Below are 46,354 nucleotides of genomic sequence, written 5' to 3'. Positions count from 1 at the left end.
CGGCGATCGCCGCCACCGTGGCGGCCGGGCCGCTCGGCGACAGCGGCGCGCGCGCGGCGGCCGGCGCCGCGGCTGCGGCGCTGCGCATGCCGGCTTTCGGATCGAGGACGAACTGGACTTCGATCGGCGCGTTCCAGAAATCGCGGGCCAGATCGGAGATCCGACCCGAAAACTGGCTCTTGACCCAGTCCAGCTTGAAGCGGTTCGGCGCGGCGATGGACAGCGTGTTCGCCGACGCATCGAAGGCCACCGGGGCCAAGGGTTTGATCCACGTCACGTACTGCTGGGGCGTCAGCTCGCGCTCCAGCAGTGCGGAACAGTGTTGCCAGAAATCGTTCATCAAATGACTGTCGTTTTTTGCATGCACAGCGGCTCGCCGACGCCCTCGTCGCGGTTGCGCGACAAGGCCCGAAGCGGCGTGCGAGCGTGCGTCGGACGCCTGCGTCACGGTTCGTGGCGAGGCAGGCGAGAGCCGAAGCGGCGTGCGGGATTCTTGGAGATAAGGCGAGATTCTAACGCCAAACGCGGCCACAGCGGGACTTATCCACAGGGTGCGATTGTGGGTCGCGGGGCCGGATCGGCGCGGGCCTGCACAGGCGAACGAGTCGTAAAGTATTGACCGTCAACGGAAAAACGGTTTAAATAGCGGGTTCCGCGAAAACCAATCCTGTATTTCCGGCGATTGCGTTCGCCCGAAGGCCTCCGGTAAGGGCACGCGGTCCCCTGAATTTCGACATTCTCGAACAAGTGAGAGCATCATGAAACGTACTTACCAACCGTCCGTGACGCGCCGCAAGCGCACCCATGGCTTCCGTGTCCGCATGAAGACGGCAGGCGGCCGCAAGGTCATCAACGCTCGCCGCGCGAAGGGCCGCAAGCGCCTCGCCATCTAAGGCGGGTTGCGCGCTGTGTCCGCCGTCCGCAGTCCTGCGGAGGGTGCCGTCGAACCGGGTGAGAATCCGTTGCAGACGAAAGCCGCCTTCCCGAAAGCTGCGCGACTTCTGAAAACGGATGAATTTTCATCCGTTTTTCGTTTGCGCCCGTGGCGGCGCTCCGCGCACTTCGTGATCTACGGCAAGCCGACCGGCCAGCCCGCGCGACTGGGGCTCGTCATCGGCAAGAAGTACGCGCCGCGTGCAGTGACGCGCAACCTCGTGAAGCGGCTCGCGCGCGAAGCGTTTCGCGTGCGCCGGGCCGAGTTCGCCGGGTTCGACCTGCTGCTGCGCTTGCATACGCGCTTCGACAGGAAAGCGCTGCCGAGCGCGGCTTCGGCCCCGCTCGCGGCGTTGTGCGCGGACGAAATCCGCGAGCTGCTCGACAGGGCCGCCCGGGAAGTCGTCCGCCGCGCGTCGAAGCCCGCGTCCGAGTGACGCATCCGAGCCGTGGCGCGGCGTTCGCGTATGCCCGGCCGGTTTTGAAGCGGCGTCGTACGGCGCTGCCCAAGGTATGGAAACGGTATTGATCGCCTTGCTGCGCTTCTACAAGGTTGCCGTGAGTCCGCTGCTCGGCAACCGTTGCCGTTTTTATCCTTCCTGTTCGGATTACGCGCGCGAGGCAATCCAGTATCATGGCGCCGCGCGCGGCACGTATCTCGCCGTCAGGCGCGTGTGCCGATGCCATCCGTTTTCCGCGGGCGGCATCGACCTCGTCCCGCCGCCCAACTCCGACACTCGCGCTCGCGGCGAAGCCGACGCGCGGTCCCATCGACTCTGAGACAACGCATGGATATCAAACGCACCGTCCTATGGGTGATCTTCTTCATGTCAGCTGTCATGCTGTACGACAACTGGCAGCGGTCCCATGGACGCCCGTCGATGTTCTTCCCGAGCGCCACGCAGACGGCCCCCGCGGCCGCCGGCGGCGCGTCCGGCACGGGCGCGACGACGACCGCAGGTGAGGTGCCCGCCGCCGCAGCCGGCACGGCGCCCGCGACGACGGCCCCGGCCGCGCAGGCGCAGCTCGTGAAGTTCTCGACCGACGTGTACGACGGCGAAATCGACACGCGCGGCGGCACGCTCGCGAAGCTGACGCTGAAGAAGCAGGGCGACGGCAAGCAGCCCGACCTGTACATCACGCTGTTCGACCACACGGCCGGCCACACGTATCTCGCACGCTCGGGCCTGCTCGGCGGCGACTTCCCGAACCACAACGACGTCTACACGCAGGTGAGCACCGGCCCGACGTCGCTGACGGGCGACCAGAACACGCTGAAGCTGTCGTTCGAATCGCCGGTGAAGGGCGGCGTGAAGGTCGTGAAGACCTACACGTTCACGCGCGGCAGCTACGTGATCGGCGTCGACACCAAGATCGACAACGTCGGCACGGCGTCCGTCACGCCGACGGTCTACATGGAACTCGTGCGCGACAACACGGCGGTCGAAACGCCGATGTTCTCGCATACCTTCCTCGGGCCGGCGGTCTACACGGACGCGAAGCACTTCCAGAAGATCAACTTCAGCGACCTCGACAAGAACAAGGCCGACTACGTGACCTCCGCCGACAACGGCTGGGTCGCGATGGTGCAGCACTACTTCGCGTCGGCGTGGATTCCGCAGCAGGGCGTGAAGCGCGACATCTATGCGGAGAAGATCGATCCGTCGCTGTACCGCGTCGGCGTGAAGCAGCCGGTTGCGACGATCGCGCCGGGCCAGTCGGCCGACGTGCAGGCGCGCCTGTTCGCCGGTCCGGAAGAAGAGCGCATGCTCGAAGGCATCGCGCCGGGCCTGGAGCTCGTGAAGGACTACGGCTGGGTGACGATCATCGCGAAGCCGCTGTTCTGGCTGCTCGAGAAGATCCACGGCCTGGTCGGCAACTGGGGCTGGGCGATCGTGCTGCTGACGGTGCTGATCAAGGCGGTGTTCTTCCCGCTGTCGGCCGCCAGCTACAAGTCGATGGCGCGCATGAAGGAAATCACGCCGCGCATGCAGGCGCTGCGCGAACGCTTCAAGAGCGATCCGCAGAAGATGAACGCCGCGCTGATGGAGTTGTACAAGACCGAGAAGGTCAATCCGTTCGGCGGCTGCCTGCCGGTCGTGATCCAGATCCCGGTGTTCATCTCGCTGTACTGGGTGCTGCTCGCATCGGTCGAAATGCGCGGCGCGCCGTGGATTCTGTGGATTCACGACCTGTCGCAGCGCGACCCGTTCTTCATCCTGCCGGTGCTGATGGCCGTGTCGATGTTCGTGCAGACGAGCTTGAACCCGACGCCGCCGGACCCGGTCCAGGCAAAGATGATGAAGTTCATGCCGATCGCGTTCTCGGTGATGTTCTTCTTCTTCCCGGCCGGCCTCGTGCTGTACTACGTCGTGAACAACGTGCTGTCGATCGCGCAGCAGTACTACATCACGCGCAAGCTCGGCGGGGTCAAGAAGAAACCCGCGTAACGGCTGCGGGCGGCTCGCCGCCCGCGCCGCGCGCAAAAAAAAGCCGCATGGGTTCGCCCGTGCGGCTTTGTCGTTTTCGGGGCCGGCGCGGCGCTCAGCCCGTTCTTGCTCAGCCCTTTTTCTGCTCGCCCTTCGGTTCGCCGTAGAACTGCTCGATCAGTTCCTGCACGAGATAGCGGCGGTGCGGCGGCAACGCCTCGATCTTCGACGCGAGTTCGATCGTCTCGGGCGTGGGCGGATAGCGTTCGTCGCGCGGCAGCGGTTGCGGCGTCGCAGGGGCGGCCGCGCTCGGCGACGGGCCGTAGTGCAGCCAGTGCAGTTCGACGCGCAGCCACGATGCGAGCGTCTCGAGTTTGTCCGGCGTCGGGATCGTGCGGCCCGTCAGCCACTTGTGCGCGGTTTGCGGCGAAACCGGTTGCGAGCCGTGGTGGCGGAGATTGAAGCGGGTCGCGAGTTCCGTCGCGCCGGTGACCTTCTCCGGACTGCGCCGCAAGGCGAATTTAAGGCGTTCCGAGAACGCCGCTTTTTCTTCGGGTGTCGGCATGGACGGGATTGTGCAATTCCGGCGACCCGTTTCAGACAACCATATGAGATAAACATATCTCATGCAGACGAATCCCAAACCGGTGCGCGGCGTTCGGTGTAGTGGAAGGAGTCGCTGCGCGGCCGCGTCGCAGGCAGACTCGTTCGAAGCGCATACCGGAACGATGCGTCGAACTGATACTTGGCTTATCCTCGACGGGATAAATTCGGGATAGTCTGACAAGGGCGCGCGGTCCGGTGACAGGCTGGCCGGCACGCTACAATGCCGGCGTTCCGCCGCCCGAACTGTTGCGCGGGTGCACCAACGACTGCCTGATTCTCCGATTGCCATGCTCGCTACCGATTCCGATCCGATCGTCGCCATTGCCACCGCTGCCGGCCGGGGCGGCATCGGCGTCGTCCGCGTGTCGTTCGGGCGCGGCGGCGAGGCGGCCGCGCTGCCGCTGATCGACGCGTTGTGCGGGCAGCCGCTCGCGCCGCGCCATGCGAGCTACGTGCCGTTCCTCGATGCGCACGGCGCACCGCTCGACCGTGGGATCGCGCTGTATTTCCCGGCGCCGCATTCGTACACGGGCGAGCATGTGCTGGAACTGCAGGGGCATGGCGGGCCGATCGTGATGCAACTGCTGCTGCAGCGCTGTCTCGACGCGGGGCGCGGCTTCGGGCTGCGGCTTGCAGAGCCCGGCGAATTCACGCGGCGCGCGTTCCTGAACGACAAGCTCGACCTGGCGCAGGCCGAGGCGGTCGCCGACCTGATCGAGGCGAGCACCGAGGCGGCCGCGCGGTCGGCGGGGCGTTCGCTCGACGGCGCGTTCTCGCGGCAGATCCACGCGCTCGTCGACGACGTGATCAACCTGCGGATGCTGGTCGAGGCGACGCTCGATTTTCCGGAAGAGGAAATCGACTTCCTCGAAGCGGCCGATGCGCGCGGCAAGCTCGCGCGGATTCGCGAGCAGCTCGCGCACGTGCTCGGCGATGCGCGCCAGGGCGCACTGCTGCGTGAGGGATTGTCGGTCGTACTCGCCGGGCAGCCGAACGTCGGCAAGTCGTCGCTGCTGAACGCGCTGGCCGGCGCGGAACTGGCGATCGTCACGCCGATCGCGGGCACGACGCGCGACAAGGTCGCGCAGACGATCCAGGTCGAGGGGATTCCGCTGCACATCATCGATACGGCCGGGTTGCGCGAGACGGAGGACGAGGTCGAGCGGATCGGGATCGCGCGCACGTGGAGCGAGATCGAGCGCGCGGATGTCGTGCTGCACCTGCTTGATTCGCGTACGGGGATGACGGCGGACGACGTCGCGATCGCGGCGCGGTTTCCGGACGGCGTGCCGGTCGTGCGCGTGCTGAACAAGACGGATCTGACGGGCGTGCCGGCCTCGGTCGAGCATCCGGCGGCGGAAGGCGACCTGACCGACGTGCATCTGTCCGCGAAGCGCGGCGACGGGATCGACCTGTTGCGCGCGGAGCTGCTGCGGATCGCCGGATGGCAGGCGGGGGCGGAGGGCGTCTATCTCGCGCGCGAGCGGCATCTGATCGCGCTGCGCGCGGCGCAGGCGCATCTCGCGCACGCGGCCGATCATGCGGAGCAGCGTGCGCAGTCGCTCGATCTGTTTGCGGAGGAACTGCGGCTCGCGCAGGAACAGCTGAATGCGATTACCGGGGAGTTCACTTCGGATGATTTGCTGGGGGTGATTTTCAGCAGGTTCTGTATCGGGAAGTGACGGACTTCAAGGGTGCATGCAGGCCCGATCGGGCGGCGTGATCGGCGCTCCGGATCAACCACCGCGCGCCAGGCACCACGCCCCTCGATCTCGCTTCCCCCGATCAATCCCAATGATGATGATGGTGGTACCCATCACCGTAATATCCGCCGTCCGGCACGACGATACAGCCGCTCAGCAGCGCGGCGACACTGGCAATCAGCAAAAGGGTCTTCTTCATGGCGCTCACCTGCCTGGATTCGATATGAACCCAGCATAGCGAGCGCCCGGAACACGGGCTGTAAGCATTCGTTTCCCGCCCGCGCAATGCGTAACGGCGGATTATTCCGGTCACAATGACCGTAACAACTGCCCGAAACAACAGACGTATTCAGGCGACCACGACCCTGTCCCGTCCGTCGGCCTTTGCGCGGTACAACGCGGCATCGGCCGCTTCGATCAACGCGTCGGACGTCGACAGCGCATCGGACGATACCGTCGCACAGCCGACGCTCACACTGACGCGCCCTTCCGGCGCCGGCATCACGAGATCGAGCCGCAGCACCGCCTGGCGCGCTTCCTCGGCGACGATCCTGGCGCCGCGCGCATCGGTATTCGGCAGCACGATCGCAAACTCCTCGCCGCCGTAGCGTGCGACGAGATCCGTCGGCCGCCGCACGACGCCGGCCAGCGCATGCGCGATCGCGACCAGGCATGCATCGCCCTTTACATGGCCGTATGCGTCGTTGTACGCCTTGAAGTGATCGACGTCGACCATCAGCAGCGACAGCGGTTCGCGCTGCCGCCGCGCCTGCAGGAACAGCGTATGGAAATGATCGTTGAAATGGCTGCGGTTGAACGCGCCGGTCAGCCCGTCGCGCGCGGCCGAACGGATCAGCGTCGCGTGCGCGTCGGACAGCCGCTGATACAGCATCGTCACTTCCCACGCGAGCACGCAGACGAGCACGCCGGGCGTGAACATGCTGAACACGCGCGCGAGATACCAGCCGACCGTGAAGCGGGTCGTGCTCATCGCATTGAGCGTGGTATCGGCGAGGCACGCGAGCATCGCGATCGCGAGCCACAGATCGAGCGTCGTGCGCAAGCGGCCCGCGATCAGCACGGCCGTCAGCGCAAGCGCGTTGAGCAGCCACACGGCGAGCACGATGCCGCCGACCGGCAGCACGCTCGTCTCGGCGGGCGGCCGGAACGCGGACGGCAGCGGCACACGCAGCGTCAGCACGCACAGCAGCGCGGCGACGACGGCCGGGCCGCCGATCAGCACGAATGCCCAGCCGCGCGTGTGCCGCGCGTCGACCGGCGCGCGAGCCAGCCGGTCGCGCGCGAGCAGCGCGATCATCACGAAGCACGGAAAGCCCGCATGCCAGAAGATCCACATCCACATCGCGCTGCGCGGCAGTGCGCCGAGCAGGCCCTGCGGCGAGAACACGCCGGGAAACGTCAGCAGCTGCAGCGCGACCGCGAGCGCGGTGAACGCATAAGCGCCGCCGAGCGCACCGAACACGGGCTGGCGCGTCACGGTGAACTGCGCGCCGAGGAAGAATGCAGTGAGGCTCGCGGTCGTGAATACCGTGAGCGCGCACATCGGCATGAACGGCTCGACGGCAGGCAGCGCGACGTCCGCATGCGGCGCGGCGACCCCGAGCGTGAGCACGATGGCGAGTGCCGTCAGGGCGCCGAACCAGCGCTGACGACGCGTCGTGTACTGGGTCAGGATCCCTTCCATGGCGTTCCCCGGACGCTGGTGCGCACACACCCGGCTATGGCGTCGGGCGGCATGTATCCGGCCGCGGCAGGGCCGGTGTGATGCGATCCTGACGCGTTATCGCGGCGCGGTCAAATGCCGATGCCGGGACCGAAGTTGCCGGCGACCCAGCGCGTGACGGCATCGACGTCCGCGTAGTCCTGCTCGGGCAGGCCATCGAGCATCGACAGCACTTCGTTGCTCGCGCCGGCGTCGCGCGCGGCGTCGACGATCGCATCCTTGTTGGCCGGATATCGGACGGCGGCAAGCACGTCGGCGATCTGCAGGTCGATCGTTTCGTGCGGAATGTCGTGCTCGGGCAGGGAAGGTTTGTCGTTCACGTCGAAGGCTCGCGTTGTGAAGCGGGAGTCGGGTCGATACTGCGGGCGGGGTGCGATCGCGCCGTCGGGCGCGCCGCGATTGTAGGCGCCGATCGTGTGCGGACGATGAAAGCGCTCAATGTCCGCGTCGCACGCGGCGCCACGGATGCTTCCAGTCGATGTGCGGCGCGTGCTCGTCGCGCGGATGCTGGCGGCGGTGTTCCTGCCAGAGTTCGTCGGAAAACAGCGCGGCCACGATCACGAGCGGCAGCACGAGAAAGATACCGAGTATGACTTGCTCGATCACGATAGCCTCCTTGCGGTGGCAGGAACCCTTGCTCCCATTCTAGGCTCTGAATTTCGCCGGCGTTCAACTTCTTACAGTGCGGAACGCGCGCGATCGCAGCCCCGTCGCGCGCCGGTTTCGCACGCACGCCGGCCTCAAAAAGGACGCGAACATGCACATCACGAACGAGACCCATACGCTTGCGCTGCGGCCGCTGGAGCGCCAGGACCTGCGCTTCGTCCACGAACTGAACAACGACGCGAAGATCATGCGCTACTGGTTCGAGGAGCCGTATGAAACCTTCTCGGAGCTGTCCCAGTTGTACGACCGTCACGTGCACGACCAGCGCGAGCGGCGCTTCGTCGCGGTCGATACGCAAGGGGAGCTGGTCGGTCTTGTCGAGTTGATCGAGCTCGACTATATCCACCGCCGCGGCGAGTTCCAGATCATCATCGCGCCGCAGTGCCAGGGCCGCGGCTATGCGGGGCAGGCGACGCGCCTCGCGATCGAATACGCATTCAAGGTGCTGAACATGCGCAAGCTGTACCTGATCGTCGATACGTCGAATGCGGCGGCGATTCACGTGTACGAGAAATGCGGATTCCAGCACGAGGCCGAATTGAAGGAAGAATTTTTCGGGAATGGCGCGTATCACAACGCCTATCGGATGTGCATTTTTCAGCGCGATTATTTCGAGCGGCAGTAACAGGCCCGAAACGGTCTGATAAATGCCGGCGAGCAGGCGCCCGGGACGCAGGCCGTGCGGCCTTCGCCGTACGGATAAATACCAATGCGCTTATTCCTGGCATTTTTCTTGAGTGATGAAACTCGACTGTCGCGGCGCAATAATTTCGCATCGTTTCGGATGACTTTATGTGCGTTGCATCAAAATGGTCCGGATAGCGAAATGGATTATCCAAACCGTTCAATCGATGCATTGTAAATTGGCTGAAAGCCTTGCCGGATAACGCTTTCCGCATGGTCGCCGCAGGCTGGTGCGGCAACCGTTCACCGATGGCGAGCATGCGGGAGACAGGAAAAACCGACGGCGCGTAGGGTGCGACAATTCGCCGCTATTGCGAGCGCACAACAAATGTGCTTGCTATCGTTTGCCGGTCTCCTAAAGTGAAAAACGCGGGTTCACGATCACCTTTAAACACATAGCTAAACCCAGCCTGGTGCCCGCAAGCCTGGAGACAGAACATGATGAAGCGTACCGGTGTCTTTCTTGCCCTCGTTGGCGCATTTGCCGCGGTGTCGATTGCACAAGCGGGCGGCGATTCGGCCGTCAAGCCGACGCAGGAAATCCAGTTGACGAAGAACGCATGGGGCTGTCTGTCGAAAGACAATCTGGACTCCGTACTGAGTCACGAGCGCGACGGCAAGTCGCAGGCGAAGCAGCAGTACTTCGACGACTACCGCTGCCTGTCGGTGCCGGAAGGCCAGCGCTTCCGCGTGGTGTCGGTCGAGCAGGGCGACGTGCAGTTCGTCAGCGCCGACAACAGCGACCAGCAGGGTCTCTGGACCGATTCGCGCTTCATCAAGCAATAACGCGCAGTCGCTCGACGCGACGCGCCCACGCGCACCGGCCGTCGAGCCGGCGGCGCGCACCGAACACGGCCCGGCTGATGCCGGGCCGTTGTGCTGTGGTGGGCGCGTGACACGCGCGTGACGGCCGGCATTCGGTATCATCACGGCCCGACCGAACCGAATGCCCGCCCGGGCCGCATCCGCATGGCGCTGAAATCCACGATCTACAAAGCCGAACTGCAAATCGCCGACATGGATCGGCATTACTACGCCGATCATGCGTTGACGGTCGCGCGCCATCCGTCGGAAACCGACGAGCGGATGATGGTGCGGATCGCCGCGTTCGCGCTGCTCGCGCACGAGCGCCTGGAGTTCGGCAAGGGACTGTCGGACACCGACGAGCCCGACCTGTGGCAGAAGGACCTGACCGGCGCGATCGACGCGTGGATCGAGGTCGGACAGCCCGACGAGCGCCGCATTTCGAAGGCGGCCGGCCGCGCCGCGCAGGTCACGGTGATCGCGTACGGCGGCAAGACCTCGGAGATCTGGTGGCAGGGCGTGCGCAGCAAGGTCGAGCGGCTGCGCAACGTGCAGGTGCTGTCGCTGGCCGACGGCGTCGCGGCCGCGCTCGGTCGGCTCGCCGAGCGCACGATGCGGCTGCAGTGCACGGTGCAGGATGGCTCCGCGTGGATCTCGAGCGCCGATCACGACCCGGTCGCGGTCGAATGGACGATCCTGAAACCGCGCGTCGACGCGTGACGACGCGCGGGCCGGCCGCGCTTACCCGACGACGGCGGGCGGCCCCTTGAATTCCAGCATGTTGCCTTCGGGGTCGAACAGGTAGATCGACGGCCCGTAGCCGCCGGCGCCGTAGCGTTCCGCGGGCGTGCCGGGTCGGGCGCCGTGCGCGGCGAAGTGCGCGATGAGTGCATCGGGGTCGAACGGCTCGACGCGCAGGCACAGGTGATCGAGGTTGCGGCCCGCGCCGGGCGGCCCGCTGTCGGCGCGGTCGATCTTCCCGCCGACGGTCAGCAGGTCGATCAGCGCATCGCCGGCGCGCAACTGCACGAGGCCCAGATCGGGCTGTTCCTTCTCCACGTGGCAGCCGACGGCGTCGCAGTAAAAGCGCGTCATCGCAGCCATGTCGGTCACGCGCAGCACAACGTGATCGATCGCGCGGATGGTCGGTTTCATGGACGAACGCTCCTTCGCAGGCACGATGCGTCGAGTGTAGACCAATGGCACGAAGGCATCCGCCGCAACGCGTCGCGATCGACGGGCGAAAAAAAAAGCCCGCTCACTCGGAACGGGCTTAATCCATATCAGGAGGAGACATGGAGGAGACAGTTCCAACTATACATCCGGGTATGGTGCGACGCAATATCGGCAGTGTAAAAAAACGTCAGGACGGCGTTTTGTCGCACCCGCAGTGCAGCAAAACGATGACGGAGCGATGACGGACGGCGCCCGCCGCGTGCTTCGGAGCCGCTTTTCTTCCGACTTTCCCCATTGATCGGGCCCCGGTTTGGTTTCTCGAATCACAGCGCAAGATTCGGGGCGCGTCGTCCCGTGCCGACGCCTAGAGTAGGCACCGTCTACACTAGAGAGCGCGAGGTTCCGATGAAAGCCGCCTATCCGACCGACGATGCCCGCTGGGGCGCAGTGACCGCCCGCGATCCGCACGCGGACGGCGCGTTTTTCTATGCGGTGCGCACGACCGGCGTGTTCTGCCGCCCGACCTGCGCGTCGCGTCTGCCGCGCCGCGAGCACGTGGCGTTCTTCGCCGATCCGGCCGCCGCGCGCGCAGCCGGCTTCCGGCCGTGCAAGCGCTGCCAGCCGGAAGGGCTGCCGCGCGAGCTGGAGATCGTCAATCGCGCCTGCGCGGTGCTCGACGCGCACCCCGAGCGGCTTACGCTGCAGCAGCTGAGCGACGCCGTGCACGTGAGCCCGTTCCATCTTCAACGGCTGTTCAAGCGTGTGGTCGGCGTGTCGCCGCGCCAGTATCAGGCCGCGCAGCGCGGCGCCGCGCTGCGCCAGGCGCTGCAGAGCGGCCAGCCGGTCACGCGGGCGGCCGTCGACGCGGGCTTCAACTCGACGTCGCGCCTGTACGCGTCGGTGCCGCGCGAGCTCGGGATGGCGCCGTCCGCGTTTCGCCGTCAGGGCGACGGCCTGCGGATCGACTATGCGACCGCGTCGACGCCGCTCGGCGCCGTGCTGGTCGCCGCGACCGGGAAAGGCATCTGCCGGATCGCGTTCGGCGACGAGTCGGCGGCGCTCGTCGACGAGCTGAAAGGCGCATTTGCGCGCGCCGAGCTGGTCGAATCGTCCGCGCGGCTCGCGCCGTTCATCGCGCAGATCGGCGCGTATCTCGACGGCACGCGCCATACGTTCGACCTGCCGCTCGACATCGCGCCGACCGCGTTCCAGCAGCGCGTATGGGAAGCGCTGACGCATATCCCGTACGGCGAGACGCGCAGCTACTCGGAGATCGCCGCGGCGCTCGGCGCGCCGCGCGCGGTGCGGGCCGTCGCGTCCGCGTGCGCGTCGAACCCGGTCGCGCTCGCGATCCCGTGCCATCGCGTCGTGCAGAAGGGCGGCGCGCTCGCCGGGTATCGCTGGGGCGTGCGCCGCAAGGCGACGCTGCTTGCATCCGAGGCGCGTCATGCGCACGATGACGAACCGGCCACCGTCGACGAGGGCAGCGCAGCTTGAACATCGAAACAGCCACGATCACGTCAGTTCCGGACGGCGGCCCTGTGCCGCCGTCCGCGCAGATGGAACTGCGCTTCAAGGCGCCGTACGACTGGGCGCGCGTGCTGCGCTTCTTCAGCGGGCGCGCGATTCCGGGCGTCGAGCAGGTCGCGGACGGCGTGTATCGCCGCATCGTCGACCTGCATGGCGCAGCGGGCCGGCTCACCGTCATGCGGCATCCGCGCCGGCACTGCCTGATCGCGACGGTCGAAGGCGCGGCGGCGCGCCACGTCGACGCGGCGTTTGCTGCGCGCGTCGCGTCGATGTTCGATCTCGGCGCCGATCCGGCCGTGATCGGCGGCGGCCTTGCGCGCGACCCGTGGTTCGCGCCGCTGGTCGCGGCCGCGCCGGGGCTGCGCGTGCCGGGCGCGTGGTCGGGCTTCGAGCTCGCGGTGCGCGCGATCGTCGGCCAGCAGGTCAGCGTGAAGGCCGCGACGACGATCGTCGGGCGGCTCGTCGAACGGGCCGGCGAACGCGTCGTGCCCGACACCGGCGCGCCCGCGGGCGACGGCGTTCCCGCGTGGCGGTTTCCGACGCCCGACGCGCTGGCCGCGTGCGATCTCGCGAAGATCGGCATGCCCGGCAAGCGCGCGGCGGCGCTGACCGGGATGGCGCGCGCGGTGGCGGCCGGCGACGTGCCGGTCGATCCGGCGCACGCCGATCTCGCGACGCTGCGTGCCGCGTGGCTCGATCTGCCCGGTATTGGCCCGTGGACCGTCGAATACATCGCGATGCGCGCGTGGCGCGACCCCGACGCGTGGCCGGCGTCCGACCTCGTGCTGATGCAGTCGATCGCCGCGCGCGATCCGGCGCTCGACCGGCTCGCGAGCCAGAAGCGGCGCACCGAAGGCTGGCGGCCGTGGCGCGCGTATGCGGCGCTTCATCTGTGGAACGAGGTGGCCGATCGCGCAGGCGCGGCGCGCGGCGGGTGAAGGCGGGCGGCGCAGGTCGGGGCGGGAGCGTGGGCGATGCGGGCCAGGGCAAGCGGGCGGCGGGCGGTGCGAGCGGGCGATGCGGGTGTCTGCCGCATGACCGGCGCGCGGCATCACGGCGTTCCAGCCTCTTCCTTTGCGACCGGTTCGGCGCCGTTGCAGTGCGTGCGCGCCCGCCGTTCCGTCAGACGATTCAACGATAAGCGACGCACCGGCAACGCCCGCTGCGCATCGGCAACGCGCGCGGCGATCGCCGCCATCGGCCCGCCCGGCAGCCGATTCCGGCGTGCGCACGCGGCCCAGGCCACCTCAAGCGCGGCTTTCGGCGAGATGTTAAAGTGCCCGCTACCAACGAAGCGACCAATAATCCAGCCGGCCGCGCGCGGCGTTCCGCACGCGGCCGTCCCGCACTTGCGCATCCATGTCGAACACCATGACTCACCGCCAGTCCGAACTGCTGCTGAATCGCCTCGATGCGCTGAGCTCGGGCCCGACGCGGCAGCATCTGCCCGACGGCCTGCGCGGCATCGAAAAGGAAAGCCTGCGCGTGACGCGCGACGGGATGATCGCGTTTACGCCGCATCCGCGCGCGCTCGGCTCGGCCCTCACGCATCCGTCGCTGACGACCGACTATTCGGAAGCGCTGCTCGAACTGATCACGCCCGCGGAAGGAGACGCCGCGGTCACGCTCGAACGCCTCGACGAACTGCATCGCTACGTGTACGCGTCGCTCGGCGACGAGATCCTGTGGAACAACTCGATGCCGGGCCAGTTGCCGGCCGACGACGAGATCCCGATCGCCGACTACGGCACGTCGAACATCGGCCGGCTGAAGACGGTGTACCGGCGCGGCCTCGCGTATCGCTACGGCCGCACGATGCAGTGCATCGCCGGCATCCACTACAACTACTCGCTGCACGAGGAAGTGTGGCGGCGTCTGCATGCGGAAGAAGGCTCGACCGCGACGCTCGTCGACTACCAGTCGGAGCGCTATCTCGCGCTGATCCGCAACTTCCGGCGCCGCAGCTGGCTGCTGATGTACCTGTTCGGCGCGTCGCCCGCGCTCGACACGAAGTTCCTGCGCGGCAAGCCGCACAAGCTCGACGTGCTCGATGCCGATACGCTGTACCTGCCGTACGCGACGAGCCTGCGGATGAGCGACCTCGGCTACTCGAACACGACCGCGCAAGCCGCGCTGCACGTCGACTACAACACGCTGCCCGATTATCTCGACGCGTTGTCGAAGGCGGTGAGCGAGCCGTATCCGCCGTACGAGGCGATCGGCACGCATCGCGACGGCGAGTGGATCCAGATCAATACCAACGTGCTGCAGATCGAGAACGAGTTCTACTCGACGATCCGGCCGAAGCGTGTCACGTACTCGGGCGAGCGGCCGCTGCATGCGCTCGCGTCGCGCGGCGTGCAGTACATCGAGGTGCGCTGTCTCGACATCGACCCGTTCGAGCCGACCGGCATCGCGCTCGACACCGCGCGCTTCATCGATGCGTTCCTGCTCGCGTGCGCGCTCGATCCGAGCCCGGCGCTCGACTGCCCGGCCTACCGGGAGGCGAACGCGAACTTCGGCAGCGTGACGATGGAAGGCCGCAAGCCGGGGCTCACGCTGACGCGCGACGGCCAGCCGGTCACGCTGCAGGCGTGGGCGGACGAACTGATGACGGACATCGAAACCGTCGGCCGCCGTCTCGACGAGATCCGCGGCGGCGACGAACATGCACGCGCGATCGCCGCGCAGCGCGACAAGCTGGCCGATCCGGAGCGCACGCCGTCCGCGCACGTGCTGCGCGCGATGCGCGACAACGGGCAGTCGTTCCTCGCGTTCGCGCGCGCGCAGAGCGAAGCGCATGCCGCGCATTTCCGCGCGCAGCCGCCGTCGGCGGACGCGATGCGCGCGGCGGAGGCGCTGGCGCGGAAGTCGCTCGACGAACAGGCCGAGCTGGAAGCGAAGGAGGCCGGATCGTTCGACGCGTTCGTCGCGGCCTATCGCGCTTATACGCTGAACCGCTTCAGCGTCTGACGATCGCACACGGCGGCGCGCGCAGCGGCATGTGCTGCGCCGCCGCGCGTCTCGCACGCGTGCTCAATGGTGCGCGTACGTATCGCGATCGATCGCGGGCGGCAGGGCCGGCTTGCCCGATTCCACGGCCGCACGGCCGTTGCCGCCGTAGCCGCTGTCGTTGCCGCGTGCCTGCGCGGCGCGCTGCATGATTGCCTGCATGTCTTGCGGAAAGTCGGGGCTGCTCGCGAGGCTCGTTCGGTAGCCGACGGCCTGCAGTTCCGCGAGTTCCTGACGAACCTGCGCACGCGTCAGCGGTTGCGGTGCGGTTTGCGCGTACGCGGCGCATGCCGAACCGGTCAGCAGGACGGCACATACCGCTCGTTTCATCGTGTTCATGGTCTCCACTCCGTAGCGTTCCGGCGCCGCGCCGTCGCCGGTGCGGCTGGAACCGAATGCAGCCAGTCTAGGCTTCGGAGGCCAAACGAAACATCCCGATCGCCGGTCAGCACCTTTGTCGCGTGTGCAACATTGCGGCGGCACGTGCATTTGCGGCCCCGGCGCGCCGGCGAAGCGCCGGGGCCGACTGCCTGTCATGCGTGTCAGCGGGCGGCCAGCCGCGCTTCAGCCTGGCTCGTATCGACGTGGCGGGCATCGGGCTTGTCCCCCTTGTGCAAGCGTCATGCGCCTCCTAACCTTTTTTTCAGCGACCGATCGGCAGGCGGCGCGAGGTGGTTGTGTGCGCAAGTGCCTGTTTGCGGCCGTGGATTGCAGATCGAACGCCGATTGCATGAGATTCGAGCAAGCGCTGAAGCGCCAACTTGAGCCGACAGCTTTGCATGGGGCCCAAGTAAGCGCTGAAGCGCTAACTTGAGCCGACAGCTTTGCATGGGGCTCAAGTAAGCGCTGAAGCGCCAACTTGAGCCGACATTGGAGACACGATGAATCCCACCGCCGCCCTGCCGCCCGGCATCGTCTTCTCGCAGCCGCTGACACCGGTCGCCAACTCGCTGCTGCTGTCGTTCCTGGTCGCCGCGATTCCGATCGCGGTCGCGCTGGTCGCGCTCGGCGTGCTGCGCCGCCCCGCATGGCAGGCATCGCTCGCGGGGCTCGTCGCGGGCCTCGCGGTCGCGATCGGCGCGTGGGGCATGCCGGCCGGCCTCGCGTTCAACGCGGTCGGCGCAGGCATGGCGCTCGCGGTCGTGCCGGTGATGTGGATCGTCTTCAACGCGCTGCTGCTGTACAACATCGCGGTGAAGTCGGGCCGCTTCGACCAGTTCCGGCAATGGATGCTCGACAACCTGCCCGACGATCGCCGCCTCGTGCTGCTGGTCGTCGCGTTCTCGTTCGGCTGCCTGCTCGAAGGGATCTCCGGGTTCGGCACGCCGGTCGCGATCACGAGCGCGCTGCTGATCGCGCTCGGCTTCCCCGCGCTCGAAGCGCTCACCTATACGCTGCTGTTCAACACCGCGCCGGTCGCATTCGGCGCGCTCGGCGTGCCGATCACCGTGCTCGGCGCGGTCACGTCGCTGCCGCCCGCGACGCTCGCCGCGATGGTCGGCCGCCAGCTGCCGTTCTTCGCGCTGCTGCTGCCGTTCTACGTGGTCGGCGCGTATGGCGGGCTGCGCTCGATCGCGCGCCTGTGGCCCGCGCTGCTCGTGTCCGGCGGCAGCTTCGCGATCGCGCAGTTCGTCACGTCGAACTTCCTCGGCTACCAGCTCACCGACGTGCTGTCGTCGCTCACGTCGCTGATCGTCACGATCGGCTTCCTGCAGGTCTGGAAGCCGCAGCCCGATCCGCAATTCGCGCTCGCGCGCGGCGCGGGCGCCGTGTCGGGCGGCGGCGCGCGCGCGGGCTTCGGCGGCTGGCTGCCGTGGCTCGTCGTGTCGGTGGTCGTGATCGTCTGGGTGCATGCGAACGTCGCGGCGATCGGCGACGTGAAGATCAAGTGGCCGGGCCTGCACAATGCGGTGTTCGTGTCGCTGTACCACAAGCCGTATGCGGCGGTGTGGGACTTCCAGCCGCTCGGCACGGGCACCGCGATCCTCGTGTCGGCAGTCATCACGGCCGCGCTTACGCGCACCGGCGTCGGCGCGTTCTTCGAATGCGTGGTCAAGACCTGGCGGCAGACCTGGATCGCGATCGTCACCGTGATGATGATCGTCGGGCTCGCGTATCTGTTGAACTACTCGGGGATCAGCTACACGCTCGGCACCGGCGTCGCGTCGACCGGCGCGCTGTTCCCGCTCGTGTCGGCATCGCTCGGCTGGATCGCGGTATTCCTGTCGGGCAGCGATACGTCGGGCAACGCGCTGTTCGGCAACCTGCAGGTGGTCGCCGCGCGGCAGCTCGGCCTCGATCCGGTGCTGATGGCCGCGACCAATTCGTCGGGCGGCGTGATGGGCAAGATGATCTCGCCGCAGAACATCGCGACCGGCGTGTCGACCACCGACCTGAAAGGGCAGGAGGGCGTCGTGTTCGCGCGCACCTTCTGGCACAGCGTGATCCTCACGCTGCTGCTCGGCGTGCTGGTGTTCCTGCAGCAGCACGTGCTGACGTGGATGATTCCGGCGCTGCCGAAGTGACGCGCGCAGCGCCGGCATGCCGCCCGCGCACGATGCCCGGCGCGGATCGGTGACGATCGCGGCCGCACGCTGGGCAAGCGGGAGGGCGGCGGCTCGGCCCGCTGCGCATGCTCAGCGCGCGGTCGCGCGCCGCGTCGTCGGCATCGGCGCGGGCGCGGCTGCGCCGGCCGGCAGGATGCACGCGAGAAACGCATCGATCGCCGGGCTGTGGCGGCGCGCCTTCAGGTAGTACACGTACTCGTCGATCGTCGTGTCGACGTCGCGCAGCGCGACGATCCGCAGGTCGGGATGGCGTTCGGCCTCGCCGCGCGGAAACAGGCTGCCGCCGACGCCGTGCAGGATCGCCTCGCGAATCGCTTCGCGGCTGCCGATCTCGGCGAACGACGCGGCCGCGACGCCGGCCGCCGCGAGAATCGCCTCGGTGCAGCGGCGCGTGACCGAGCCTTCCTCGCGGATCAGCAGGCGCACGTCGGCGAGCTGTGCGGCGTCGATCGCCTCGAAGCGCGCGAGCGGATGGTCGCGGTGCACGACCAGCACCAGCGGATCGGTGGAAATCACCTTGCGTTCGAGGCCGTCCGCGTCGTTGCGCTGCGACGACACCGCGAGATCGATGCGGAACTCGTGCAGCGCCTGCAGGATTTCCTCCGAGTTGCCGATCCGGCACGTGAGCGCGATCGACGGATACGCGCTGGAGAAGCGCCCGACCGCGTCCATGATGTAGTACGGCCCGGTCGCGCCGATTCGCAGATGGCCTTCGAACAGCCCGCCGACATTGCGCAGCATGATGTCGGCCTGCGCCTCGAGCGCGATCATCTTCTCGACGAGCGGCAGCAGCTCGATGCCCGTCTCTGTCACTTCGAGCCGGCGGCCGCTGCGATGAAACAGCTCGACGCCGTACACCTGCTCGACCTGCCGGATCTGCGCGGCAATCGTCGGCTGGCTCACGCCCAGATGGCGCGCCGCGCGCGTGATGCTGCCCTGCCGGACGGTCGCGTGGAACGCCTTCAGCTGATCGAACACGGCTCGTCTTCTCCCCCTCTTGAGCGCGCGTCAGCGTAACGCATGCGTGTGTCGGCCGCATGAAAGGCGCGTCGTGCGCCGCTTCGAAAAAAAGCTGGGGATGACCGCAAGAAACCTGCTGGAACCGGTCACGGCCGGGACATGCCGGTGCGGACTAATAACGGCGGCGCACCCGCCGCCGGCCCCGCTCGACCGGCTCTTCATTCCTCCGACAACAGGATTTCCCCTCATGTCCTCGACCAATCGACGCGATTTCCTGCGCCTCGCCGCCCAGTCGGCGGGCGCGATGGCCGCCTATGCCGGCTTTCCGCCCGCGATCCGCAAGGCGCTGGCGATGCCGGCCGCCTACCGCACCGGCACGATCCGCGACGTGGAGCACGTCGTGATCTTCATGCAGGAAAACCGCTCGTTCGATCACTACTTCGGCGGGCTGCGCGGCGTGCGCGGCTTCGACGACCCGCGTCCGCACCTGCTGCCGAACGGCGCGCCGGTCTGGCAGCAGCCGCCGGCATCGACGTTCACGAAGAACTACCATTCGCGCGGCCTCGATCCGTCCGCGCCGTACGTGCTGCCGTTCTACCTCGATCCGAAGCAGACCACCGAATTCCAGCCCGGCACCAACCACGGCTGGAGCAGCGGCCATCTCGCGTGGAACAACGGCCAGTGGGACCAGTGGGTGAACCAGAAGCAGGACGTGCTGACGATGGGCTACCTGAAGCGCCAGGATCTCACGTACCACTACGCGCTGGCCGATGCCTTCACGATCTGCGATGCGTACTTCTGCTCCGCGCATGCGGATACCGCGCCGAACCGCATCTATCTGTGGACCGGCACGATCGACTCGCGCAACCTCTACGGCAATCCGCCGAACGGCCCCGGCATCGGCGAGCGCGACGACGTGAACGGCTACACGTGGACGACCTATGCCGAGCGTCTGGAGAACGCGAAGGTGAGCTGGAAGGTGTACCAGGGCGGCACCGGCATCCCGGGCGACCCGACCGACAACTACACCGACAACTCGCTGATGTTCTTCAAGCGCTTCCAGGTGAAGGAGGGCGCGAGCGGCCCGCTCGTCGACAAGGGCGCGTCCGACCACACGCTCGCCGAGCTGAAGGCCGACGTGCAGGCCAACCGGCTGCCGCAGGTGTCGTGGATCGTCGCGCCGTACAAGTACAGCGAGCACCCGCAGGCGTCGCCGACCGACGGCGCGTTCTACATCAACATGGTGCTGGAAGCGCTGACGTCGAATCCCGAGGTGTGGGCGAAGACGGTGTTCATCCTGAACTACGACGAGAACGACGGGCTGTTCGACCACGTCGTGCCGCCGGTGCCGCCGGTGACGAGCGGCGTCGGCGGGCAGGGCATCGTGTCGGCGAACCTGCTGTCGAACCTCGGCGACGAACTGCTCGACCTGAACAAGTATCCGGGCGAGATGAGCCCGCTCGTGCCGGGCGCCGATCCGGGCGGCATCCAGCCGATCGGCCTCGGGCCGCGCGTGCCGCTGATCATCATCTCGCCGTGGACCAAGGGCGGCTGGGTCTGCTCGGAGACGTTCGACCACACGTCGGTGCTGCGCTTCCTCGAAGCGCGCTTCGGCGTGCAGGAGCCGAACATCAGCGCATGGCGCCGGTCGATCTGCGGCGACCTGACGTCGGCGTTCGACTTCTCCGCGCGGCCCGACACGCGCACGGTCAGCTTCGCGGTGCCGCAGCACATTGCGACGGCCGGCCAGGCGTACCAGGTGCCCGCGCAGCAGACGATGCCGGTGCAGGAGCCCGGCACGCGACCGGCGCGGGCGCTGCCGTACGAGCTGTTCGTGCACAGCCGCGTGAGCGGCCGCGACGATACCGTGTCGCTCGACTTCGCGAACACCGGCGACGCGGGCGCGGCGTTCTACGTGTACGACCGCCGCAACCCGTCGACGCCGCCGCGCCGCTATGCGGTGTCCGCGCACGACCGCTTCGTCGATACGTGGAGCACGTCGGCCGCCGGCGGCGATTATCATCTCGCCGCATACGGGCCGAACGGCTATCTGTGCGAGTTCCAGGGCAACACGCGGCTCGCGGCCGACGGCCGCCATGCGAACCCCGACGCGAAGATCGGCTACGACGTGCGCAACCGCCACGTGTACCTGCAACTGCGCAACCGCGGCGGCGCGGCATGCCGCGTGGTCGTCGACAACGCATACAGCCATGCGCCGGCGCGCAGCTACACGCTCGAGCCGGGCGAGCGCGTCGAGGATCACTGGGCACTGTCGTCGAGTCACGGCTGGTACGACCTGACGATCACCGCGACCACGCTGCGCGGCAGCGACGACAAGGTCGTGCGCCGTTTCGCGGGCCACGTCGAGACGGGGCGGCCGAGCCAGAGCGACCCGGGGCCGGCGAAGCGCCCGGCCTGACGGACGGCGTGCGTCGCGCGGCCGGCCGGGATGCGTTCCGCCGGCCGCACGGGTTTCGGCAAGCGAAATTGGCTTTTGGAAACTGAAAACTGTTGACAATTTGTCTGGCAAGCGGTATACAACGATCATTCGCCGATCTGGCGCCTTCGTTTTCTACCTAGCCTTGCTGCCTGCCCGACCATGACCGCCCCGAACGCGCTCAACGCCATCGAACTCCTGCAGAGCCAGTCGCTCGCGATGATCGTCCAGGACATGCTGGAACGGGCGATCGTGTCCGGCGAATATGCGCCCGGCGAGAAGCTCAACGAAGTCGAGATCGCGACCCGGCTGAACGTGTCGCGCGGCCCGGTGCGCGAGGCGTTCCGCGCGCTCGAGCAGGCCGGCCTGCTGCGCAACGAGAAGAACCGCGGCGTGACCGTGCGGGTCGTGCCGCTGCGCGAGGCCGAGGAGATCTACGAGGTGCGCGCGATGCTCGACGAATCGGTCGTGCGCGCGCTCGCGAAGCGCATGTCGCCGGACACGCTGCAGATCCTGAAGGGCATCGTCCAGTCGATGAAGGACGCCGCGAAGACGCACGACGTCACGCGCTATACCGAGTTGAACGTGCAGTTCCACGATGCGATGGTGGTCGGCGTCGGCAACACGCACCTGACCGACACCTATCGCCGGCTCGTGCGCCAGCTCGGGCTGCTGCGCCAGGCGGCGATCGAGGCCGAGGAGGATGCGCTGAAGGTGTCGGCCGCCGAACACGACAAGATCGTGCAGGCGCTCGCGAGCGGCGACGAGGAGGCCTCCGTCGCGCTGGTGCGCGAGCACATCGCGCACGGGCTCGCGCGGATGCGCCGCACGCACGAGCACGGCCTGCCCGCGACCGGCAAGGCGGCGCGCGAGAAGACTCGCGCGTAAGCGCTGCCTGCCACCGCGCCGGCATTCCAGGGCGCAACGCAAAAGGGACGCTTCGCGGCGTCCCTTTTTGATTCTGCGATCGCGATCGTGCGCGACCCAAGCGCCGCTACGCCTTGTCGGCCTTCCCCGCCGCACTCGCGAATTTCGCAAGCCACGTATCGACGATGGCCGGATGCCGGTTCTCGTCTTCCGCGCGCTCCTTGCGGCGGATCGCGTTGCGCACGACGTGCGCGCCGACGTAACGCAGCGGCTCCGGCGGGAAATGGCCGAGCGGGCCGTGCGTGAGCGGGCTGCGCGTCCACGCGTTGTCGACGCCGAGCACGAGCGACGACAGGATCTGCCCGCCCATGTAGGTCGGCCCGACGCCGTTGCCCGAATAGCCGAAGCCGTAGAACACGTTCGGCGCGCCGTCGAGGCGGCCGAAGAACGGGAAGCCCGTCACCGAGCGGTCGGACGGCCCGTTCCAGCTCGCAGTGATCGGCACGCCGGCGAGCGACGGAAAGAACGCGCGCAGGCTCTGCGTGAGCTCTGCCTCGTACGGCGAACGCCGGTCGAACACGGGCGCGACGCGGCTGCGCCACGAGAACGTATTGCCGCCCTTGCCGAGCATCAGCCGCCCGTCGGCGGTCGTGCGGTAGTAATAGACGAAGATCCGCGAATCGAGCACCGACACGCCGTCGACGAGTCCCGTGCGCTCGATCAGTTCCGGGCATTTCTCGGTGATCACCATGTCGCTCGACACCACCGCGATGGTGCGTTCGAACTGCGGGAAGCGGCTCGCCATCCACGCATTGATCGCGAACACGAGCTGGTTCGCGGTCACGCTGCCGGACGGCGTGCGCACGACCGCCGGCTGCCCGGGCGTGAAGTCGAGCATCGGCGTGCGTTCGTAGATGCGGATGCCCATCGCGAGCGCGACGCGGCGCAGCCCGCGCACGAGCTTGCCCGGATGCACGGTCGCGGCGATCGGCGAGTAGACGCCGTCGAGATTGCGCGCGGAGCCCGAGCGGCGCACCACTTCGGCCGGCGGCAGCGGCTCGTAGCTGTGGATGCCGCACTGCGCGAGCGCGTCGAGCACCGGCGCGAGCGTGCCGACCTGCGCGCGCGACGTCGCGGTGTACAGCGTGCCGTCGAGCCGCAGCTCCGCATCGATCGCCTGTTCGCGGCAGAAATCGGCGATGTGCTGGACCGCTGCCTCGGACGCCTTGACGAGCCGGATCGCCTCGGCCTCGCCGAACAGCCGCCGCAGCGTCAGGAATTTCGCGGACCACGTGAGCAGGCAGCCGCCGTTGCGGCCGCTCGCGCCGGCGCCGCACAGGTCGCTCTCGACGATCGCGATGTCGAGCGCGGGGTTCTGCCGTTTCGTCTGGATGGCGGTCCAGAGCCCGGTGAAGCCGCCGCCGACGATGCACACGTCGGCCTGCGTCGCGCCCTGCAGCGCGGGGGCGAGATCGCCGTCGTTGAACAGCGCTTGTTCGATCCAGAAGGGTCGCATCGGATGTCTTGCCAGTAAGGGTCGTGGCCGTGCCGCGCACGGCCGGAAAAACCACACCGCGGCCGGCCGCGCGCGTCGCGCACGCGGCCGGATCCTCAGGCAGTCGCGCGCGTCACGCCGCGGCTTCGGCCGATATGCGCCGCACGCCCATCGCCTTCAGCGTGTCGGCGATCGCGGCGACCGCGCCCGGAATGCCGGCTTCGCCGAAGTGGCCGATACAGCCGACGCGGAACGTGTCGACCTCGGTCAGCTTGCCCGGATACAGAATGTAGCCGCGCTTTTTGACCTCCTGATAAAACGTCTTGAAATCGTAGTTCGGATCGTCCGGCGCATGGAACGTGACGATGATCGGCGCCTGGATCGCCGGATCGAGGAACGGGCGAAAGCCGAGCGCGAGCATCCCGTCGATCAGCGCGCGGTAGTTGCGCTGGTAGCGGCCGCCGCGCGCGGCGAGGCCGCCTTCGTCGACGTATTGCGCGATGGCCGCGTCGAGCGCCGCGACCACGTGCGTCGGCGGCGTGAAGCGCCACTGCGTCGTGCGCTGCATGTAGACCCACTGGTCGTACAGGTCCATCGCGAGCGAGTGGCTGTTGCCTTCGCAGCGTTCGAGCGTGCTGCGCTTCGCGATCACGAAGCCCATTCCCGGCACGCCTTCGAGACACTTGCCCGACGCGGCGATCACCGCGTCGAACGGCGTGTCGCGCGCGTCGATCTCGATCGCGCCGAACGAACTCATCGCGTCGACGATCAGCCCGCGGCCGTGCTTCGCGACGACCTGCGCGACTTCGTGCAGCGGGTTCAGCACGCCGGTGCCGGTCTCGCAGTGCACGAGCGCGACGTGCGTGATGCCCGGATCGGCGGCGAGCGCCCGGTCGACGTCGGCCGGCTCGACGCGGCGGTCCTCGCGGTAGTCGAGCGTCGTCAGCCGGCGGCCGAGCACGCGGCAGATCTTCGCGATGCGCTGGCAGTACGCGCCGTTGTTCGGCACCAGCACGTGCCCGTCGCGCGGCACCAGCGTGCCGATCGCCGCTTCGACCGAGAACGTGCCGCTGCCTTGCAGCGGCACGCATTCGTGCGTGCCTTCGCCGTGCACGATCTGCAGGATGCGTTCGCGCAACCGCGCGGTGATCGCGTTGAAGTCGCTGTCCCACGAACCCCAGTCGCGCAGCATCGCGTCGCGCGTGCGGTCGGAGGTCGTCAGGGGGCCGGGAGTGAGCAGGATGGGAGCGGCGAGCGTCATGGTTTCTCCTTGGAAGTCGGGTCGTGCGGGGCGAAATCAGCGGCGATGCGGGGTGCGCCAGGCCTGCGTGCGGCGCAGCAGCAGGTGCGACACGGCGGCGAACAGCAGGCAGGCGCACGATGAGGTGGCGAGCACGAGCGTCGCCATCGCGGCGGCCGGGCCCATCTGGCCCGCGTCTTCGAGGTTCAGGATCGCGACCGATGCGGGCTGCGTGTCGGGCGAGTAGAGGAACGCGACGGCCGACACGGTCGTCATCCCGTTCACGAACAGGTAGCGCGCGATCAGCAGGATCGCGGGCAGGCACACGGGCACCGTCACGCGCAGGAAGGTCTTGTAGAACGGCACCTTCAGCGATGCGGACACGGCCTCGAACTCGCCGTCGATCTGTCGCAGCGCGGTGACCGCAGTCAGGTGGCTCGACGCGTAGTAGTGGACGACCGTGACGATCGCGAGCAGCCACAGCGTGCCGTACAGCCCGTTCAGCGGATTGCCCGGCGCGTTGAACAGGAAGATGTAGCTGATGCCGAGCACGAGCCCCGGCACGCCCATCGGCAGGATCGCGCACAGGCTGATGAAGCCGCGCAGCCAGCGTGCGCCGCGCGATTTCTCGATCAGGTAGGCACCGCCGAACACGACGACCGTGCCGCCGATCGCGACCGTCGCGGCCATCCGCAAGCTGTTCTTGTACGCGTCGAAGATGCCGGCGCCGATCAGCCCCATCTTGTAGTGCTGCAGCCCGAGCGCCATCTGGTACGGCCAGAACTTCACGAACGACGCGAACACCGACACGCCGACCACCGCGACGAAGAACGCGCACACGATCGCGCAGTACGCGAGCATCGCGAAGTCGAAGCCGCGCGACGGTTTCGGCTGGTACGGCGTCGAGCGCGCGCCGAGCTGCGACTGCTGGCGGCGGCGGATGAACACGTCGACGCCGAACGCGACCAGCGCCGGGCATAGCAGCATCAGGCTCACGACCGCGCTGCGGTTGAAGTCCTGCAGGCCGATGATCAGCTTGTAGATGTCGGTCGACAGCACGTTGTACGAGCCGCCGATCACGACCGGCACGCCGAAGTCGTTGATGCACATCGTGAACGCGACCATCGTCGCGCTGATCAGCCCGTACTTCGCGCCCGGCAGCGTGATCGTGAAGAACTTGCGCGTGCGGCTCGTGCCCATCGCGGCGGCGGCTTCGTAGAGCCGGCCGTCCGCGAGCGACAGCGCGGTGACGAGGATCATCAGCACGTGCGGGAACGACGCATACACCATGCTCAGCACGATGCCCGGCAGCCCGTAGATCGAATGGCCGTGCATCAGCGGCTTGAGCAGCCCCGCGTTGCCGAACCAGTAGATGAACGACACCGCGGACAACAGCGTCGGCGCGAGCAGCGGCAGCAGCGCGATGGTGCGCGCGGCATGCTTGAACGGCATGCACGAGCGCGTCAGCGCATACGCGAACGTGAACGCCATCGGCACGACGATCGACGTGACCAGCGCGCCGACCGTCAGCGAATGCAGCATCGAGCGCAGCACGCCGCTGTCCTCGAGATACGCGACGAAGTTGTGCAGGCCGACGAAATGCCCGTCCGCGTCGACGAAGCATTTCTGCACGACGAGCGCGAGCGGCAACAGCAGGAACATCGACAGCAGCGCGGCCATCGCGACGAGTGCGAGCTGCGCGATGCGGTCGTGCCAGTGGGTCATCTGCCGGACCTCGGCAGGGGCGGAGGCGCCGCGGCGGCGCTCGGCGAGTACGGCGCTCATTGCAGTCGCTCCTTTGCGGCGGGGAACACGCGGACATGCTCGCGATCGAGCGCGAGGTCGATGCGCGCACCCGCGCATACGCCGGTGCGGTCGACGTCGCGATACGACAGGTCGGCGACGATTTCGCGGCCGTCGAGCCCGTCGATGCGGAAGCTCACGCGGCAGAACGCGCCGAGGAATTCCAGCTTCTCGACGCGGCCCGCGAGCACGTTGTCGGCCGTCTCGCCCGGCACGCGGATGCGCAGGTCCTCCGGCCGCACGTAGACCGACACCGCCGCGCCCTGCGCGGGCCGCGCGCTGCCGTGCCGGCAGTCGAAGCCGACCTCGCCCGCGCGCAGCGAGCCGTCGGGCGCGACTTCGGCGGGAATCGTGTTGACGCGGCCGATGAAGTCCGCGACGAACGGCGACGCCGGCTGACGGTAGATTTCGAGCGGCGTGCCGATCTGCTCGATCATGCCGTGATTCATCACGACGATCCGGTCCGCCATCGACAGCGCTTCCTCCTGATCGTGCGTGACCATGATCGTCGTCACGCCGAGCCGCTGCTGCAGCGCGCGGATTTCCTGGCGCAGCCGCACGCGCACGCGCGCGTCGAGCGCCGACAGCGGCTCGTCGAGCAGCAGCAGGCCCGGCGAGGTCGCGAGCGCGCGCGCCAGCGCGATGCGCTGCTGCTGGCCGCCGGACAATTGCCCCGGATGCTTGCGATGGCTGTCGGGCAGGCCGACCAGCGCGAGCAGCGTGTGCACGCGTTCGTGGATCGCCTCGCGCTTCATCTTGCGATTGACCAGCCCGTACGCGACGTTGTCGTACACGGTGAGGTTCGGGAACAGCGCGTACGACTGGAACACGATGCCGTAGTCGCGCAGCTGCGGCGGCAGCCGCGAGATGTCGCGGCCGTCCTGCATGATCTGGCCGGCGTTCTGCGTCTCGAGCCCCGCGATGATCCGCAGCAGCGTGGTCTTCCCGCAGCCGGACGGCCCCAGGAAGCAGATCATTTCGCCCTTCATCACGCTCAGGTCGATGTCCTTCAGGACCTGCGTGTCGTTGTACCGCTTCTCGATGCGTTCTACGCTCAGATAAGGTGCCATGCGTGCCTCCATGCTGCGGCCGGCCGCGAGGCCGGATTCGACGATGAACGGGGGAAGCGGGGCGCGGCGGCCCCGCGGCGGGTCATGGCCTTACTGCTGCGTTTTCGCGCCGTAGCGCTTCTGCCAGGTGTCGAGGATCGACAGGCGGTTCTTCGCGGACCACACGAAGTCGTTCTTCACCAGCAGGTCCGCATAGTTGTCGGGAATGCCGGCGAGCTTGCGCGCGACGCCCGGGTACGCGACGATCGCCCACCAGCGCGCGGTGATCTCGTTCGCTTCCTTGCTCGCCATGAAGTCGGCCAGCTTCTTCGCCGCTTCCGGCTGCCTGGTCGTCTTCATCACGGCGGTGCCTTCCATGTCCCAGCCGAGGCCTTCCTTCGGGAAGACCAGGTCGATCGGCGCACCCTGCGCCTGCAGTTCGTGGCCGCGGAACTCGAACGAGATGCCGACCGGGAATTCGCCGGTGCCGGCGAGCGTGCAGGGCTTCGAGCCCGAATGCACGTACTGCGCGACGTTCTTGTCCAGCGCATCCATGAACTTCCAGCCCTTGTCTTCGCCGAAGGTCTGCAGCCATGCGGTCACGTCGAGGTAGCCGGTGCCCGACGACACCGGGCTCGGCATCACGATCGCCCCCTTGTAGACCGGCTTGGTCAGGTCCTCCCACGACGTCGGCTTCGGAATGCCCTTCGCCTGCCCGACGACGCGGTTGTAGCAGATGGTCGCGCCCCATACGTCCATGCCGACCCAGTGCGGCGGCGTGTTCGCGTCGCTGTACTTGCGCGTGAGCTGGTCGAAGCCTTTCGGCGCGTACGGCATCAGCATCCCCTGCAGGTCGAGCAGCGTGAGGCTCGATGCGGCGAGGCCGAGCACGACGTCGGCGCGCGGGTTGTTCTTCTCCGCGAGCAGCTTCGCGGTGACCGAGCCGGTCGAGTCGCGCACCCAGCGGATCTCGATGTCGGGGTTCGCCTTCTCGAATGCGTCCTTGTAGGGCTTCATCGCCTCGTCTTCCAGCGCGGTGTAGACGAGCAGCGACGTCTTCGCGTGCGCCGCCTGCGCCGCACCGAGTGCGACCGCGGCGGCCAGCGCAACGCGGGCCGCCCCTGCCGCCCACCCGTTGAAACGCTTGGATACCGGCATTTCGTTCATCTTCAGACCCCTTGACTGTGACGCCGCGGCACGCGGCGGATAGGTGGAGACCAGCCCTCTGCTGCCCTGGAACATTGCTTTCTGTTCTCTGCATGTTGTTGACAATCTACAAATCCTCGATTTTAATGTCAAGCATGGAAAACACCCCCTCGGCGCGGCGCGGGCGCCGACAGCCCAACCTCTCTACGATCGAAAGGACTGAACGTCATGACTGAAACGCCTGTTTCCGTGGAAGTGAACGGCCGCCGCTACAACTGGATGAACCGCCCTGTCGTGGTGGTGTGCGTCGACGGCTGCGCGTACGAATATCTGGAGGAGGCCGCCGAGGCCGGCGTCGCGCCGTTCCTGCGCACGCTGCTGAAGCCCGGCACCGCGCTGAAGGGCGAGTGCGTGGTGCCGAGCTTCACGAACCCGAACAACCTGTCGATCGTGACAGGCGTGCCGCCGGCGGTGCATGGCATTAGCGGCAACTACTTTTACGATCGCGACACCGGCGCCGAAGTGCTGATGAACGATCCGAAGTACCTGGTCGCGCCGACCGTGCTCGCGACCTTCGCCGAACAGGGCGCGCGCGTCGCGGTCGTCACTGCGAAGGACAAGCTGCGCCGCCTGCTCGGCAAGGGGCTGAAGGGCATCTGCTTCTCGTCCGAGAAGGCCGACGAGGCGAGCCTCGACGAAAACGGCATCGACAACGTGCTCGAGCTGGTCGGCAAGCCGGTGCCGAGCGTGTACAGCGCGGACCTGTCGGAGTTCGTGTTCGCGGCCGGCGTGCGCCTGCTCGAGACGCGCCCGATCGACCTGATGTACCTGTCGACGACTGACTACGTACAGCACAAGTGCGCGCCCGGCACGCCCGGCGCGAACGCGTTCTACGAAATGATGGACGGGTACCTGAAGCGGCTCGACGAGCTCGGCGCGATCGTCGCGATCACCGCCGACCACGGGATGAACGCGAAGCACGACGGCGAGACCGGCGAGCCGAACGTGATCTACCTGCAGGAACGGTTCGACGAATGGCTCGGCCACGACGCGGCGCGCGTGATCCTGCCGATCACCGATCCGTACGTCGTGCACCACGGTGCGCTCGGCTCGTTCGCGACGGTCTACGTGCCGGCGTCGGCCGATGTCGACGCGCTGCGTGCGCGGCTCGCCGCGGTCGACGGCATCGAGCTCGTGCTGAGCGGCGCCGAAGGCTGCGCACGCTTCGAGCTGCCGCCCGCGCGGATGGGCGACCTGATCGTGATCTCGAAGCAGGACGTCGTGCTCGGTACGCGCCGCATCAAGCACGACCTGTCGGGCCTCGACGTGCCGCTGCGCTCGCACGGCGGGCTCTCCGAGCAGATCGTGCCGCTGATCTTCAGCAAGCCGGTCGCTGCCGACGTAGCCCGCCGCGCGCGGCTGCGCAACTTCGACATCATCGACATCGCGCTCAACCATCTGCAGTAAGCACGCATCCGGACCAGGAGACAGCCATGAATGCCATTGCAGAACCGACGGCCGCTTGCGGGATCCGTCATGAAGCACTGCGAATCGACGGCGAGCGCATCCGGCGCGATGCGGTGATCGAAGTGCGCAACCCGTACGACGGCGCACTCGTCGGCACGGTGCCGAAGGCGACGCTCGACGACGTGCGGCGTGCATTCTCGGTCGCGCGGGCCTACCGGCCGTCGCTCACGCGCCACGAGCGCGCGGCGATCCTGCGCCGCGCGGCCGAGATCGTGCGCGCGCGCACCGCCGACATCGCGGCGCTGATCACCGCCGAGGCCGGGCTGTGCGTCAAGGATTCGACGTACGAAGCAGGGCGCGTCGCCGACGTGCTGACGTTCGGCGCCGGCGAAGTGCTGAAGGACGACGGGCAGATCTTCTCGTGCGATCTGACGCCGCACGGCAAGAAGCGTCGCGTCTACACGCAGCGCGAGCCGCTGCTCGGCGCGATCTCCGCGATCACGCCGTTCAACCATCCGATGAACCAGGTCGCGCACAAGGTCGTGCCGTCGGTGGCGACCAACAACCGGATCGTCGTGAAGCCGTCGGAGAAGGTGCCGCTGTCGTGCTACCTGTTCGCCGACATCCTGTATGAAGCGGGCCTGCCGCCGCAGATGCTGCAGGTGCTGACCGGCGACCCGCGCGAGATCGCGGACGAACTCGTCACGAACCCGGCGATCGACCTGATCACGTTTACCGGCGGCGTGGCGATCGGCAAGTCGATCGCGTCGCGGATGGGCTACCGCCGCGCGGTGCTCGAACTCGGCGGAAACGATCCGATCATCGTGATGGACGACGCCGATCTCGACGAGGCGAGCACGCTCGCGGTGTCGGGCTCGTACAAGAACTCCGGGCAGCGTTGCACCGCGATCAAGCGGATGCTGGTGCACGAAGCGGTCGCCGACCGCTTCACCGAGCTGGTGGTGGAGAAGACGCGCGCGTGGTCGTACGGGAACCCGGCCGATCCGTCGGTCGACATGGGCACGGTGATCGACGAGGCGGCCGCGAAGTTCTGCGAGCAGCAGGTGAACGATGCGATCGCGCGCGGCGCGCGGCTGCTGGTCGGCAACGTGCGTGACGGTGCGCTGTATTCGCCGACCGTCGTCGATCGCGTGACGCCCGACATGCCGCTGGTGAAGTACGAGACCTTCGGGCCGGTGTCGCCGATCATGCGTTTTCGCGATATCGACGAAGCGATCAGGATGTCGAACAGTACCGACTATGCGTTGTCGTCGTCGATCTGCACGAACCGCTTCGACGCGATCACGCGCTTCATCACCGAGCTGGAAGTCGGCAGCGTGAACGTGCGCGAAGTGCCGGGCTACCGGCTCGAGCTGACGCCGTTCGGCGGCGTCAAGGATTCGGGGCTCGGGTACAAGGAAGGCGTGCAGGAAGCGATGAAGAGCTTTACGAATACGAAGACGTATTCGTTGCCTTGGTAAGTGCCTGGTCGTCGCATGATGCGTGCGCGCCGTCCGTCGCGGAGGTGTCGGGGCGGGCGGCGCGCACGCGTGCCGGCTGACGGGGTGGGCGACTACGTGTCGAGCACCGCCGCGACGATCGCTTCCGGCGCATCCTCCTGCACCAGATGGCCCGCGCGCGGCACGCGAATCAGCGCGCCGTTCGCGATGCGATCGGCGAGCGCTTGCCCTTGCGCGAGCGGAATCCATCCGTCGTCCTCGCCCCATACGATGTGCACCGGAAAGTCCGGCGCCGCATAGCGGGCTTCCATTTCCTCGATATAGCATTGGCGCATCTGCGCGATCTGGCGATAGAACGCGGGCTGGCCGGTCGGCGTGAGCCACGGCGACCGGTAGACCGACAGCGCATCGTCGCTCAGCGGCCGCGCGACCGCATTGCCGATATACGCGGACACGAGCGCGTGATGCGCATAGGCCGGCAAGCCCGCGAACGCGGCTTCGTGCTGCGCGACGTGCCGCACGAACGGCGAGCCTTGCGGCGCGATCGCGACCGGGTTCACGAGCGTCAGGTCCGCATACGCGACGCCATCCAGAAAATGTGCGCGCAGCACGGTCGCGCCGCCGTAGTCGTGCGCGAGCACGCGCGGGCGGACGAGCCCCCATTCGCGCAGCATCGCGCCGAACAACGCGTTCTGCCGGCCGAGCGAGACGTCCGCATCGGGCATGTCGGACTGGCCGTAGCCGAGCAGGTCGTAGAAGAACACGCGATGACGCCGCGCGAGCCACGGCGCGATCCGCCGCCACACCTGCGACGAAAACGGCGTGCCGTGCATGAGCACGAGCGGCGGGCCTTCGCCGAGCGCGCCCCAGGCGATCCGGTGACCTTCGAAATCGAAGCGATTGGCGAGTTCGAGCATCGGCCTCTCCGTGCTAACCTGTTTGAAGGTGATAACAGGTTACTCCGGATCGGCCGGACATGAAACCGATAGGTGAAAATAAATGGTTACTCGACACGAGCCGGGACTGCCGGCGACCGAATGGGGCGCGGCGGATTTCGTCGGCGGCCATCCGGCGCTCGATTTTCTCAATACGGTGGCCGATACGGGCAAGACGCGCGACGCGGACAAGTTCGTCGACTGGCCGGCCGTGCGGGCGTGGGTCGCGAAGTCGGGGTTGCTGGCGCCGGTCGACCTGGCGCGGTTTCAGCGGCACGTGCGGCAGGACGGCGCCGACGAACTGGCCGCGCTGCAGCGTTTTCGCGAGGACGCGTATGCCGCGATCCGGTATCTGACGGCCGGCGACGGCGGCAGCGCCGGCGCGCGCGCGGCGGAGCGACTGGCCGGCGCGATCCGCGAGGCGGTCGCGCGCAGCGCGTTGACCGCGGTGGACGGCCGTTTCGCGTGGCGGCCCGACGCACGGGCGGCGTCGCGCTGGATCGACGCGGCTGCGCTCGGGTTCGAACAGTTGCTGCGCAGCGACGATTTCGCGCGCGTGCGTCAGTGCGGGCGCTGTACGTGGTTCTTCGTCGATCGCGGGCGCGGCGTCGGACGCCGCTGGTGCGACATGCGCACCTGCGGGAACCGCGCGAAGGTGGAGGCGTTTCGGGAGCGATGAGCGCGCGGTGCGCCGCCGCTGGGCGCTACTGCGTGATTTCCGGCGGCCGCTGCCCCGGCCATAGCGTCGCCGCGATGAACAGTCCGGCGATCACGAACGGCGCGCCGATCGCGAACAGGATCGCGGCGAGGCCCCAGCGATCCCAGAAGCGGTCGACGACGGCGCGCTCCGGCGTGACGGGGTCGTACAGCACGGTGACCGCTTCGCCTGCGTGCAGCGTCGAATGCGCCGATGCCGGGCCTTGCGCGAACGTGACCAGGCGGCCGCTGTCGGTGGTGAACGCGACCATCGCCGAGTACAGCGACGCGCGCGAGCCGGACAGGTGGGTGGTTTGCGCAAGCTCGACGACGCGGCCCGTCGCGTGCGCGTAGTGGCGCACGATCTGCCACTGGCGCAGGCCGGTCGCGCCGGCGCTCGCGAGGAAGCCGGTGCCGATCGCGATCGGGATCAGCACGAGCGCGATATCCCAGCGATGCCGGGTGCGGGCGTCTGCGGCGGCGGCCGGGTCGCGGCGGCGCTCGCCTGCATACAGCAGGCCGCCGATCGCGAACGATGCGATGGCCAGCAGCGCGGGCACCGCGGCGGGGAGCCAGCGCTGCGCGAAGTCGTCGATCAGCGCGGGGCGTTCGGGATGGGCGGGATCGAGCAGCACGTCGACGCGCTGGCCGATGTCGTAGGCGGGGACGGTCGATGCGGTGCTGCCGGCGATTTCGCGGCGCTGGCCGTCGCCGGCAAGGTAGCCGACGATCGGCCGGTACGCGCGCATCGTGTCGCTGTCCTGCACGATGCGCACGATGGTGCCGGGCACGCGAACCAGGTGTCCGGTCGCGCGGCCGGTGGTGACGGCGAGTGCGCCGGCGAGCAGCAATAGCACGACGCCGAGCATCAGCGCGGCGAGCGCGTTCCTATGCGGCACGGCCGGACCTGCTGCAGGCGCGGCAGGGCGGGTTCGGGCGGGGGCGCGGCGCGTTCCGGTGGACGGGTCGATGTCGGCGCGACCGTGCTCTCCGAATGGTCGCGTCTCGCTCACATGCTTCCATGTCTGACGTCCCATGTTCTCTCAGTGCCGGTGCGGAAGCGGCGTTTCCGTGCCGGTCGTGTGATTATTTGTCGGAGGATTCTAGCGGAAACGGCGGGGGAGAGGGGGTTGGGTGGGCTTGCTGATGTGAAGGGGACGGCTATGGGTGTGAAAGGAAATAGTTGGGCAGCGGAAGCTGGAGGGCTTTTGGAATGTCACCGGTATTGCCAGGCGGAAGAAGAATGGCGCATTTTCAAAGACTGGTAGTGCGATAAGTGCGGAGGAAGAAAAATGAACAAAGAGGACTTGGACTATATAAAAGAGTTGAAATTGAATGGATCGTGTTACGCATTCGACGACCGCTTGGTTGGGATTGTCAGATTGCTAATAATTTATAAAGGTGAGGGGCTGTTTTTTCAGGAAAATGGCCGAGCGTTGATTTGTGAGATATCTGCGCGTAACGCGATTTTTAATAAGGGCAGCTTGAAGGAGTGGGATGATGGCACATCACTAGATGCGCAAGACAAAGAGAGGGTTGCCGCCCTTATCGCAAAATACTACACGCTTGCCTATAAGGATGAGCTAACCTTGGTCTAAGCGGGCTGAAAAGTGGAAGGCTTCCGTTTTGATGAACTCAGCAGTTGATCTGGTGAGAGAGATTCTGTTTTACTGCTGACGGAAAAGATGCGTATGCTAGTGCTGACGGCATCTTCGCCGGAAGTTTTTGCGACTATGCTTACTGAGCATAAAGAAGATTTATCAAAGGCGCTTGCTAGTCTCGAGAGGCGCTGATTGTTGCGATGCGGGAATACAGCTTTGTTCGTTAAACCGAAATTCTTGGGAATCGCTGATGGGACGCAAGTCCTCTATCTGGAAAGGGGACGATAAACAGGAGGACCTGATTCCCGGCACACGTTTGCCCACTGTCGCAAGCGATCTTGGTATGCATCAGCTGTTGGATCTCGAAGCGTTCCAGGGCGTTGTGAACTTCGACAGGAAGAGAAGCCCCTCGGCGTCAGAGTGTGAGATTGCTTGTGCGGTCAACTATTGCCGAGAGAAGGGCGACTTCTACGATCCGCGGCATTGGCGGATTTTGGGCTCGGCGCGAATAGAGGCGCTACAGCGGGTTGGCCCGCGTGGGGTGGTTCAGGTCGGACGCCATGCTGCGAAGGGCGCGCGGAGGCTGTCGTGCGGCCGTGGCGGGCATCCGGGGATGGGGGAGGGGATGCCGGCCCGCGCTGCGGCCGCCGCTGTGCGGTCCCCTCCCCGCCTGCGGGCTTTGCTTGAGTGGGTGGTTTTAGTGCACCGGGCCGTCCTGCTCGGCGGCCCTTGTGGCGCGGGGTTTCGGGCATTTTGGGGTGCCCGGAAATCGTGCGTTTTGATGCACGACGATGCGAATCGATGCGTCGACGCGCACGACCGATATCTGCGCCCGAGTATTGGGCCGCCCGGCGAGCGCGGGTGTGGGTCGGTGTCACCTGTGCCACCGACCGGTCACGCGTCATTTGATGGCGGGCAATTTCTCCGTCTTGTGAAGCTCGATCCAGTAGCCGGGTAGTTCGTCGTCCGGCACGTTGAAGCGATGTAGCCACGCTTCGCTCGCAACGGTGGTGTTGAGAAGGGGCGCGGTGCTGCTGACTGTGCCATCTTGCAGGCTGTCGATAGTGTCGGCGACGATCGGGCGGAGAGCCTTGTTCAGCAGGACGTACGCGGCCGGTGGTGCCGGTGGTTGCCCTTCACCCATCGATACGCCCGCTTGCGGCTCGGTGCCGGCCTGGATGAGTAGGCCGCCATCGCCGAGCGGCGACTTTCGATACCAGTCCGGGGGGAGCATTAGCCCGGCCGCACCGCCGGCGTTGCGAACCAGATCGGCATCGATCGCTGTCAGCCAATCGACCGTCTTCAGCTTGTCGGTGAGGTCGCGCACGCATGTGCGCCGCGGACTGCCGACATCGACCCCGGCCCCGTACTGCCGCGCCCAAAAATACTCGCTCGCTTCGTTCGGATCGCGCCCCATCGGCGGAAGGTTGACCGCGTATCCGCCGTGCCCATGCACCGGGCGCAGCCAATCGGCAAACTCGGCAAACAGGCGCTCGAACTCGCCGGGCGCGAGCTGAAGAAAGCTGCGCGGGACGGTGAACGACATGACATCGAGACTGCGTCCGAACTTCGCTTCCCAATCTTCGAGGCAGAACACGGAGAAGTCGTAGAAGCCGGCCGCGAGCTTGTGGTCCGCGCTGGTCGTGGTCGACACGAGGGCGGTGCTACTCGGTAGGCGCTTCGCCAGATCGGCGAAACCGGGCGATTTGCCGAACGCGACGGGCGCTTCACCCTCGGCGTAAAACCATCGCATCGGGCCGGCCTTCGGCGCGTCGCGCCCTTCGGCCTGCGCCAATGCCGCTTCGTACTTGGTGATGACGTCGAGATAGCGGTCGTAGCAGCGCGTCAGCGCCTTGCGCGTGGCATCCTCGTAGCCGTTCCTGAAGTACAGGACGCCACGCACGACGAATGCAGCACCTACGATGCCCTTCTGATAGGCCGGCTCGAACAGCCCATAGGGCAGAGTGTCGCGCCGCTTGGGGTCGTTGGCCCATGCGGCCAGTTCGTCTTTCGTCATGGCATTCAGGGGAGCACGAAGCCGGGAACGCCCGGCGAAAGTGGGGTCGGAGCGGGCAGCGCGCGGCCTGGCCCGGCCGGACTGACGCCGAAAATCGACTCGACGTCGGTTTGAGTTTGCGTCGATCGCACGGGCTTCTCGTCCGGTTCGTCATCGCGGCATCCGCAGTCAGCGGGGCGAAGCGTCGCGACCTTTTTGTCGCTGCCAGCGATTCGCACGTATGCCTCCTTTTGACGATCGCCGTATGAATCCTCGAACTTCATTTCGACGACCGTTTTGATATTCGATTGCTCGGGCGGCAGAGTGGGATCGCGAACAATCACGACATCGGGACGACGCGTTTGATCCAACCCCGCCCTCTTCCCGTCGCGATAGCCTTTCATGCTACCCGGCCAATTATCGCGGATCCAGTCGACAAGCGAATCGGGGCGCAGCGGGCTCGCTTCGTCCATGATCGGGACCGGGGGAGCTGGTGGTGTCGGGCTCATGTCGTAGCTGACTTCCGGCAGATACTCGGTGGGTGCGCCGTATCTTTTTCGGGCATCGGCGTTCATGGCGTCCAGCCGTTGGGCGACGCACGCCTGTCTGAGCGTTCTTGACCTGCCTCGTTTGTCTTCGCGCGTCGCGACGCCAATGCGCGCGCACGGGCACATAACGCCGCAGAGCACTTCCTTGTCCTTCCCGGACAGACGACCGTCGAGCCCGACGACGGTCGTGTTGCCGTCTCCCTTGCTCGCGCCTGCTGCCGAGCTGCTCGAATAGTCGGTCATGCCTTGCTGGTGCCCGGTTGGCGGAACGATAGTGACGCGGCTTGTTGCGTGTTCAGCCAGTCCGTATGGCCGTCTGCGTCCGTTGTGCCGTGGATCGTTTGGCCGTCCGCCGATGTGACCGTATACGGATGGTTCGCAATGGGGAGGCGCGTGTTGTCGTCGACGACCTGGAAGCGGCCGCGATTCGGACCATCGTTCTGTGCGACGACGCTCCTGCCGCCGCCAACTGGCGCGCCGGCGCCCGATGTCGGGGACGCCGTTGCGGTGCTTTGGGAGGCGATCAGGGTCGCGCCGCACGCGGTCATGTCGCCGTCGGACGCGACCGGACGTCCGTTGAACGTCATGTGCAGGTCTGCCTTGATCTTGACGATCGGATAGACGCCGCCGCAGCGCGGACATGAAACCATGTCGCCGAGCAGAGCCAGCGCCTTTCCGTCGACGGTGTTGGTCATATCGCTGGCGATAACGCGCCCGCAGTGAGAGGTTCTGTCACCGTCTCGAATGAATGCGAAGCCCATCGAACCCTCGTATGGAAGAAATCCGCAGAGGAATGTAGCACGCTGGGTAGCGGGGGAACGATCCTGTCTGAATTGGCAGGCTACGGGAGGAATATGGATGCTCGATATTGGACAGCGTCTAATATCGAGGGGTGATGGAAAGAAAAAAGGGCTTAGCATCGCTGCTAAGCCCTTGAATTCTTTGGTGGGGCGTGAGTGACTCGAACACTCGACCTACGGATTAAGAGTCCGCTGCTCTACCAACTGAGCTAACGCCCCCAACAGAAGAAAGATTATGCCCGGCTTCCGAAGGCTTGGCAAGCCCTTTCTGCAAATTTCTCAAAAATATTTCGTCACTGGGGCCGGAGCTGACACGACCATGACGAGTCATCGCAGTTGACGCGCTCCCGGTATGATGACGTCCATCCCGTTGCGCGGCGGTCGCGCAACGCTTTCTGGACATCCGAAGATGGACGAGAACGCAGTCCGCGAATTGCTGAATCGCCTGCTGGCCCCGTGGGTCCGCTCGCTGAACCTGGTCCCCGTATCGATCAACGACGACAGCGTGACGTTGCGTCTGCCGTTTTCCGGCGAATTCCGTCATTCCGGCGGCGGGATCTGCGGCCAGGTCTTCACGGCCGCGGCCGACACCGCGATGGTGGTCGCGATCTCGGCGGCGCTCGGCGAGTTCCGGCCGATGACGACTGTGTCGCTGAACACGAATTTCATGCGCCCGGTCCGCAAGGGCGACGTGCTCGTCACCGCCCGTGTGCTGCGCATGGGCCGCAATCTCGTGTTCGGAGAGGTCGAACTGTTCGATGAGGACGGCAACATGGCCGTCCACGCGACGTCGACCTACGCGCTCGTCAATTGAGCGGCCCGATGTTCGACCAGATCGTCTTTGCCGGCGGCGGCAACCGCTGCTGGTGGCAGGCCGGCTTCTGGGACGTTGCCCAGCCCGCGCTCGACCTGCGTCCACGCGTGATCGCGGGGATCTCGGCCGGCGCCGCGACGGCCTGCATGCTGTATACGCGCGACGCCGCGTGGGTCATGCGCTATTACGAGCAGGCGCTGCGTCATAACCGGAAGAACGCGTACTGGGGCAACCTGTTCGGCCGCGAGCCGGTGTTTCCGCATTACCGGATCTACCGCCAGGCGCTGCTCGACATCTACGGCGAACCATTCGAGAAGCTCGCCGCGGCACCGGAAATCCGCATCGGCGTGTCGCATGTGCCGCGCTGGCTCGGCGCACGCAGCGCGGTCGCCGCCGGCCTCGTCGCTTACAACATCGAGAAATACGTGCGCAAGACGCTGCATCCGACGCTCGGGCGCGCACTCGGCTTTCGCCCGGAGTTCGTGCGCGCGCAGGCGTGCGCGAACGTCGAAGACCTCGCCGACCTGATCCTGCAGTCGTCGTGCACGCCGCCGTTCACGCCGGTGCTGCGCCGCGGCGGCCGGCCGGTGCTCGACGGCGGGATGGTCGACAACGTGCCGGTCGGCGCGCTCGACGCTTCGCCGGGCGACGTGCTGGTGCTCGTCACGCGGCTGTATCCGCGCCCGCAGATGTTCACGGTCGCGCACGGCGACCAGCGGCGGCTGTACGTGCAGCCGTCGAGCAAGGTGCCGATTTCGAGCTGGGATTACACGAGTCCGTCGCAGATGCAGCATGCGTACGACCTCGGGCGGCGCGACGGCGAGCATTTCCTCACGCGCGTCGGCGCGATGACGGGCGGCCGCGTGGCCGCCTGAAGGCGGGAAGCCGGGCCGCGGCGTGCGCGGCCCGCGCAATCAGCGCTTGCGGATCGGCGTCAGCGCTTCCGGATTGGCGACGCTCGACATGTCGCCCTGGTCGAACGCGAGGATGTTCCTGAACGCCGCGCTGAAATACAGCTCGTAGCTTTCGCGCTCGACGTAGCCGATGTGCGGCGTGCAGATCACGTTTTCCATGCGCAGCAGGCTGTAGCCCTGCAGGATCGGCTCGCTTTCGAACACGTCGATCGCGACCATTCCCGGCCGGTTGTGCGACAGCGCGTTGACGAGCGCGTTTTCCTCGAGCAGTTCCGCGCGGCTCGTGTTGACGAGCAGCGAGGTCGGCTTCATCCGCATCAGGTCGTCCTGCTTGACGATGCCGCGCGTGTCGTCGTGCAGGCGCAGGTGCAGCGACAGCACGTCGCTCTGCTCGAACAGCGCTTCGCGGCTGTCGGCGGCCGTGTAGCCGTCGGCGCGCGCGGCTTCGAGCGAATGCTCGCGGCCCCAGATCAGCACGTTCATTCCGAACGCCTTGCCATAGCCGGCAACCAGCCGGCCGATCTTGCCGTAGCCCCAGATGCCGAGCGTCTGGCCGCGCAGCACCTGGCCGAGGCCGAAGTTCGGCGGCAGCGCCGACGTCTTCAGGCCCGACTGCTGCCACGCGCCCTGCTTCAGGTTCGCGACGTACTGCGGAATGCGGCGCTGGGCGGCCATCACGAGCGCCCAGGTCAGCTCGGCCGGCGCGATCGGCGAACCGGTGCCTTCGAGCACCGCGATGCCGCGGTCGGTACAGGCTTCGAGGTCGATATGGCTCGACACGCGGCCGGTCTGACTGATCATGCGCAGATTCGGCAATTTTGCGAGCAGTTGCGACGAGATTTGCGTGCGTTCGCGAATCAGCACGAGCGCCTCGACTTCCGCGAGGCGGCTCGCCAGTTGTCCCAGGCCGCGCACCGTGTTGTTGAAGACCTTCACGTCGTGGTCGGCGAGCATCTCGAAGCAGTTCAGCTTGCGGACGGCGTCCTGGTAGTCGTCGAGGATGGCAATTTTCATGGTGAGTGGGGTGTCGCGCGTTGAATCCCGTGGCGGCGGCGCACGTCGCGCGCCCGTCCCGTCCGGCCGGGGCCGACATGATGCTACGCCGGCCGCGTTCGTGGTGTCTTTTTAACAGGTTGTTACGCTCGGCTGCAATCGGCGGCGGCCTCACCGGCGGCGGCGTCGCGCCGTAGGGCAGGTGCGATGCTGTGTCGCATCAAATACGTCCTTCCTGATTCGGCCGTTTCCCGGACGAGGTTCACCCAATTGTTGCTCCAATCAGAATAATTGGATCAACTATCCGCCCGGACCGAGGATTTTTGACTATTTTTATCTCGATTCACGCCCCTGTTAGGCAACTCTGCATCATTTCCGCTGTCGTAGGAGAATTACGCATTTGCTTCAACTTTTTGAAGTTGTAACAGCGGCAGGAGTCGTTTATGGATCATTTGCAGTCGATGCGCGTGTTCGTCAAGGTTGCGGATCTCGGCAGTTTCGCGCGGGCCGCGAGTGCAATGGATATCTCCAACGCGGTCGCGACGCGCCACGTTGCCGATCTGGAAGGCCGGCTCGGCACGCGCCTGCTGAACCGTACCACACGCAGCCTTTCGCTGACGGAGTCGGGCCAGGTCTATCTGGAGCGCGCGCGCCAGATTCTCGACGAGCTCGAGGACGTCGAACAGATGGTCGTCGCGCGCAATCACGAGCCAGTCGGCACGCTGCGCATCGTCGCGCCCGTGGTGTTCGGCCTGCATAACCTTGCGCCGGTGCTGCAGTCGTACACCGAGCATTTCCCGAAAGTGGTGCCGGATCTGACGCTGGTCGACCGGCAGGTCGATCTCGTCGAGGAAGGTTTCGACGTCGGCATCGTGGTCACGCGCCAGATGCGCAGCGCGAGCATCGTCACGCGGCGGCTGACCACTGGCTGCATGACGGTGTGCGCGACGCCGAGCTATCTGGAGAAGCATGGCGTGCCGACGCATCCGGAGCAGCTCGCCGAGCACCCGAGCCTGAGCCTGCCGACCGAATACTGGGGCGACGAGCGCGTGTTTACGGGGCCGGACGGCGAAGTGCGAGTGCGCCCGACCAACGTGATCGTCGCGAACAACACCGCGATGCTGCGCCAGTTCGCGCTGCTCGGGATGGGCGTCGCGATCCTGCCGAGCTACCTGATCGGCGGCGACATCGCGCGCGGTGCGCTGGTGCGGCTGCTGCCGGATTTCCGGCTGCCGCAGGTCGAGATCAATATCGCGTATCCGAGCCGCCGCCATCTGCCGGCGAAGGTGCGCACCTTCATCGACCACCTCGTCGAATACTTCAGCCATTCGACCGATGCGACGATGGGCGAGCAGTGGGCCGCGCAGGGCGCGGCGCTCGCGCCGATCGGCGTCGAGACGCGCGCCGAGCAGCCCGAGTCGGCCGACCCGAACCTGTCGCCGCGCCTGCCGCGTTCGTCGCGCACGCGCGTCGCGGCGCCGTCGCCGCTGTAACGCGCGGCGCGACGGCCGGGCGGCGCTTGTCGCGGCCGGGCAGCGCAAAAGAAAAACGCGGATCGAGCGATCGATCCGCGTTTTTTATGGCCGCTTGCCGAGGCCGGCAGGTCGGGCCGGCGACAAGCCGGTTTCCGGCTTGTCCGGCGGTTACGACCCCGTCTTGCGCGTCGTCGTCTTGCGCGCGGCGGTCTTGCGAGCCGGCGCCGGTTTCTCTTCTGCGCCTTCCGTCACGGTTTCGGCATCCTTCGTCGCCGATTTCGCCGTCTTCTTCGCGGCGGCCGCCTTCGGTTCCTTCTTCTCGAACTCGAAGCCGATCTTGCCGTCCGGCTGCTTCACGAGGAACGCCTTGAAGTTGCGGCCGGTGCGCGACGACTTGAAGTTCGGCAGCAGGTCGGTGCGGCCGTCGGCGAGCAGCTTGCCCATCTGCTCGCGCGTGATTTCCTGCTGCAGGATCACCTTGCCCGAGCGGAAGTCGCAGGTCTTCGGGTTCGCGACCGAGTGTTCGCACACGTAGCTCATCCCGTGCTCGAACACGCGGCCCTTGCACTTCGGGCACGCGCCGACCGGTTCCTGCGCGGAGAAGTCGGGCGCTTCGCCTTCCTCGCCGCCCTGGTCCTGGCCGAAGTCGAACTCGAGCTTGTAGTTCTTCGTCTCGTCGTCGAACGACAGCTTGAGGATCGCGGAGAACGGCCGGCCCATCTTGCTGCGGAAACCGGACAGCGGCCCGATTTCCTTCTTCTGCAGCAGCTCCTCGACTTCCGCGATCTCGAACTGCCGGCTGCCCGGGATCTTCGAGATCGAGAACTCGCACTTCGTGCACGCGAAACGGCGATAGTTTTCCTTCACCTGGCCGCCGCAGTTCGGGCACGGCGTTTCGAGCGTCGCGTAATCGCCGGGAATCGTGTCGGAATCGTATTCCTTCGCGCGCTTGACGATCTGCTGCGTCATGCGGGCGATTTCCTGCATGAACGCGTCGCGCCCGAGGTTGCCGCGCTCCATCTGCGACAGCTTGTATTCCCATTCGCCGGTGAGTTCGGGCGCGGTCAGTTCCTTCACGCCCAGCCCGCGCAGCAGTGTCATCAGCTGGAAGGCCTTCGCGGTCGGGATCAGCTCGCGGCCTTCGCGCACCAGATATTTCTCGCCGAGCAGCCCTTCGATGATCGCCGCACGCGTGGCCGGCGTGCCGAGACCCTTCGCGGCCATCGCCTCGCGCAGCTCGTCGTCCTCGACCAGCTTGCCCGCGCCTTCCATCGCCGACAGCAGCGTCGCTTCCGAGTAGCGTGCGGGCGGTTTCGTCACGAGCGCGACGGCGGCGATCTCGTCCGTCTTCACCTTCTCGTCCTTCTGCACCGGCACGAGGTTCGCGTCCGCGCCTTCGGCGTCGCGGCCGTACACCTGCAGCCAGCCCGGCTCGACGAGCACCTTGCCTTCGGTCTTGAAGTGATGGCCGACGACTTCGGTGATCCGCGTGGTGACGCGGAATTCGGCGGCCGGGAAGAACACCGCGAGGAAGCGCTTCACGACCATGTCGTACAGCTTCTGCTCCGGCTCGGACAGCGACTTCGGCGCCTGCAGCGTCGGGATGATCGCGAAGTGGTCGCTGATCTTCGAATTGTCGAAGATCCGCTTGTTCGGTTTCACCCAGCCCTTGTCGAGCACCTGCTTCGCGTGCGGCAGGTAGTTGTGGCTTTCCTTGAGCATCTCGAGCGTCGACTGCACGGTCGAGATGTAGTCTTCCGGCAGTGCGCGCGCGTCGGTACGCGGGTAGGTCAGCACCTTGTGCTTTTCGTACAGCGCCTGGGCGAGGCCGAGCGTGTTCTTCGCGGAGAAGCCGAAGCGGCTGTTCGCCTCGCGCTGCAGGCTCGTCAGGTCGAACAGCAGCGGCGACAGTTGCGTCGACGGCTTCGATTCCTCGGTGACCGTGCCGAGCTGGTCGCGGCATGCGGCGACGATCGTTTCGGCCGCCGGCAGGCTCCACAGACGCGAATCGCGCTTCTCGGGGTCGAATTCGTCGCGCTTGAATTTCGGGTCGAACCACTTGCCTTCATAGAAGCCGCCCGCGCACGCGAATTCGGCCTTCACTTCCCAGTAGTCGCGCGGGACGAAACGGCGGATTTTCTCTTCACGTTCGACGACGATCGACAAGGTTGGCGTCTGAACGCGGCCGACCGTGGTCAGGAAGAAGCCGCCGCCCTTGCTGTTGAACGCGGTCATCGCGCGGGTGCCGTTGATCCCGACCAGCCAGTCGGCTTCCGAGCGGCAGCGTGCGGCGTCGGCGAGCGGCTGCATGTCCGTGTCGCTGCGCAGGTGCGCGAAACCATCGCGGATCGCCTGCGGCGTCATCGACTGCAGCCACAGGCGCTGGACCGGCTGCTTCGCCTTCGCGTGCTGCACGATCAGGCGGAAAATCAGCTCGCCCTCGCGCCCCGCGTCGCATGCGTTGATCAGGCGGTCGACATCCTTGCGCTTCATCAGCTTGGTGAGCACCTTGAGGCGCGACTCGCTTTTTGCGATCGGGTTCAGGTCGAAATGCGGGGGGATGACGGGCAGATGTGCGAAGCTCCACTTCCCGCGCTTGACCTCGTACTCTTCCGGAGCGGCGATTTCCAGCAGATGGCCGACAGCGGACGAAAGGACGTATTCGTCGCTCTCGAAGTATTCGTCATGCTTGGTAAAGCCGCCCAAAGCGCGCGCGATGTCGTTCGCGACAGAAGGCTTTTCCGCAATGATCAGTGCTTTGGACATGACAGGTGTGTGTTGGTAGACCGGGTTCGCCGGCGTGGGTCCCTTTTACGACGGCTTTATAGCACACGCCGTCGCGACGGCGGCTCGGCGTGCAAAAAGCGGCTCATCATAGAGGGGGGCCGCAACGGCGGCAAGCGCCCGGCGCGGCGGGAGGCGCAAATGCGCGAAAAACCGCCCGCCGGCGCACGGGTTCAGGCCGCGACGTTCAGGACGTTGCGCAATTTCGGTGCGTGCTGCACGCCGGGCACGGCGGCCAGATCGGTCAGCATCCGTTCGACGATCGCCGCGTGCGGCAGCACCGTGCCGAAAAAACGCGCGGTGTTCGCGTCCTCGATCAGGATCGTCGGGAAATTTTCGACGTCGAGGTCGTCGAGCTGGTCGGCATGGGTTTCGATGTCGATCCAGGCGAAGCAGGCGTCGGGATGTGCGTCGGCGAGCTGGTCGAAGGTGGTCCGGTAGTCGCGGCAGGTGCCGCACCACTCGGCGCACAGGCAGGCGACGAGCAGCGTGCCAGGATCGGCGAGACGCTCGGCGATCCGATCCGCATCGATGTCGAGATTCAGCGCGGGCATGGTGTTCCTTGGTATGTCGTCGGCGGCGCGGCCGCCACTATTCGGGGGACTGTAGCACGCCCGGTGCAGGCGGGGTTGACGCGGCGTCAAGCCGCGCGAAGCGGCCGCCGGGAAGGGATGCGGCCCGGCCGGCCAGCTCCAGCGCGAGCAGCGCGCGGTGCAGGTCGTGGTCGGGCAGGCCGCTGCGCTCGGCGAGCCATTCGTAAGTAACGGGGCCGTATCCCAATGCGGCGAGTACGGCCTGTTCAGCCGGGTTGTCGGGTGGGGCGGGCGGCGCGATGGTGGCGGGTGGGGGCGTGGCGCCGGTCGCGGCGTAGTCGGCGCCGCCAGCGATGCCCGTGGTCGGGCCGGAACCGAATGAGCCATTCGGGGGTCCATCGCCGCCGGAACCGCCGGAACCGCCGGAACCGCCGGAACCGCCGGAACCGCCGGAACCGCCGGAACCGCCGGAACCGCCGGAACCGCC

Annotated in this window: 44 protein-coding genes and 1 tRNA gene; 21 read left to right on the top strand and 24 right to left on the bottom strand. The window is 66.8% G+C overall.

What is annotated here, in order from left to right; all coding sequences use genetic code 11:
• On the bottom strand, window positions 1–340 hold a 340-nt coding region (locus BST28156_RS28365; RefSeq protein WP_302478062.1), incomplete at its 3' end, for a DnaA N-terminal domain-containing protein.
• A 418-nt stretch (window positions 341–758) separates the two neighbouring features.
• On the opposite strand from BST28156_RS28365, the gene rpmH reads away from it, so the two are divergent.
• The 4 genes from rpmH (at window position 759) to yidC (ending at window position 3,383) form a co-directional block, all read left to right on the top strand.
• Complete coding sequence (gene rpmH / locus BST28156_RS28360; protein WP_004198824.1) at window positions 759–893, top strand: 50S ribosomal protein L34; 135 nt, start codon at window positions 759–761, stop codon at window positions 891–893.
• 15 nt (window positions 894–908) lie between these two features.
• Window positions 909–1,370, top strand: a complete 462-nt coding sequence (gene rnpA, locus BST28156_RS28355; protein ID WP_060242860.1) for a ribonuclease P protein component — start codon at window positions 909–911, stop codon at window positions 1,368–1,370.
• A gap of 76 nt (window positions 1,371–1,446) precedes the next feature.
• Entirely contained in the window at window positions 1,447–1,713 is a 267-nt protein-coding gene (gene yidD / locus BST28156_RS28350; protein WP_009694594.1) for a membrane protein insertion efficiency factor YidD, read from the top strand.
• An 8-nt stretch (window positions 1,714–1,721) separates the two neighbouring features.
• A complete protein-coding gene (yidC, locus tag BST28156_RS28345) occupies window positions 1,722–3,383 on the top strand; it encodes a membrane protein insertase YidC (RefSeq protein WP_174903976.1) in 1,662 nt (553 codons plus the stop codon).
• 109 nt (window positions 3,384–3,492) lie between these two features.
• Here the strand turns inward: yidC and BST28156_RS28340 are convergent, their stop codons facing one another.
• A complete protein-coding gene (locus BST28156_RS28340; RefSeq protein WP_174903975.1) occupies window positions 3,493–3,927 on the bottom strand; it encodes a transcriptional regulator in 435 nt (144 codons plus the stop codon).
• Between the two features lie 328 nt (window positions 3,928–4,255).
• Between BST28156_RS28340 and mnmE the strand changes: the two genes are divergently transcribed.
• Window positions 4,256–5,650: a tRNA uridine-5-carboxymethylaminomethyl(34) synthesis GTPase MnmE gene (gene mnmE, locus BST28156_RS28335; protein WP_059482654.1), complete on the top strand. Its 1,395-nt coding sequence runs from the start codon at window positions 4,256–4,258 to the stop codon at window positions 5,648–5,650.
• A gap of 370 nt (window positions 5,651–6,020) precedes the next feature.
• On the opposite strand, the gene BST28156_RS28330 is transcribed toward mnmE, so the two are convergent.
• The 3 genes from BST28156_RS28330 to BST28156_RS28320 all read right to left on the bottom strand — a co-directional run bounded on the left by BST28156_RS28330 (window position 6,021) and on the right by BST28156_RS28320 (window position 8,021).
• On the bottom strand, window positions 6,021–7,376 hold the full coding sequence (locus BST28156_RS28330; protein WP_174903974.1) for a sensor domain-containing diguanylate cyclase: 1,356 nt from the start codon (window positions 7,374–7,376) through the stop codon (window positions 6,021–6,023).
• 110 nt (window positions 7,377–7,486) lie between these two features.
• The gene (locus BST28156_RS28325; protein ID WP_009694600.1) at window positions 7,487–7,735 is read right to left on the bottom strand and encodes a DUF2795 domain-containing protein; all 249 of its coding nucleotides are present in this window, start codon (window positions 7,733–7,735) and stop codon (window positions 7,487–7,489) included.
• A gap of 115 nt (window positions 7,736–7,850) precedes the next feature.
• Window positions 7,851–8,021 (bottom strand): hypothetical protein, encoded by a 171-nt coding sequence (locus BST28156_RS28320; protein WP_009694601.1) that lies wholly within the window; start codon window positions 8,019–8,021, stop codon window positions 7,851–7,853.
• A 151-nt stretch (window positions 8,022–8,172) separates the two neighbouring features.
• On the opposite strand from BST28156_RS28320, the gene speG reads away from it, so the two are divergent.
• The 3 genes from speG to BST28156_RS28305 all read left to right on the top strand — a co-directional run bounded on the left by speG (window position 8,173) and on the right by BST28156_RS28305 (window position 10,289).
• Window positions 8,173–8,706, top strand: coding sequence for a spermidine N1-acetyltransferase (gene speG, locus BST28156_RS28315; protein ID WP_060242905.1), 534 nt, complete (start codon window positions 8,173–8,175; stop codon window positions 8,704–8,706).
• A 497-nt stretch (window positions 8,707–9,203) separates the two neighbouring features.
• Window positions 9,204–9,551: a surface attachment protein Sap1 gene (gene sap1, locus BST28156_RS28310; RefSeq protein WP_060242876.1), complete on the top strand. Its 348-nt coding sequence runs from the start codon at window positions 9,204–9,206 to the stop codon at window positions 9,549–9,551.
• Window positions 9,552–9,734: 183 nt separating this feature from the next.
• Complete coding sequence (locus BST28156_RS28305; protein WP_174903973.1) at window positions 9,735–10,289, top strand: YaeQ family protein; 555 nt, start codon at window positions 9,735–9,737, stop codon at window positions 10,287–10,289.
• 21 nt (window positions 10,290–10,310) lie between these two features.
• Here the strand turns inward: BST28156_RS28305 and BST28156_RS28300 are convergent, their stop codons facing one another.
• The gene (locus BST28156_RS28300; RefSeq protein WP_174903972.1) at window positions 10,311–10,724 is read right to left on the bottom strand and encodes a VOC family protein; all 414 of its coding nucleotides are present in this window, start codon (window positions 10,722–10,724) and stop codon (window positions 10,311–10,313) included.
• A 426-nt stretch (window positions 10,725–11,150) separates the two neighbouring features.
• Here BST28156_RS28300 and ada point away from each other — a divergent pair, with 426 nt between their 5' ends.
• The gene (gene ada / locus BST28156_RS28295) at window positions 11,151–12,242 is read left to right on the top strand and encodes a bifunctional DNA-binding transcriptional regulator/O6-methylguanine-DNA methyltransferase Ada (protein WP_174903971.1); all 1,092 of its coding nucleotides are present in this window, start codon (window positions 11,151–11,153) and stop codon (window positions 12,240–12,242) included.
• Window positions 12,239–13,213, top strand: a complete 975-nt coding sequence (locus BST28156_RS28290) for a DNA-3-methyladenine glycosylase family protein (protein ID WP_174903970.1) — start codon at window positions 12,239–12,241, stop codon at window positions 13,211–13,213. Before ada ends, BST28156_RS28290 begins: the two co-directional genes overlap by 4 nt.
• A 113-nt stretch (window positions 13,214–13,326) precedes the next feature.
• On the opposite strand, the gene BST28156_RS28285 is transcribed toward BST28156_RS28290, so the two are convergent.
• Window positions 13,327–13,632, bottom strand: coding sequence for a hypothetical protein (locus BST28156_RS28285; protein WP_174903968.1), 306 nt, complete (start codon window positions 13,630–13,632; stop codon window positions 13,327–13,329).
• 2 nt (window positions 13,633–13,634) lie between these two features.
• Here BST28156_RS28285 and gshA point away from each other — a divergent pair, with 2 nt between their 5' ends.
• On the top strand, window positions 13,635–15,248 hold the full coding sequence (gene gshA / locus BST28156_RS28280; protein ID WP_174903967.1) for a glutamate--cysteine ligase: 1,614 nt from the start codon (window positions 13,635–13,637) through the stop codon (window positions 15,246–15,248).
• 63 nt (window positions 15,249–15,311) lie between these two features.
• Here the strand turns inward: gshA and BST28156_RS28275 are convergent, their stop codons facing one another.
• On the bottom strand, window positions 15,312–15,626 hold the full coding sequence (locus BST28156_RS28275) for a DUF4148 domain-containing protein (protein WP_174903965.1): 315 nt from the start codon (window positions 15,624–15,626) through the stop codon (window positions 15,312–15,314).
• 542 nt (window positions 15,627–16,168) lie between these two features.
• Here BST28156_RS28275 and BST28156_RS28270 point away from each other — a divergent pair.
• Window positions 16,169–17,812 carry an L-lactate permease gene (locus BST28156_RS28270; RefSeq protein ID WP_174903964.1) on the top strand — a complete coding sequence of 548 codons (1,644 nt, stop codon included), beginning with the start codon at window positions 16,169–16,171 and terminating at the stop codon, window positions 17,810–17,812.
• Between the two features lie 111 nt (window positions 17,813–17,923).
• Here the strand turns inward: BST28156_RS28270 and BST28156_RS28265 are convergent, their stop codons facing one another.
• A complete protein-coding gene (locus BST28156_RS28265) occupies window positions 17,924–18,832 on the bottom strand; it encodes a LysR family transcriptional regulator (RefSeq protein WP_174903963.1) in 909 nt (302 codons plus the stop codon).
• Window positions 18,833–19,061: 229 nt separating this feature from the next.
• Between BST28156_RS28265 and BST28156_RS28260 the strand changes: the two genes are divergently transcribed.
• Together BST28156_RS28260 and BST28156_RS28255 are read left to right on the top strand one after the other, a co-directional pair.
• Window positions 19,062–21,233, top strand: coding sequence for a phosphocholine-specific phospholipase C (locus BST28156_RS28260; protein ID WP_174903962.1), 2,172 nt, complete (start codon window positions 19,062–19,064; stop codon window positions 21,231–21,233).
• A gap of 180 nt (window positions 21,234–21,413) precedes the next feature.
• Window positions 21,414–22,139, top strand: coding sequence for a phosphonate utilization associated transcriptional regulator (locus tag BST28156_RS28255; protein WP_059482648.1), 726 nt, complete (start codon window positions 21,414–21,416; stop codon window positions 22,137–22,139).
• A gap of 106 nt (window positions 22,140–22,245) precedes the next feature.
• On the opposite strand, the gene BST28156_RS28250 is transcribed toward BST28156_RS28255, so the two are convergent.
• The 5 genes from BST28156_RS28250 to BST28156_RS28230 all read right to left on the bottom strand — a co-directional run bounded on the left by BST28156_RS28250 (window position 22,246) and on the right by BST28156_RS28230 (window position 28,872).
• Window positions 22,246–23,634, bottom strand: coding sequence for an FAD-dependent oxidoreductase (locus BST28156_RS28250; protein ID WP_174903961.1), 1,389 nt, complete (start codon window positions 23,632–23,634; stop codon window positions 22,246–22,248).
• Between the two features lie 112 nt (window positions 23,635–23,746).
• Complete coding sequence (locus BST28156_RS28245; RefSeq protein WP_174903960.1) at window positions 23,747–24,874, bottom strand: 2-aminoethylphosphonate--pyruvate transaminase; 1,128 nt, start codon at window positions 24,872–24,874, stop codon at window positions 23,747–23,749.
• 36 nt (window positions 24,875–24,910) lie between these two features.
• Entirely contained in the window at window positions 24,911–26,638 is a 1,728-nt protein-coding gene (locus BST28156_RS28240; protein WP_174903959.1) for a putative 2-aminoethylphosphonate ABC transporter permease subunit, read from the bottom strand.
• Window positions 26,635–27,726: a putative 2-aminoethylphosphonate ABC transporter ATP-binding protein gene (locus tag BST28156_RS28235; protein WP_174903958.1), complete on the bottom strand. Its 1,092-nt coding sequence runs from the start codon at window positions 27,724–27,726 to the stop codon at window positions 26,635–26,637. The genes BST28156_RS28240 and BST28156_RS28235 overlap by 4 nt, the downstream gene beginning before the upstream one ends.
• Before the next feature lie 90 nt (window positions 27,727–27,816).
• Complete coding sequence (locus BST28156_RS28230) at window positions 27,817–28,872, bottom strand: putative 2-aminoethylphosphonate ABC transporter substrate-binding protein (protein WP_009687354.1); 1,056 nt, start codon at window positions 28,870–28,872, stop codon at window positions 27,817–27,819.
• Window positions 28,873–29,079: 207 nt separating this feature from the next.
• Between BST28156_RS28230 and phnA the strand changes: the two genes are divergently transcribed.
• Both phnA and phnY read left to right on the top strand, forming a co-directional pair.
• Window positions 29,080–30,318: a phosphonoacetate hydrolase gene (gene phnA / locus BST28156_RS28225; RefSeq protein WP_060242904.1), complete on the top strand. Its 1,239-nt coding sequence runs from the start codon at window positions 29,080–29,082 to the stop codon at window positions 30,316–30,318.
• A gap of 26 nt (window positions 30,319–30,344) precedes the next feature.
• Window positions 30,345–31,799, top strand: coding sequence for a phosphonoacetaldehyde dehydrogenase (gene phnY, locus BST28156_RS28220; protein WP_174903957.1), 1,455 nt, complete (start codon window positions 30,345–30,347; stop codon window positions 31,797–31,799).
• Window positions 31,800–31,891: 92 nt separating this feature from the next.
• On the opposite strand, the gene BST28156_RS28215 is transcribed toward phnY, so the two are convergent.
• A complete protein-coding gene (locus tag BST28156_RS28215) occupies window positions 31,892–32,695 on the bottom strand; it encodes an alpha/beta fold hydrolase (protein ID WP_174903956.1) in 804 nt (267 codons plus the stop codon).
• 82 nt (window positions 32,696–32,777) lie between these two features.
• Between BST28156_RS28215 and BST28156_RS28210 the strand changes: the two genes are divergently transcribed.
• A complete protein-coding gene (locus BST28156_RS28210) occupies window positions 32,778–33,392 on the top strand; it encodes a CGNR zinc finger domain-containing protein (protein ID WP_174903955.1) in 615 nt (204 codons plus the stop codon).
• Window positions 33,393–33,417: 25 nt separating this feature from the next.
• On the opposite strand, the gene BST28156_RS28205 is transcribed toward BST28156_RS28210, so the two are convergent.
• A complete protein-coding gene (locus BST28156_RS28205) occupies window positions 33,418–34,446 on the bottom strand; it encodes a DUF3592 domain-containing protein (RefSeq protein ID WP_174903954.1) in 1,029 nt (342 codons plus the stop codon).
• 255 nt (window positions 34,447–34,701) lie between these two features.
• Between BST28156_RS28205 and BST28156_RS28200 the strand changes: the two genes are divergently transcribed.
• Window positions 34,702–35,007, top strand: coding sequence for a hypothetical protein (locus tag BST28156_RS28200; protein WP_174903953.1), 306 nt, complete (start codon window positions 34,702–34,704; stop codon window positions 35,005–35,007).
• A gap of 904 nt (window positions 35,008–35,911) precedes the next feature.
• On the opposite strand, the gene BST28156_RS28195 is transcribed toward BST28156_RS28200, so the two are convergent.
• The 4 genes from BST28156_RS28195 to BST28156_RS28180 form a co-directional block, all read right to left on the bottom strand.
• On the bottom strand, window positions 35,912–37,027 hold the full coding sequence (locus BST28156_RS28195; protein ID WP_009693139.1) for a DUF3396 domain-containing protein: 1,116 nt from the start codon (window positions 37,025–37,027) through the stop codon (window positions 35,912–35,914).
• Between the two features lie 5 nt (window positions 37,028–37,032).
• Window positions 37,033–37,797: a VRR-NUC domain-containing protein gene (locus BST28156_RS28190; RefSeq protein WP_174903952.1), complete on the bottom strand. Its 765-nt coding sequence runs from the start codon at window positions 37,795–37,797 to the stop codon at window positions 37,033–37,035.
• Window positions 37,794–38,315, bottom strand: coding sequence for a PAAR domain-containing protein (locus tag BST28156_RS28185; protein ID WP_174903951.1), 522 nt, complete (start codon window positions 38,313–38,315; stop codon window positions 37,794–37,796). Before BST28156_RS28185 ends, BST28156_RS28190 begins: the two co-directional genes overlap by 4 nt.
• Window positions 38,316–38,497: 182 nt before the next feature.
• Window positions 38,498–38,573 (bottom strand) — tRNA-Lys (locus BST28156_RS28180).
• Window positions 38,574–38,763: 190 nt separating this feature from the next.
• Here BST28156_RS28180 and BST28156_RS28175 point away from each other — a divergent pair.
• Together BST28156_RS28175 and BST28156_RS28170 are read left to right on the top strand one after the other, a co-directional pair.
• The gene (locus BST28156_RS28175; protein ID WP_060334794.1) at window positions 38,764–39,168 is read left to right on the top strand and encodes a PaaI family thioesterase; all 405 of its coding nucleotides are present in this window, start codon (window positions 38,764–38,766) and stop codon (window positions 39,166–39,168) included.
• Between the two features lie 8 nt (window positions 39,169–39,176).
• Window positions 39,177–40,043, top strand: coding sequence for a patatin-like phospholipase family protein (locus BST28156_RS28170; RefSeq protein WP_174903950.1), 867 nt, complete (start codon window positions 39,177–39,179; stop codon window positions 40,041–40,043).
• A 39-nt stretch (window positions 40,044–40,082) separates the two neighbouring features.
• On the opposite strand, the gene BST28156_RS28165 is transcribed toward BST28156_RS28170, so the two are convergent.
• Window positions 40,083–41,096 carry a D-2-hydroxyacid dehydrogenase family protein gene (locus tag BST28156_RS28165; protein WP_040128549.1) on the bottom strand — a complete coding sequence of 338 codons (1,014 nt, stop codon included), beginning with the start codon at window positions 41,094–41,096 and terminating at the stop codon, window positions 40,083–40,085.
• Window positions 41,097–41,518: 422 nt separating this feature from the next.
• On the opposite strand from BST28156_RS28165, the gene BST28156_RS28160 reads away from it, so the two are divergent.
• The gene (locus BST28156_RS28160) at window positions 41,519–42,568 is read left to right on the top strand and encodes a LysR family transcriptional regulator (protein ID WP_040128548.1); all 1,050 of its coding nucleotides are present in this window, start codon (window positions 41,519–41,521) and stop codon (window positions 42,566–42,568) included.
• A 150-nt stretch (window positions 42,569–42,718) separates the two neighbouring features.
• On the opposite strand, the gene BST28156_RS28155 is transcribed toward BST28156_RS28160, so the two are convergent.
• From BST28156_RS28155 to BST28156_RS34875, 3 genes are all read right to left on the bottom strand, one after another.
• The gene (locus BST28156_RS28155; RefSeq protein ID WP_060244282.1) at window positions 42,719–45,316 is read right to left on the bottom strand and encodes a DNA topoisomerase III; all 2,598 of its coding nucleotides are present in this window, start codon (window positions 45,314–45,316) and stop codon (window positions 42,719–42,721) included.
• Window positions 45,317–45,507: 191 nt separating this feature from the next.
• Window positions 45,508–45,888: a thioredoxin family protein gene (locus BST28156_RS28150; RefSeq protein ID WP_009695740.1), complete on the bottom strand. Its 381-nt coding sequence runs from the start codon at window positions 45,886–45,888 to the stop codon at window positions 45,508–45,510.
• 37 nt (window positions 45,889–45,925) lie between these two features.
• Window positions 45,926–46,354, bottom strand: a 429-nt coding sequence (locus BST28156_RS34875) for a DprA-like winged helix domain-containing protein (protein ID WP_496350118.1), incomplete at its 5' end; no start/stop codon positions are given.

Source organism: Burkholderia pseudomultivorans (assembly GCF_902499075.1).
Lineage (GTDB): Bacteria > Pseudomonadota > Gammaproteobacteria > Burkholderiales > Burkholderiaceae > Burkholderia > Burkholderia pseudomultivorans.
The sequence above is the reverse complement of the archived record's forward strand: the minus strand, read 5'-3'. Positions and strand labels throughout refer to the sequence as shown.

Excerpts from the sequence above, each read along its gene's own strand:
- BST28156_RS28230 (WP_009687354.1), bottom strand. The coding sequence starts at position 28,872 with ATGAACGAAATGCCGGTATCCAAGCGTTTCAACGGGTGGGCGGCAGGG.
- phnY (WP_174903957.1), top strand. The coding sequence starts at position 30,345 with ATGAATGCCATTGCAGAACCGACGGCCGCTTGCGGGATCCGTCATGAA.
- BST28156_RS28305 (WP_174903973.1), top strand. The coding sequence starts at position 9,735 with ATGGCGCTGAAATCCACGATCTACAAAGCCGAACTGCAAATCGCCGAC.
- BST28156_RS28285 (WP_174903968.1), bottom strand. The coding sequence starts at position 13,632 with ATGCGCAAGTGCGGGACGGCCGCGTGCGGAACGCCGCGCGCGGCCGGC.
- ada (WP_174903971.1), top strand. The coding sequence starts at position 11,151 with ATGAAAGCCGCCTATCCGACCGACGATGCCCGCTGGGGCGCAGTGACC.
- yidD (WP_009694594.1), top strand. The coding sequence starts at position 1,447 with ATGGAAACGGTATTGATCGCCTTGCTGCGCTTCTACAAGGTTGCCGTG.
- BST28156_RS28185 (WP_174903951.1), bottom strand. The coding sequence starts at position 38,315 with ATGGGCTTCGCATTCATTCGAGACGGTGACAGAACCTCTCACTGCGGG.
- gshA (WP_174903967.1), top strand. The coding sequence starts at position 13,635 with ATGTCGAACACCATGACTCACCGCCAGTCCGAACTGCTGCTGAATCGC.
- BST28156_RS28215 (WP_174903956.1), bottom strand. The coding sequence starts at position 32,695 with ATGCTCGAACTCGCCAATCGCTTCGATTTCGAAGGTCACCGGATCGCC.
- BST28156_RS28330 (WP_174903974.1), bottom strand. The coding sequence starts at position 7,376 with ATGGAAGGGATCCTGACCCAGTACACGACGCGTCGTCAGCGCTGGTTC.
- BST28156_RS28245 (WP_174903960.1), bottom strand. The coding sequence starts at position 24,874 with ATGACGCTCGCCGCTCCCATCCTGCTCACTCCCGGCCCCCTGACGACC.
- BST28156_RS28235 (WP_174903958.1), bottom strand. The coding sequence starts at position 27,726 with ATGGCACCTTATCTGAGCGTAGAACGCATCGAGAAGCGGTACAACGAC.
- speG (WP_060242905.1), top strand. The coding sequence starts at position 8,173 with ATGCACATCACGAACGAGACCCATACGCTTGCGCTGCGGCCGCTGGAG.
- BST28156_RS28155 (WP_060244282.1), bottom strand. The coding sequence starts at position 45,316 with ATGTCCAAAGCACTGATCATTGCGGAAAAGCCTTCTGTCGCGAACGAC.
- BST28156_RS28340 (WP_174903975.1), bottom strand. The coding sequence starts at position 3,927 with ATGCCGACACCCGAAGAAAAAGCGGCGTTCTCGGAACGCCTTAAATTC.
- BST28156_RS28150 (WP_009695740.1), bottom strand. The coding sequence starts at position 45,888 with ATGCCCGCGCTGAATCTCGACATCGATGCGGATCGGATCGCCGAGCGT.
- BST28156_RS28270 (WP_174903964.1), top strand. The coding sequence starts at position 16,169 with ATGAATCCCACCGCCGCCCTGCCGCCCGGCATCGTCTTCTCGCAGCCG.
- BST28156_RS28200 (WP_174903953.1), top strand. The coding sequence starts at position 34,702 with ATGAACAAAGAGGACTTGGACTATATAAAAGAGTTGAAATTGAATGGA.
- sap1 (WP_060242876.1), top strand. The coding sequence starts at position 9,204 with ATGATGAAGCGTACCGGTGTCTTTCTTGCCCTCGTTGGCGCATTTGCC.
- yidC (WP_174903976.1), top strand. The coding sequence starts at position 1,722 with ATGGATATCAAACGCACCGTCCTATGGGTGATCTTCTTCATGTCAGCT.
- BST28156_RS28165 (WP_040128549.1), bottom strand. The coding sequence starts at position 41,096 with ATGAAAATTGCCATCCTCGACGACTACCAGGACGCCGTCCGCAAGCTG.
- BST28156_RS28300 (WP_174903972.1), bottom strand. The coding sequence starts at position 10,724 with ATGAAACCGACCATCCGCGCGATCGATCACGTTGTGCTGCGCGTGACC.
- phnA (WP_060242904.1), top strand. The coding sequence starts at position 29,080 with ATGACTGAAACGCCTGTTTCCGTGGAAGTGAACGGCCGCCGCTACAAC.
- rpmH (WP_004198824.1), top strand. The coding sequence starts at position 759 with ATGAAACGTACTTACCAACCGTCCGTGACGCGCCGCAAGCGCACCCAT.
- BST28156_RS28210 (WP_174903955.1), top strand. The coding sequence starts at position 32,778 with ATGGTTACTCGACACGAGCCGGGACTGCCGGCGACCGAATGGGGCGCG.
- BST28156_RS28195 (WP_009693139.1), bottom strand. The coding sequence starts at position 37,027 with ATGACGAAAGACGAACTGGCCGCATGGGCCAACGACCCCAAGCGGCGC.
- BST28156_RS28240 (WP_174903959.1), bottom strand. The coding sequence starts at position 26,638 with ATGAGCGCCGTACTCGCCGAGCGCCGCCGCGGCGCCTCCGCCCCTGCC.
- BST28156_RS28255 (WP_059482648.1), top strand. The coding sequence starts at position 21,414 with ATGACCGCCCCGAACGCGCTCAACGCCATCGAACTCCTGCAGAGCCAG.
- BST28156_RS28170 (WP_174903950.1), top strand. The coding sequence starts at position 39,177 with ATGTTCGACCAGATCGTCTTTGCCGGCGGCGGCAACCGCTGCTGGTGG.
- BST28156_RS28275 (WP_174903965.1), bottom strand. The coding sequence starts at position 15,626 with ATGAACACGATGAAACGAGCGGTATGTGCCGTCCTGCTGACCGGTTCG.
- BST28156_RS28260 (WP_174903962.1), top strand. The coding sequence starts at position 19,062 with ATGTCCTCGACCAATCGACGCGATTTCCTGCGCCTCGCCGCCCAGTCG.
- BST28156_RS28175 (WP_060334794.1), top strand. The coding sequence starts at position 38,764 with ATGGACGAGAACGCAGTCCGCGAATTGCTGAATCGCCTGCTGGCCCCG.
- BST28156_RS28190 (WP_174903952.1), bottom strand. The coding sequence starts at position 37,797 with ATGACCGACTATTCGAGCAGCTCGGCAGCAGGCGCGAGCAAGGGAGAC.
- BST28156_RS28250 (WP_174903961.1), bottom strand. The coding sequence starts at position 23,634 with ATGCGACCCTTCTGGATCGAACAAGCGCTGTTCAACGACGGCGATCTC.
- mnmE (WP_059482654.1), top strand. The coding sequence starts at position 4,256 with ATGCTCGCTACCGATTCCGATCCGATCGTCGCCATTGCCACCGCTGCC.
- BST28156_RS28160 (WP_040128548.1), top strand. The coding sequence starts at position 41,519 with ATGGATCATTTGCAGTCGATGCGCGTGTTCGTCAAGGTTGCGGATCTC.
- BST28156_RS28205 (WP_174903954.1), bottom strand. The coding sequence starts at position 34,446 with ATGGGACGTCAGACATGGAAGCATGTGAGCGAGACGCGACCATTCGGA.